This is a genomic window from Acidovorax sp. ACV02, from assembly GCF_014851475.1.
Taxonomy (GTDB): domain Bacteria; phylum Pseudomonadota; class Gammaproteobacteria; order Burkholderiales; family Burkholderiaceae_C; genus Acidovorax; species Acidovorax delafieldii.
The window spans coordinates 1-55,706 of sequence record NZ_JACUZU010000013.1 but is presented as its reverse complement, the minus strand read 5'-3'; the positions used below and the strand labels follow the sequence as shown (position 1 = coordinate 55,706).

The following is a 55,706-nucleotide window of genomic DNA, read 5'->3' as shown; positions in this document are numbered from 1 at the left end:
GGTCGGCAAAGGTGCCCAGGGCATCGAAAGCCTGGGCGCCCTCCACACCCGCCAGGGCCTTGGCGGGCGCGGCTTGCAGGTAAGCGGCGGTGAGGCCGATGCCCAGCGCCTCGGCACCCGGGGTGTCCTGCACAAAGCGCATCACGGCCAGCAGCGCGGGGCCTTCGGCCTCGGTCAGGGCCACGCGGCGCACATCGCTGGCGCGGATGAAACCACCGCGCTCACGCTTGTGGTCCCACACCTGCAAATAGTCGAGGCGCTCGCCGCGCACTTCGAGCACTTCGCCCTGCCACAGGCTGGCCTGCTGCTGGGCACCATCGCGCGGTGCCGCGCGCAGACTGGCCTGGTCTTGCACCACGATGGCGCTGGGCGATGGCTGGGGGGCGGCCTCGGCCGCCACGGTCACTGCAGCGCTGGCCACGGCTGCCAACAAAGTTGCGAAGGTGGCGTTCATGTTCACTGCTCCACGGCTTGGGTGGTGGTGGCGTCGTCGGCCACGGCCGCAGCCTGGGCTGCACCGGCCTGGGCGTTGCGGTTGCCGCCCAGCAGCGCAGCACCGATGAAGTCGCCGTTGGTAGGCGGGGGCGCGATGATGACCTGGATCTTGTCCGAGAGCTTGTCGGCCAGCGTCTTCTGAATGAGCAGCGGGTGTTTGGTCACCAGTGCGCCTTCGCGGGCCATTTGCTCGGCGTTGACCTTGCCCACGCGGTCCATGCGGTAGGCCTCGGCCTCGGCCAGCTTCTGGCGGGCGTCGGCCTCGCCGTTGGCTTCGATGCGGCGGGCCTGGGCGCTGCCCTCAGCGGCTTTGACGCGGGCCACGCGTTCAGCTTCAGCTTCGAGCTGGCGCTGTTCGATCTGGCGTTGCTTGAAGGGCAGCACGTGCTTCATGGCCTCTTCCTGGGCCTTGGCGGCGATGACCTGCTCACGCGCGGCGGCTTCGGCGGCCACTTCGCGACGCACCTTGTCGGCGTTGGCGTCCAGCTCGGTTTCCTTCACACGCTTGTCTTTCAACTCCAGCGTGTAGCGCATTTTTTCGGACGCCAGCTCTTCGGCCAGCAGGCTGTCCATGCCGCGGCGGTACTCCGCGGGCAGGTCCACCTTGCCGATCTGCAGGCTGCGCAGCGTCACGCCATCGGCCGCCAGTCGGGCGCGCAGTTCGGTTTCGATGGTCTGTGCAATTTCGGCGCGCTTGGACGAGAAGATTTCACGCACCGTGTAGCGGGCAAACACCTTGTAGACCAGACCCTGCACGGCAGGCTCCACGATGTCGACACCCACGTTGTCGGGCAGGTTGCCGGCCTTGACGGCGGGCGAGTTGGGGTCCAGGGCATAGCGCACGCTAAGGTCCAGCCCCAGCGACAGGCCTTCCACCGACTGCAGCGGCGCACTGCCCGTGGCCTGGCGCATGGCTTCGGGACGGTAACTCTGGTCGCGCAGCGAGAACAGGCGCACCGTGTGCAGGCCGGGCACCACCCACACGCTGCCATCGCGCCACAGGCTCACGGCACCGGTGAACTGATTCAGGCGCACACCCAGGTCGCCTTGCGCCAGGTGTTGCACCGGCGGATTGCGGTACACCGTCAGGCCTGCAGCGGCCACCACAGCGCCAGCGGTCAGCCAGCGCACGGTGCGGGCGGTGGGCAGCAGGTAGGCCCAGTTCAGGCGAGGGGCATCGGCACCGCGTGCATCGGCTGCCACAGGGCTTTGCGATTCAGCCTCCAGCACGGGCTCCGTGCCTGCTTCGGACAAAGGGGTAGAGCGACGGCCCTTCAGGGTCTGCACGATGCGATTCCAGGTGGCTTTCATGGTGTTTCTCTCTCAGGTTGGTTCGGTGTTGTTGTCGGTTCTGAGCCGCCGCTGTGGCTGGCTCATTGAGGACCGATTGTTCGGATCCACCCCGGAAGCAACAATGCAGCGCAGCCCCCAATGCGCTCACACCGGCCACGCGAACCTTCCGGCCCCGGAAGAAAAACTCACACCGCTCAGAGCGGGGCGCCGGGATAATCCGCCCACCCCTCTACTGCCCCGCCCTGCCCATGACCCGCATTGCCGTGATCGAAGACGACCTGCCCACCAGCAACCAGTTGGCCGGGTGGATACGCAGCGCCAAGAGCGGCATCGTCATCGACCAGTGGTTCACCCGCGACGAGGCCGAGGCCGCGCTGGCCCGTGAGCACTACGACGCCGTGGTGCTGGACATCGAACTGGGCCGCGAGCGCCATGCGGGTGTGGCCCTCATCAACGCCATCAACAAGCTGCGCCAGGGCACGCCGGTGCTGGTGGTGTCGGCCATGCCTGCGGCCATCTACCGCAGCATCATGAAGGCGCTGGACGCGTGGGACTACCTGCAGAAAACCACGTTCGAAGAGGCCGATTTCATTGAGACCTTTCTCGACATCCTGCGCACCACACAGGCCCAGGCCCCAGCCAGCGCGCCCCCCGCCCCCGCGGGTGATGCACTGGTGCTGGACCCGCTGTGGCAGCGCACCCCCACCTGGCGCGGCGAGCGCATCAACCTACCGCTCACGGCCCAGCGCATCCTGGCCACGCTGCACCAGCGCAGTGGCGAGGTGGTGTCGTATGACGAACTGTTCGAGGTGGTGAAAAGCGGGCGCAATCGTGACAACGTGCGCAAGCATGTGAGCACCATTCGCGAGGCGCTGCGTGAAGTCGATCCTGGATTTGAGGGAATAGAAAACGTGCCCATGCGCGGGTTCCGCTGGGTCGGCAAATGAAGCGCCTGCTGCGCCGCCCCACGCTGGAAATGCCTAGACTGGGCCTGCCCGCGTTCCGCCTGCGCATCCTCGTGCGCGGGGTGTTCGTGCTGCTGGCCCTGGCCACGGTGGCGCTGAGCGTGGTAGTGCTCAAGGACGAAAAGGAGCGCGCCTGGCAGACCTACCAGCACGGTTTTGTGCGCAGCCAGGCCGAGGTCATGGCGCGGCTGCGCCACCCCTCGGGCCAGCTGGCGCTGCTCAATGCCAGCCACCTCGGCCAGGGCGTGACGCCGCTGGCGCCGCTGCTGCTGCCCTACGCCGCCATCGACTTTGACGACCCCCAAAAATCGCAGCAAGCCGTGGAGATGGCGGGCTGCTCCGTGCAGTACCCCGATGGCGCATCAGTGTGCGCAGCGATTGGCAACAACCCCTATGCGGGCGGCTTCATTTACCTGGTGGGCAGCTTCTATGCCGGCGAGCTGATACCCCGCGAGCGCGGCGCCTTGGTGCCCGCCGAGGCACACCGTGCGCGCATCACCCTGGACATGCGGGGTGCCACCTACCGCTGGATTGCGCCGTATGAGGCCATGCCCCCACAGGGCAACGCGGCCGTGCGCGGGCGCCTGACGGGGTTTGTGGACAACGGCACGCCGCAGCTCGACGCCCGCGCACGGCCCGTGCGCGACTTTCGCGGCTGGCTGTGGCAAAACGGCCAGTGCCGCGACCTGCCGCCCCCATCGGCCAGCTCGCCCGCTGGCGAGGCCACCATCACTGACTGCCTGCGCCGCACCCACTACTCCATCCGCCTACCGGTCGAACTGTTCCGCGAAGCCCTGTTCCGCAAGGACGAGCGCCTGGTCTGGCCGCCGGAAGACCTGGGGCAGATGCGTGTGCGGGTGGAGATGCTGGCGCCGGGCGAGGACACCAAACCGCTGTTCGACAGCGACGCGCCCGGCGCGCAGCTGGCCGCATCGCTGGGCGACCTCTCGCGCAGCCTGCTGCCGGGTGAGCGTGTGCAGATCCGCAAAATGGGCAGCGACGAAGCCAGCGCCATCACCCTCAAGGGCGTCGAAGTGCAGGCCGATCCATCTGCCCCCTGGCTGCTGCGCCTGATCCGCTGGCTGCCGCTGGAGGCCGCAGGTGTGGGCCCGGCAGCAGCCACGCCCGCCGCCCCCACGGCCCTGGACATTCTGGACACGCCCACCGGCAACTACGTGGTCAACTTCACCGGCCACCTGCGCGGCGTGGAGCAAGGCCTGGCCGCTGTGGCCACGCGCCTGTCGTGGTACCTGGGTGCCATGCTGGGCGCCATTGCGCTGGCCTGGCTGGTGGTCGAGGTGGGCCTGATCCGCCGCGTGACGGCCCTGACCCGCCGCGCCGCCGCCGTGTCGTACAACGTGCAGCCTGGCCACACCGGCCCCCGACTGGGCGATCTGGATGTGTCGGACCTGCGCGGCTCGGACGAGCTGGGCATTCTGGCCGGGGGCCTGGCCGACCTGCTGCAGCGCGTGAAGGACGACCTGCAGCGCGAGCAGCTGCGCGCCCAACAAGAGCGCGACATGTGGCACGCCGTAGGGCACGAGATCATGTCGCCCCTGCAGTCGCTGATGGCGCTGAACGGCCCACAAGACCCCGGCCACCGCTATGTGCAGCGCATGCAGCAGGCCATCCATGTGTTGTATGGCACGGCATCGCCCGCCGAAGCGCTGCAGGCCGCCGATGTGCCCGAGGGGCGGCTGGACCTGGATGCCTTCTTGCGCAACGTGGCCGACAACGCTCACTTTGCGGGCATTCTGGATGTGGTGTACGACCTGGGCCCAAGCCACCCTGGCCCGGTCATCGTGCGGGCCGATGAGTTTGCGCTCGAAGACGTGGTGACCCACATCTTGCGCAATGCCGACCGCTATCGCCCCACAGGCAGCCGCATCAGGCTGACGCTCACGGCGTCGGAATCCACCGCCAGCGCTACGCTGCACAACCAGGGCTCCACCATTGCAGACGAACTGCTGGAGCGGATTTTTGAGCTGGGCGTTTCCGACCCTGCCAGCCCCACCCCGCTGGGCGAGGGCGAGCACCGGGGCCAGGGGCTGTTTGTGGCCAAAACCTACATGGCCAAGATGGGCGGCACCATCAATGCGCGCAACACGTCTGATGGCGTGGCCTTCATCCTGACCTTTCAGCGACTGGGCTGACCCAGCCCAAGACGCGAAGCGCGCGCACGGGCAAGGGCGGCTCTGTCCGACAGGGGCACATGGCCCCGGCGCCTACCCTGCAGGCATAGGTTCAGACCTTCGTCTGCCATTGCCTCAGGAGCCCTCCATGAAACGCCTTCGCTTTGCCACCTCTGTATTCACTGCGGCCTTGCTGCTGGCCTGTGCGGGCGCATCCGCTCAAACGCCGCCGCAGGACGCGCGGGCACGCTACGAGCAGGAGCGGGAAAAATGCATGACCAACAACACCCAGGACAGCCTGGCCACCTGCCTGCGCGAGGCCAACAACGCACTGGACGCTTCGCGCAAGGGCGATCTCAGCAACCCTGGAGCCGCCGCCACCGACAACGCCACCCAGCGTTGTGCAGCGTTCCAGACGGCAGCTGACCAGGCGGATTGCATGCGCCGCGTGCAAAGCAGCCCGGCGAGTGGCTCGGTCTCCGGCGGCGGCGTGCTGCGCGAATCGACCACGACCACCATCACCGTGCCTGCGCAACAGTAACCTGACCTCCCATCAGGTGCGGTCTGTCACAAAGGTATCCGCGCCCAATCTGCGCAGCGACCGAGGCGATCAGCCCAAGGCCACACGCATCGCGTCGATCACGCCCCGATAGTCCGGCTTGCCAAAGATGGCGCTGCCTGCGACAAAGGTGTCAGCGCCCGCGTCAGCCACGCGGCGGATGTTGTCGGTCTTGATGCCGCCATCGACTTCCAGACGAATGTCCTTGCCAGACGCATCAATGCGCTTGCGCACAGCTTCGATCTTGCGCAGCGCGGAGTCGATAAAGCTCTGGCCGCCAAAGCCGGGGTTCACGCTCATGATGAGGATGAGGTCGATGTCGTCGATCACCCAGTCCAGCACGTCCAGAGGTTCGGCAGGATTGAACACCAGGCCAGGCTTGACGCCTTTGGACCGGATGGCCTGGATGCTACGGTGCACATGGCCCGAGGCATCGGGGTGGAAGCTGATGTAGTCAGCACCCGCGTCGGCAAAGGCAGCGGCCAAGGCATCCACAGGCTGGATCATCAGGTGCACGTCAATCGGCACGGCCACGCCCGCAGGCGTTTTGGCGTGGGGCTTCAAGGCCTGGCAGACCATGGGGCCAAACGTCAGGTTGGGCACGTAATGGTTGTCCATCACGTCAAAGTGAATCCAGTCGGCGCCAGCGGCAGTGACATTGCGCACTTCCTCGCCCAGGCGGGCAAAGTCGGCGGAAAGGATAGAGGGGGCGATTTGGAATGTGCGGCTCATCCCCCGATTGTCGCAAAGCGCAGAACCACTGGGGGTTTTGGCACTTGGGAGTTGCCCACACACGGGGCGGCACGGTTACCATGCGGCCCATGCCAAAGTACCAGTTTGACGTGGAAGTGCTGCCCGAATACCTGCCCGAGCAGTCAGCGCCGGACACCGGGGTGTTCAGCTTCGCCTACACCATCACCATCACCAACGCAGGGGACGCGCCCGCCCAGCTGATCTCGCGACACTGGATCATCAGCGACGCGCGCGGCCACACCGAAGAGGTCAATGGCCTGGGCGTGGTGGGACAGCAGCCACTGCTCAAGCCGGGTGAGTCGTTCCAGTACACCAGCGGCTGTCGCCTGCGCACCTCCAGTGGCACCATGCACGGTACCTTCCATTGCGTGGCCGAAGATGGCGAGCCTTTCAACACCCCGGTGCCCTTGTTCGTGCTGGAGGCGATCAGCCACGGCCCGTCGGGTGAGCCCCTGAGCGGCCGGGTGCTGCATTGAAGAACCATTCCCACAGCCCCCATGCCCACCCCTCCATGGGACCGCTATCCATCGGATGGGCGGCTTTTCCTGTGGGAGCAGGCCACCCATGAAAAATAGCGCCGAGCCCAAAGACCTGGCCCACCTGCTGGCGGCGCTGGACCCTGCCGCCGACCTGGCCCATCGCCACCTCTGGCTCATCCACCTGCTGGACTGGGTGCGCGGCAAGCGTGATTCGGTGCCTGCCGCGGTGGGCCGGGTGCAGCTTTTCATCGATGCAGTCGCGGCGCGGCCCGATATTCAGCAGCGGCTGCAGGCCTGGTGGGCGACGCTGGTGGACCAGGTAGACATCACCACCTTGCTGGCGGACTTTGGCTTTGCACCCCGCACCGCCCTGGTCAGCGAGATGGCCGAACGCCTGCGCACCAAGCTGCTGCCGGGCAGCCCAGAGACCATCGATGCGTCCGAACTGTTCATGCTGGCCTTGCCCAGTGCGTTCGACGCGCAATGGCTGGCCGCGCTGGATGAAGCCACCCTGAACCGCCTGGTGATGTTGCTGGCCCAGGACAACGCCGATGAGCGCCCAGGCGGCGCGACACGCTGGCACCGCGCCTTGCTGGACGCCATCACCTACTGTGCAGGGCAAATCCTCTCGACCGGCTTTGCACCCGAACTGCGGCTGCGCATGAGCGAATCTGCACGGGAGGCACAACCCTTCCACGCCCTCATCCGCGACGTGGAAAGCCTGCGGGTCGAGGTGCTGCACGCACTGCGCACCCCCGACCGGCTGGACGCATCCGCCCAGCGCCTGCGCGAACGCCTGGAAGCCTGCCGCGCGGCGGCTGCCACCGTCTATACGCATTTCGAGGACAACGGCATTTCGGTGGGGCTGGTGTTCCGGCTGCGGCAGCTGCGCGAGCGCATCTTGCGCGTGCGCGTGTTGCTCGACTGCCTGCTGTCCGCGCAGCCCGCAGTCACTGCGGCGCAACTCATGGCACAGCTGGTGATGGTGGGACAGGAGCGGCGCAGCCTGCGCGCGCTGCTGGCCTCCAACTCATCGCTGCTGGCGGCCAAGGTGGCCGAGCGCAGCGCCGAAACGGGCGAGCACTACATCACCCGCACCAGTGCCGAATACCGCTCCATGCTGCGCAAGGCGGCAGGGGGCGGTGCGCTGATGGCCTTCACCACACTGATCAAGTTTGGCCTGTATGCGCTCGCGCTCTCGGCCTTCTGGGGCGGCTTCATGGCGGGCATCAACTATGCCGTGAGCTTTGTGCTGATCCAGTTGCTGCACTTCACGGTGGCCACCAAACAACCTGCCATGACCGCGCCCGCCATGGCGGCCAAGCTCAAGGAGCTGGGCACCGGCGATGCGATCGAGTCGTTCGTGGACGAGATCACGCACCTGGTGCGCTCGCAGGTGGCTGCTGTGCTGGGCAATGTGCTGGTGGTGTTCCCGGCCGTGCTGGCGCTGGCTGCACTGATTGCACTGGCCACGGGCCACCCGGCCATCAGCGAGAAGCAGGCCGAGCATGTGTTCGAGTCCCTGCACCTGCTGGGGCCGTCGCTGTTCTTTGCCGCCTTTACCGGGGTGCTGCTGTTTGCCTCCAGCATCATCGCGGGCTGGACAGAGAACTGGTTTGTGCTGCACCGCATGGACTCGGCCTTGCACTACAACCCGCGCATCACCGGGCTATTGGGTGCCGAGCGCGCCGCGCGCTGGGCGCGCTTCCTGCGCGAGAACCTGTCGGGTTTTGCAGCCAACATCTCGCTGGGTTTCATGCTGGGCCTGGTGCCTGCTTTCGCTGCGTTTTTCGGCTTGGGGCTGGATGTACGGCACGTCACCCTCTCCACCGGGCAGGTGGCGGCCGCCGGCGCCACGCTGGGTCTGCAGGTGCTGCAGTTGCCCGCGTTCTGGTGGGCAGTAGCCTCGCTCCCGTTCCTGGGCGCACTGAATGTGTCGGTGAGCTTTTATCTGGCCTTCAGTCTGGCGCTGCGTGCACAGAACGTGAGCGGCGTGGACCGCTCGCGCATCTATGCCGCCATCCGCGCCCGCCTGCGCACCGCGCCGCTGAGCTTTTTTGTGCCCGAGCGGCGGGGACCGCTGGCGACAACGGCACAGGGCTGAGGCGAAACCGCCGCCTCTGTCCTACAAGGGCGGAGTGTTTCCGCCTGTAAATTCAAGGGCCCAACGCCCCAGCGCACCCCGTCCCATCTGCGGAGGGCCTGTGCGCCGGGGCCTCCACTCCAACGGGCAGCGCCCGTCTGACGCAGAGGTCCGATGACATGAATGAAATCCTGAGCTTTTGGGCGCAGTGGCTGCGCCCCTCGGCCGGGCTGCCAACGGTGCAATGGTCACTGCTGCTGGCGGTAGCCGCCATGGCAGGCTATCTCACCCAACGCCACACCGGCCTGCCCAAGGTGGTGGGCTATTCGCTGGTGGGCACGGCAGCCGGCCTGGCAGGCTTCAGCGGTGCAGTCTGGCCGCTGCAGGGCATTGGCCTGTTCCTGCTGGAGCTGGGCGTGGCCATTGTGCTGTTCGAATGTGGCGGCCGTATCCCGCTGCGCTGGTTCCGCCACAACCCCATGGTGCTGGTGCAGAGCATTGCCGAATCGGTGCTGACCTATTTCGCGGTGTACTGGGTGCTGGTGTGGCTGCAGCTGCCGCCCCAGGCGGCTGGCCCGCTGGCCCTGGTGGCGCTGGCGGCATCTCCTGCAGTGCTGACCCGTGTGGTGGCCGACACCCGTGCCGCCGGCCCGGTGACCGAACGCGCCATTGTGCTCACCACACTCTCCACGCTGTATGCCCTGACCCTGGGCAGCGCCAAGGCAGAACTCATCAACCGCCAGAGCCTCACCGTGCTGGAGGCCGTTTCGCCCGTGGTGGTGGTGCTGGGCGTATCGATCGTGGTGGCCGCCGTGCTGGCCCTGGTGCTGCGCATGGCGTTGCGCTTCATGAGCCCCACCAGCGAAAACACCTCCATGCTGTTCCTGGCCCTGGTGGCTGCAGGCACGGCAGTGGCCGCTCACATGGGGGGCTCGGCACCACTGGCCGCGCTGCTGGGGGGCATGCTGCTCAAGCAACTCAACCCGCGCCCCTGGGCCTGGCCACGGCAGCTGGGCAATGCATCGTCCCTGCTCACCATGCTGATGTTCGTGCTGGTTTCCACCGTGGCAGCGCAGGCCGACTGGAGCGCGCCCGTGGCCGGCGTGGTGCTGGCCCTGATTGCCGTGCGCCTGCTGGCCAAGGCCACCGGCGTGGCGCTGGGCAATGTGGGCAGCGGCGCCAGCTGGAAGCAGGCGCTGTGGGTGGGCTGCGCGATGACCCCCATGTCCTCCATCGCCCTGCTGATCGCCTCGCAGTTTGTACTCGCGTCGCCTTCCACCGGCCATGTGATCGCGGGTGTGGCGCTGCCCGCCATCTTGCTGATGGAGGTATTTGGTGCCGTCATTGCCACCGTGGCCATTTACCGTGCGGGCGAAAGCTCCAAACCCTGGGCACCCCTGACCCGCAGCAACAACAACGGAGAGTCCCCCCGTGAGTCTTGAAGCCTTCACCCATTCCGAGCCGCTGACGCTGGGCGTCGAGCTGGAGCTGCAGCTGGTCAACACCAACGACTACGACCTGGCGCCCTACGCCGAGGACATGCTGCGCCTCATGAAGAAAACCCCGCTGCCCGGTAGCGTAGTGCCCGAGATGACGAACAGCATGATCGAAATCTCCACCGGCATCTGCCACTCGGCCAGCGAGGTGCTGGGCCAGCTCACGCCCATCCGCGATGCGCTGGTCAAAAGCGCCGACAAGCTCAACATTGCCGTGGTGGGTGGCGGCACGCACCCGTTCCAGCAGTGGCACGAGCGACGCATCTACGACAAGCCGCGCTTTCGCGAGCTGTCCGAGCTGTACGGCTACCTGTCCAAGCAGTTCACCATCTTCGGACAGCACGTGCACATTGGCTGCCCGGATGCGGATGCGGCGCTGCTGATGCTGCACCGCATGTCGCGCTACATACCGCACTTCATTGCGCTGTCGGCGTCCAGCCCGTACGTGCAGGGGCAGGACACGGCGTTTGACTCGGCCCGGCTCAACTCGGTGTTTGCGTTCCCCTTGTCGGGGCGCGCACCGATGGCGCTGACCTGGGACGACTTCACGACCTACTTCAACAAGATGACCCGCACGGGCGTGGTCAAGAGCATGAAGGACTTCTACTGGGACATCCGCCCCAAGCCCGAGTTCGGCACCATCGAGATCCGCGTGTTTGACACGCCGCTGACCATCGAGCGCGCTGCGGCCCTCGCGGGCTACGTGCAGTCGCTGGGCGCTTGGTTCCTGGCCGACCAGCCCTTCATGCCTGAAGAGGACGACTACCTCGTGTACACCTACAACCGCTTCCAGGCCTGCCGGTTTGGCATGGACGCGGTGTATGTGGACCCGGCCACGGGCGACCACATGCCGCTGCGCGAGCACATCCTGCGCACCATGGACAAGATCGCAGGCCACGCGGCGGTACAGGGCGCATCCAGCGCCATGCACATGCTGCGCACCGAGGTCGAGGCGGGGCAGAACGATGCCCGCTGGCTGCGCCAGCGCCAGAGCGAAGAGCAGCTGCTGGCCGAGGTAAGCCGCCAGGCAGCGCAGCGCTTTCGCGGCGCGGCGGCCTGACCCGCACGCCAGGCGCCGGCCACCTCACGCGACTCTGACCTCAAGCAGCGAGCGCCAATCTGCGCGCCTGCTGCGTACGCCCGCCATAGCCCCAGTCGCTGGCGGGCAGCTCCCGCACCACCACGTAGCTCGCAGCGGCCAGGGCGCCATCCCCCGCCAGCTGGCCCTTCAGCTCGGCAAACGCGGCAGCGATGAAGGCGGCCTTCTCCTCCTCGGAGTTCGTGCCCTCGGTGATGCTGATCTCCAGCAAGGCCGTGGGCTGCGCCACCGGTGCACCACCGATATGCCAGCGGGCAGGGGGCAGGTCGTCGATGACCACAGCAGTCACCTCGCGGCGTTTGCCCAATCGCTGGACCGTGAGGTCGGTGAGGGCGCTGGCCAGCGCCTGGTAACGCTCAGGGTTTTGCAGCGGGGTCAGTTTCAGAACAAGGGTTGGCATGGTGTTGGGGCCTCCTGGGTGGATGGGGTCGTGGGCGCGGACGGGGTCCGCAGGAAGAGGAAAACCCGGCGGGTCATGCGCACAAGCCCCCACGCCACCCAGGCATGGGCTTCGCGAATCGCCTCCCGGCGCAACTGCATGGCATCGCGCAAGCGCTGGTACTCGTCGGGGTGTAGGTGAGGGTCCATGGCATTCCTTTCGGGGTGAGGCCACTGTAGGCAGCACCACGCAAGGCCGAAACCGCATCCCGCGCAAGACCGTTTTGCACCCAGCGCACAGCCCCGCCGTTACCATCGGCCGATGCGCGACATCCGCTTTGAAGACATGCACCTGTTCGCCCGCGTGGCCGACCTGGGCTCGCTGTCGGCCGTGGCGCGCGAGCGCGATGCACCGGTGAGCCAGGTCTCGCGCACCCTGGCGCGCATTGAGAAAGCCTGTGGCGCACGGCTGCTGCACCGCACCACCCATGGCCTCACGCTCACGGCAGAAGGGCAGACCTTTCTGGACTACTGCCGCCGCATCAACGGTACGCTCGACGAGCTGGAAGGTGAGTTCGCCCAACAAAGCGGCCAGCCCAGCGGCTGGGTGCGCGTGGCGTCCAGTTCGGTGGTGGCCGAGCACCTGCTGATCCCCAGCTTTGACAGCCTGCAGCACAAGCACCCGCAACTGCGCGTGGAGCTGGTAGTGGACGACCGCATGGCCGACATGGCACGCGATGGGATCGACATTGCCATCCGCACCGGCCCGCCGCTGACCGACACCGTGGTGGCGCGCCCCCTGGGCACGCTGGCCCGCGCGCTGTACGCCACACCCGGCTACCTGCAGGCGCACGGCGTGCCACAGCACATCGACGATCTACGCCAGCACCGGCTCATCACCAACAGCGCAGTGGCCTTTCTGAACCACTGGCCCTTTCGGGTCGATGGCGTGCCCGAGGTGCTGGTGGCCGAGGGCCACTGGCGCTCGGGCAGCACGGCCATCACCGCGCGGCTGGCGCTGCAGGGCCTGGGCATTGCGCGCCTGGCCACGGTGGTGGCAGATCCCCTCGTGCGCCAAGGCCTGCTGGCACCCGTGCTGGCCCACTGCGTGGACCTGCAGCCCAGCACCATCCACGCCATCACCCTCACGCGCAGGCACCGGTTGCCCAAGATCCAGGCCTGCATCGACCACTGGGCGGCCTGGTTTTCTCAGACAGAAAGCAGCACCTCATGCCTTTGACCTTTTTGACCCTTTTTTCTGGGACCACCGAGCGACGCCATGGGTGAGTTCGACCTGATCGCCCGCTACTTCACCCGCCCCGTCCACAAGGCAGCCCTGGGCGTGGGCGACGACTGCGCGCTGCTGGCGCCCGCACCCGGCATGCAACTGGCCGTCTCCAGCGACATGCTGGTGGAGGGCCGCCACTTCTTTGCCGACGTGGACCCCGAAGCCCTGGGCCACAAGGCGCTGGCCGTGAACCTGTCCGACCTGGCGGCGTGTGGTGCCAAGCCGCTCGCGTTCACGCTGGCCCTGTCACTGCCCCGGGTGGATGAGGCCTGGCTCGCAGGCTTCTCGCGCGGGCTGCTGGCGCTGGCCGATGCCCACGGCTGCGAGCTGGTGGGCGGCGACACCACGCAGGGCCCGCTCAACATCTGCATCACCGTGTTTGGCGAGGTACCCACCGGCCAGGCCCTGCTGCGCAGCCGCGCACAGCCCGGCGACGACATCTATGTGAGTGGCACGCTGGGCGACGCCAGGCTGGCGCTGGAGGCGCTGCTCGGCCACATCGCCCTGCCCGCCGAGGTGCTGGCCCGCGCCCGCCTGCGGCTGGAGCGCCCCACGCCGCGCGTGGCCCTGGGCCTGGCCCTGCGCGGCGTGGCCACCAGCGCCATGGACGTGAGCGACGGACTGCTGGGCGACCTGTCGCACATCCTCCAAGCCTCGGGGGCAGGGGCCTGTATCGACACCTCCAAAACTATACATTTAATAGCAGCAAAGGCATATTCGACTAGCGCAACCAGCCCATTGGACCCTGAACTGGTCCACCAATGCACCTTGGCGGGCGGTGACGACTACGAGCTGGCCTTCACCGCCCCGCGCGCGCGGCGTGACGCGGTGGCCGCCTCGGCGCAGGCAAGCGGTACACCCGTCACCCGCATCGGCACCGTGCTGGCTGAGCCAGGCCTTTGGCTGGTGGACGCGCAGGGGCAGGCGGTGGAGAACCGTTACGCCTCGTTCGACCATTTCCGGTGACGGGTGGTGGCAGGCAAAAATTTTTTGCAACCCATGAATCCTTTTGCGCAACCAGCCGCTCTTGGTAGGGAAGGTGCCCTGTGCCGGCGCCTTCATTTCCCCACCAAGGAGTTTTTCACCATGCTGTACCGCAAGAACATCACCCGCCCCGAAAGCCTGCTGCGCGTTGCAGGGGGCGTCGCCCTCATCGCTGCAGGCCTGTGGTGGATGTCCGCATCGCCCCTGGGCCTGGCATTGGCCGCCTCGGGCGTTGGCAGTATCCTGAGCGGCGCGTTTGGCTACTGCCCCGCCTGTGCCATGGTGGGCCGCAAGCCTGTCGAGTGACCGCCCATGGCCACCACCCACCCAGCCCCCACCGTGGCCCAGCTTCTGCCCGCCGCACGCAGCGGTGACGCGGCGGCCATGGAGCAGCTGCTGCGCCTCACCCGTCCCGACATCCGCCGCTATGCGCTGCGCCACTGCGCCGCCACCACGGCGACGGACGACGTGGTTCAGGAGGCGCTCATCATCGTGTACCGCCGCGTGGGCGCGCTGCGCGAGGTAGCGGCGTTCGGCGGGTGGGTGGTGCGCATCGTGCAGCGGCTGTGCATGCAGCCCATGCTGGCCTGGCTCAAGGGCGAGCCGCTGGCACAGGTGGAAGACAACCTCGCCTGGTCGCACCGCCCCGACCACGAACTGCGCCATGACCTTGCCCTGGCCATCGACTCGCTGCCGTCCCTGTACCGCGAGGCCCTGCTGATGCGCGACTTCGAGGAGCTGACCATCGAGGAGATGGCGCAGCGGCTGGGTGTGACGCGCGAGGCGGCCAAAAGCCGCCTGCACCGCGGGCGGGCCCTGGTGCGGGAGTACCTGGCACCCACGGACCGCACCGGCACCACGTAGCGCTGCAGCGCGGAGAACCCGCCTCAGCGCATCTGGAACAGCTCTTGGTGAAAGCGCGCAGGCGAGCGCCCCAGCTGCTCCATGCCCTGGCGCACCGCCTCGGCAAAACCCTGCGGTCCGCAGAACCACACACTCGCCGCCGGGCTGGTGCCTGCGAGCAACTCTGCGGGTGTCACGGGCCCAGTGTCGTTGCTGTAGTGGATCTCCAGCGTCACGCTGGGCAAGCGGGCACACAGCGCGGCCATGCGCTCGGTAAACACCGCCTCGCCCGCATGGCGCACACAGTAGTGCAGGTGCACCCGGGGCGCCAGCGCGGGCGTGGACTGCATCGACTCCAGCCAGGCCATGAACGGCGTGGCGCCAATGCCTGCGGCGACCCACACCTGCTCGGTGGCGCTGTCGCTGCGAAAGTCAAAGCAGCCATACGGCCCCTCGATGCTCACCTGCTGCCCGGGACGGACATGCAGGGGCAACTGGCTCGTGTGGTCGCCCAGCGCCTTGATCGCAAAGCGCAGCACGCCATCGCCCTGGTCGGCGTTGAGCAGGGTGAAGGGGTGCGCCCCCTCGGCACGGCCAAAGGTGACAAACGCAAACTGACCGGCCGCATGCTTCCAGCCACTGGCGGGGCTGACCTGGCAGGTCACTTCCAGCACCCCGACCCCTTGGGACGACACGCCCACCACACGGGCTGCATGGCGGCGGCTGCGCCCGATGGCCCCGGCCAGCGAGCGCACGGCGCACAGCGCCCCCACCAGCGTGCACAGGCCCACCAGAACGCCTGCAGGCTGTTGCCACCAGGCGGGCGGCGTGAGCACCACGGCATGAAAGGCCAGCACCAGGTACACCACGGCCAACAGCTTGTGCAGGTAACGCCACACGTGGTACGGGAACCGCTGCCACAGCGTGATGACCAGCATGGCCGCGAGGAACCACACAGCCCACTCCCCCATCTCCTCGGCCAGGTGGCGGAAGGTGTTGAGCCACCAGTCCGCGCGCGGCGCGCGCACCGGGCGACCCACCCAGGCGGCCAGCAGGCTGCGCGACAGCTGCAGCCCGTAGTGCAGCAACGCCAGCACGATCGCGCCGATGCCCGCCCACTTGTGCAGGCAGTAGCTCTTGTCCAGGCCGTCCAGCGGCTTTTCCAGCCACGCGGGCCGCACGGCCAGCACCATGATCAGCGACATGAGTGCCCAGGCCGATACCCCGCTGAGCAGGATCAGCTGGTTGCGCCACCACCAGACATCACCCCACGCGGGCGGCGCAGGCTGCGGCACCCACAGCGCCAGCAGCCACGCCGTACATGCCAGCACCAGGGAGCCCCCCAAGACCTTCTTCCACATCACCAGCCCCAAAAACTTGTTGCAATGCAGCAAATATAGAAACCCGCGATGAACGCCACCTGAACGGTGTGTGAAGCAGCGGCAAAGCGCTGCAGCTTGCGGCCGGAGGTTGATCTGCATCAGCCCGCTGCGCGGGCACCGGCCTCCCCGCAATCAAGTCCGCACAAAACGCGCGAGCGGCCTGCGCGGCGTGGCAAGCACCTCGCCCTGCGGGTATCCCATGCGGCAGAACATCTGCACCGTAGGCTCCTGGGGCGTGCGCGGCGCGGGCCGCCCCAGCACCAGCTGGTGCACGTGCTCGAAGTGCGGGGCCATTTCGGCAAACTCCTGCACCGCCTGGCTCATGGGGTGCATGCCCACACCCAGCGCCGTGGCCTGCAACTGCTGGCGCACGTACAGGCGCCCGGTACGGATCTGGTCGCTGCGGGTGTTGGGGCCGGCGATCCACACAAAACCCATGGCCGTGCGGCTATGGCCCTCAAAACGCCCCATGGCGCTTTTGTAGGCGGCGCTGCCTTCGGCCGGGGGCTGGGTGCGGTCGAACATGCCCAGAGCGTCCACGGCGCGCACAAAGGGCGAGTTGATCGAGATGCCGTCGCGGTGCTGCAGGATTTCGCCTGGCCCCACGCGGGTGAGCTGGATGCTTTCCATCATGGTGCGCGGCGTGAGCAGCTCTACCCGGGCAGATTCCCAGCACAGCGTGCGCAGCGCGGGCAACTGGTCGGCGCTGACGGTGCCGCCCACGCGCAGCGGGGCTTCAGCCGGGGCGCTGCCCAGCAACTGGGCCAGCACCCCGGGCGCGATGGCCCGGGTGGTATCGAAATCCGTCTTGGGCGTGCGGCGCAGCAGCACCTGCGCAAACAGCGGGTCGGGCTGGCCACCAGGCTTGAGGGTGATGCGCGCCACGGGACGGTCGTCCCAGTCCTTCAGGGCCGCAGGCATCTCGCCCTGTGGCCACAGCAGCACCTCGCTGGCCAGGCCTTGCTGAGCCAGCGCCATCACCAGCAGCTCCAGAAACGCGCCATGGCCGATAAGGATCTGGCGCCCCCACGGATCCGTCTGTGGCAGCACCCGCGCAGGGTCGGTGCGCAGGGTGATGACACCGCTCTCGCGCAAATCCACCAGCCAGGGCTGCAGGTTGTGCGAATTGGGTGCGGTGATGGCATAGGCCACGGCACGGCGGCGCAGGTCGGTCTCGCCCACCGGGCCTTTCCAGGCCTCCACCGCCTCGGCGGGATAGTGCGAGCCCACGGCACCACAGGCGACCAGCGTGCCCGCAGTAGCGGCGGCGATGGTGCCACCCCCTGCCAAACGGATGAAGTTGCGACGGTTCATGAGAATGCTCCGGTGGTTCAAAAGGTGATGCGGTCAGGCCAGCGCGGCACGGGGCAAACGGGTGGACAACAGCCCCAAATCGACCAGCGCCTGGCGCACGGCCTGATCGAAGGGGGTGTGGGGCTCGTCGCCGATGAGCGCGCGCAGGCGGGTGTTGTCCAGACGGTGGGGTGTGCGCCACAGATAGCGCATGTCCGCCAGCGCCGCGAACGTGGGTGCCACCAGCCCCATCACGCGCAGCAGCAGCCACGGTAACTGGCCCACCCGCAGCGCGCCCGCATCGGGCAACCAGCCCTGCTCTGCTGCAATGGCCGTGAAGCTGTGCAGCCACTGCTGCGCGGTAACGTGGTGCCCAGCGAAATGCAGGCACTCGAAGGCGGCCAGCCGGTCCCGCTCTTGCGCCACGCGCACGAAGGTGCGGGCCAGGTCGGGCAGGTAGGCCCAGGGCGTGGCTACGTCCAGCGGGCCGGGCCAGGTGATGCGGCCCCGGGGCAAGTCCTTGGCAATGGCCTGGTCGATCCAGCTGCCCGTGCCGGTGCCAAAAAAATCCCCGGCGCGCAACACCACAGCACGCATCTCGCCCTGTCGCGTGGCGGCCTGCAGCCGCTGCTCCAGCTGCACCCGCGTGCGGCCCTTGAAACCGGTGGCGGCCTGGGGCGTGTCTTCGCGCAGTACGGGCGGCATGGCTTCGCCAAAGTTGTAGACGTTGCCCGGCAGCATCAGCGTGGCACGCAGCTGGCGGGTGACGGCGATGGCCGCCTCCATCAGCACCGGGGCCTGCTCGCGCCAGGCCTTGTGGGTGTAGGCAGGGTTGAGCGCATGCACCACCACCTGCGCGCCCTGCGCCTGGGCCGCCAGCGCGGCAGTGTCCTCCACTGCCACCGGCATCCACCACACGCCTGGAATGGCGGGCAATGCAGCGCTCTGCGCACTGGGGCGCACCTGTGCCAGCACCTGCCAGCCAGCCTGCGCAAAGGCGCGGGTGGCCGCCAGTCCCAGCCGCCCCCGGGCGCCCAGGATCAACACGGTGGAGGGATTGTCCGTGCAGTGTGGAAAACGGGTATGGGTGATCATCTGAGGGCTCCATTCACAAGGGATGGAGCGATTGTGAAAACGCCGGCACCGTTACACAATTGGCTAAGTGTTCATATCAGTAATGCAAATATGAATACCTCTAACCACCCTCCTGCCGCCCCATTGCGGGCACGCTATTGCCATGAACCAGACCTTTGACTGGAGCCTCGTGCAGTCCTTCCTGGCCGCACTCGACCAGGGCAGCCTGCTGGGCGCCGCCCGTGCGCTCAACGCCAGCCAGCCCACCATCGGCCGCCACATTGCCGAGCTGGAATCGCAGCTGGGCGTGGTGCTCTTTGAGCGCACCGGGCGCGGCCTGCTGCCCACGGCCACGGCGCTGCGGCTGGCCGAATCGGCCCGCGCCATGGAGATGGGCGCCCACCAGCTGGCACGCAGCGTGTCGGGCGCGGAGGAAGGCGTGAGCGGCACCGTGCGCATCACCGCCAGCCAGCCCGTGGCCTGCGTGCTGCTGCCGCCCGTGCTGGCGCGCATGCGCCAGGCGCTGCCCGAGGTGCAGGTGGAGCTGGTGGCCAGCAACCAGGTCACCAACCTGCTGCGCCGCGAGGCCGACATTGCGCTGCGCATGGTGCGCCCCGACCAGGCCAGCCTGGTGGCCAAGCGCATCGGCGCGGTGACGCTGGGCGCCTATGCCCACCGCGACTACCTGCGCCGCAAGGGCACACCCCGCCAACCGCCCGACCTGCTGCAGCACGAGCTGGTGGGCAACGACCGGCACGAAGACATCCAGCAAGGCTTTGCCGCGATGGGCTACCCGGTGGAGCGCGGGCACTTCGCGTTCCGCACCGACGACCTCATGGCCTACTGGGAGGCTGTGCGGGCGGGGCTGGGCATCGGCTTTGTGGGCAACTACCTGGCCCGCACCGACCCGAACGTGGTGGCCGTGCTGCCCATGCTGCCCCTGCCCGATCTGCCCATCTGGCTCACGGTGCACCGCGAGATCCGCACCAGCCGCAAGATTCGGGCGGTGTATGACTTTCTGGCGGCAGAGGTGCCCTTGGTGCTGTAGACCACGGGCAGCTCGCTGCCTGGCTGCTAGCATCCCAGTCCCTTTGTCCATTGCGCCCAAGGAGCCCCATGCGCCCCGTGAGCCCCCCATTCCCCTTCCTTCACCTTCCAGCGCGCCCCGCACTGCTGGTACTGGGCTTGGCCGTCCTGGCCCCGCTGTCTGCAGCCGCCCAAGACACCTCCCGCATCGCCCGTGTCACCGTCTACCCCGGCAGCGCCACGGTAGAGCGCGTGGCCAAGGTGGCCGCTGGCGCACGCAGCCTCACGCTGGCCTGCCTGCCCGCGTCGCTGGATGTGCAAAGCCTGCAGATCAACGCCGACCCCGCCGTGCGCGTGGGCGAGTTCAATGTGCTCACCGAAGACCGCGACGTGGCGGCAGGCTGCGCCAGTCCGCTGGACGGCCGCATCCGCGAGCTGGAGGACCAGATCGCGGGGGTGAAGGCCGAGGCCTCGGCCCTGCAGCTGGTGGACGGCTATCTGCGCAGCGTGGCGCAAACCGGCGCGGGCCCGGAGTCGGCAGCGCCTGCCACTTCCGCCCCCCGTGCTGCCACACCGACGCCCGCACAGATCACCGCCACTGCCGAGGTCCTGCGCAAATCCGGGCAGGACAGCTTTGCACGCGCGCACCAGCTCCAGCGCAAGCAGGAGGCACTGGAGCTGGCCCTCAAGCCGCTCGTGGCAGAGCGCGACCGCGTGGCCAGCCAGCGTGCGCGGGTGGTGTCAGTCACCATCAACCTGGCTACCGAGCGCGAGGCTGAGCTGCGCCTGTCCTACCAGGTGCGCGGCCCCGGCTGGCAGCCCAGCTACCGCGCCACGCTGGATGCGAACAAATCCACGGTGCTGATCGAACGCCAGGCGCTGGTGGCCCAGAACAGCGGCGAAGACTGGGGCAGTGTGCAGCTGACCCTGTCCACCGGCCAGCCGGGCCGCGCCACTCAAGGGCAACTGCCCCGCCCCTGGTGGCTGAACGTGGCACCGCCCCCTCAGGCCTCGCCCGCGCCGGCCATGGCGATGGCGCCTGCGCCCGCACCGGCCATTGCGTCCCTGTCCCGGTCCCGCAATGCCGCCGAGGAAGCCATGCCCACCTTTGACGTGAGCGCCCTCGACAAGGGGTTTGCCACCGAGTTCGCCGTGCCCCAGCGCATCACCGTGCCCTCCAGCGGCCAGCGCGTGACGCTGGCGCTGGGCAATCACAGCGCCCCCGCCACGCTGGTCACGCGCACGGCACCGGCCATGGAAGAAGCCGCCTACCTGGTTGCCCACATTGCCCAGCCGCCCGGCGTGTGGCCGGCAGGCGCAGCAGGCCTGTACCGCGATGGCGCCTTTGTGGGCAACGGCCGCATCGACTTTGGCGCGCCCAGTGCAGGCGCCCCAGCCGGCAGCACCAGCCTGTCGTTTGGCCGCGATGAACTGGTCACCGTACGGGCCGAGCCCGTGCAGGATCTGACGGGCAGCAGCGGGTTTACCGGCTCGCGCGTGGAGCGCAAGACGCGCCGGACCTACAGCGTGGAGAACCGCCACAAGACGGCCATCACGCTGCAGGTGCTGCATGCCGCACCAGTGTCGCGCAACGAAAAGATCGAGGTCGAATCGCGCTACCAGCCCCAGCCGTCGGACACAGCCTGGAACCGCACGCCCGGCACCGTGTCCTGGCAGCAGACTTTGGCAGCCGGGGCCAGCGCACAGTTCAGTGCCGAGCACACCATCCGCTACCCCAAGGACGTGGAGCTGATCGAACGCCAGTGACCTTGGCAACACGGTGACTGGCCCTCCAAAGACCCCGCGCAACGGCGTGTCGGTCACAATCCGCCCCAGCGATCACATTGGTGCCACCAAGCCCCCAGGAGCCCGCCGCCATGAGTTACCAACACCTCCTTGTTGCCGTTGACGGCAGCCCCACCGCTGACCACGCTGTGAACGAAGCCACGGGCCTGGCCAAGGCAACGGGTGGACGCATTCGCCTGCTGAACGTGATGGACCCTTTGGCCCACATCAGCGGTTTTGAGCGGCCCGAGGTTTACAGCCAGGAGGTGCTGCCCCGCCTGCGCCAGGCGGGCGAGGCGTTGCTGCGCCGCGCCCAAGAGCGCGTGGCGCAAAGCGGTGTGCCGGTGGACACGGTGCTGATCGAAAACCTGGATGCCCGGGTGGCTGACCTGGTGGTGGAACACGCGCGGGCCTGGGGCGCCGACCTGATCGTGCTGGGCACCCACGGGCGCCGTGGCCTGGCACGCGTGCTGATGGGCAGTGATGCCGAGCAGATTGCCCGCACCGCCCCCGTGCCCGTACTGCTGGTGCGCCTGCCTGCCGGGGCAGACGGCGGTGCCGCCAGCGCCTGATCAATTTTCCGTCGCGACATGACCGCTTCCGAGCCACTGCCACCCCTTGCCCCCCTGCGCCCCAGCGTGCGCTTCATGCTGTCCCACCCCGCCCACTTCATGGCGCTGGGCTTTGGCGCGGGCCTGGCCCCCAAGGCGCCAGGCACCGTGGGCACGCTGTGGGCCTGGCTGGCCTACCTGGTGCTGCAGCAGTGGCTGAACCCGCAGCAAATGGGCCTGTTGATCGTGATCAGCACCGTGGTGGGCTGGTGGGCCTGCACCACCACAGCGCGCCACATGCGCGTGGCCGACCCCGGCAGCATCGTGTGGGACGAAGTCGTGGCCTTCTGGCTGGTGCTGTGGCTGGCCATGCCCATGGGGCTGTGGGGGCAGGTGGTGGCGTTTGGGCTGTTCCGCTTTTTTGATGCTGCCAAACCTGGCCCGGTTGGCTGGGCCGACAGCCTGTTCAAGGGCTTTGGCTGGCGCGGGGGCTGGGGTATCTTGTGGGACGACTTTGTGGCAGCCTTCTGTACCTTGCTGGTCATCGCACTGTGGAGGTTCTGATGGCACCCACGTCACTATCAAAAAGTGAGCTGCTAGCGCAAGAAGTACAAGCGCTTGAGGCCAATTTGACGCAAATATCGCTGCGTTTGCTGGCCCGCCGCCACATGCTGGCCACCGCCGAAAGCTGCACCGGCGGCATGATCGCCGCCGCCTGCACCGACCTGTCGGGCTCGAGCCAGTGGTTCGAGCGCGGCTTTGTGACCTATTCCAACGAGGCCAAGGCCGAGATGCTGGGGGTGCCCCCCGGCCTGATCGAGCAGCACGGTGCGGTGAGCGAGCCTGTGGCACGCGCCATGGCCGATGGTGCGCTGACCCACTCGCGCGCGCAGGTCAGCCTGGCCGTGACCGGCGTCGCGGGCCCCACAGGCGGCACCGAGACCAAGCCGGTGGGCACCGTGTGGTTTGCCTGGTGCGTGGGCGGCGAAACCCACAGCGAGATGCAGCACTTTGCCGGGGACCGCGCCGCCGTCCGCACGGCCACGCTGCGATACGCCCTGAAGCGGCTGCTCAGCCTGCTGCCTGCCTGACCTCGCTGGCAAGATCCCCGGCCCCGGCATGAGCGGCCGCTGTCGTCCACAAGACAGGGCTTCACCCGCCCCTTGCCACACCATACGGCCATGACAACGAAACCCTCCTGGTTTGACGGCTTTGCCACCCGGCGCATCAGCACCTCGGGCGCGGAGATCTTTGTGCGCACCGGCGGCACCGTGGGCGCACCCCCGCTGCTGCTGTTGCACGGCTTTCCGCAAACCCATGCGCTGTGGCATCGCGTGGCGCAGCAATTGGCACGCGACTACTGTCTGGTGCTGCCGGACTTGCGCGGTTATGGCGACTCATCCCACGCGCCCGGCCTGCCCGACCACAGCAACTACAGCAAACGCGCCCTGGCGCAGGACATGGCCGAGGTGATGACCACGCTGGGCCACGACACGTTCTACCTGTGCGGCCACGACCGGGGCGGCCGTGTGGCCCACCGCCTGGCGCTGGACCACGCCGCGCGTGTGAAGAAGCTGTGCGTGATCGACATCGCCCCCACGCTCGACATGTACGCGCGCACCGACATGGAGTTTGCGCGCGCCTATTACCACTGGTTTCACCTGATCCAGCCCGCGCCGCTGCCCGAGACCATGATCGGCGGCAACGCCCGCGCCTACCTGCACGCCAAGCTGGGCGGCTGGGGCAGCGCGGGCCTGGCCCACATCGAGCCACAGGCCCTGGCCGATTACGAACGCTGCTTTTGCACACCCGAAGCCATCCACACCGCCTGTGAGGACTACCGCGCCAGTGCGGGCGTCGACCTGGACCACGACCGCGACAGCCGCGCGCGCGGCGAAAAAATAGCGTGCGACACCCTCGTGATCTGGGGTGCGCACGGCGTGGTGCACCGGCTGTTCGATCCGCTGGCACTCTGGCAGGCGCAGTGTGCGGGCGTGGTCACTGGCCAGGCCGTTCCGGCGGGGCACTTCATCCCCGAACAATTGCCCGAGGCCACGGCCCAGGCGCTGAGCGCCTTCATGCACTGACGACCAGGTCCGACACGGCCCGAAAGGGCAATCGAAAGGCTCTGCCGTGCATTTGTTCACGCGCTGCGCGGCCACCATGCCCCGTGCAGTGCGCACAGGTGACATCGCGTTCCTAGAATCCGCCGCTTCGCACGCTGCGGAACCCATGGCCAGCACCGGTGGCTGGTAAGCCATCACCTTCCGCAGCGCCCCCACTGTGCCTTGCCGATTGCGTGACCATGCCTCCCTTTACCGCGACCCAGAACCAACTGCTCACCGAGCATCTGCGCAGCTTTCTGCCAGGCATTGAGCCCGAGGCGCTGGAGCTGCTGCGCGCCCAGCTGGAGTGGGTGGAGGTGCCCGGCGGCAGCACGCTGATGGCGCAGGGCGAGCCCGGCGAGTCGATGTACCTCACCGTGAGCGGCCGCCTGCGTGCCTATGTGCGCAGCGATGACGGCAGCATCGGCCCGCAGCGCCGTGTGGCCGATATGGGCCGGGGCCAGGTGATTGGCGAGATCAGCCTGTTCACCGACGCACCCCGCGCCGCCACCGTGGTCGCCGTGCGCGACTCGGTGCTGGTGCGACTGACCAAGGACGTGTTCAAGACCCTGCTGGCCAGCAGCGCCCAGGTATCGATTGCGCTCACGCGCCAGATCATCCAGCGCCTGCAGTCGGGCGCCGCCACCCATACGGCCGCGCAGGAGCGCCCGGTGGCCATGGGCCTGCTGCCGGTGAGCAGCGGCGTAGACCTGCAGGCTTTTGGCCAGCGTCTGGCGCGCCACCTCGGCACGGTAGGCCGCGTACGGGTGGTGGACTCGACCACCGTGGACGCCGAATTGCAGGAGCCCGGCATTGCGCAGCGCGAAGGCGCCGACGCCACGGCCAACCGCCGCATTGCCATGCTGCTCGACGATATCGAGGCCCGCAACGACTTTGTGCTGCTGCTGGCCGACCCCGAGCCCACCCCCTGGACGCGCCGCGTGAGCCGCCACTGCGACGAGTTGCTGCTGCTGGCCGACGCGCAGGCCGAGCCCGCCATCCACCCGATTGAAGAAAACTGCCTGCTGCGCCGCGCGCCCCTGGCCGAGGCCGCCGAGATCCTGGTGCTGCTGCACCCGGAAGGCACCCAGTGCCCGCGCGGCACCCAGCAATGGCTGGACCGCCGCCCCGTGGCCGACCATGTGCACGTGCGCCCCGCCCTCGACCGCGACATGGCGCGCCTGGCCCGCATCCAGAGCCGTACCGCCGTGGGCCTGGTGCTGGCCGGTGGCGGCGCGCGCGGTTTTGCGCACCTGGGCATCTACCGCGCGCTGCAGGAAGAAGGGGTGGAAATCGACTGCGTGGGCGGCACCAGCATCGGTTCGGTGATGGCCGCGTATGTGGCGTCCGACCAGCCGCTGGCGACGGTGATGGCCAACGCACGCGAGGCATTCCGCACCAACCCCACGGGCGACTGGAGCCTGCTGCCGCTGATGTCGCTCATCAAGGGCCGCCGACTGCGCCACATCCTGCATGACGCCGTGGGCCGGCTGGTGGGCTTTCCGGCCCAGGTCGAGGACCTGTGGAAGAACTACTACTGCGTGGCCACGAACTACTCGCGCGCCAGCGAACAGGTGGTGCGCCGTGGCAGCCTGGTGAAGTCGCTGCTGGCCAGCATCTCCATCCCCGGTGCATTGCCGCCTGTGGTGCACGAGGGCGACCTGCTGTGCGACGGTGGCACGTTCAACAACTTCCCAGTGGATGTGATGCGCAGCAGCATGCGCGGCGTGGGCACGGTGATTGGTGTGGACCTGAACTTCCGCAAGCCACGCCGCATCGAGCTGGACGACATCCCCAGCAGCTGGGCCCTGCTGCGCGACAAGCTGCGCCCGCGCGCCCAGCGGCGCTACAAGCTGCCCTCGCTGGCCAGCTACCTCATGCAGGTCACCATCCTGTACAGCATGTCGCGCCAGCGCCAGTCGCAGCAGCTCACAGACCTGTACTTCAACCCCCCCATGGACCGCGTGGGCATGCTGCAGTGGAACCGGTTCGAGCAGATCGTGCAGCAGGGGTATGCGCACGGCATCCAGGTGCTGGACGCATTGGACGACACCAAGCGGCGGCGCATCGGTGGGTTGCGCACCGGCTGAACGCACATCGCCGCGCAGGTCCCCCAGGTGGCATGCAGCGTTCCGGCCGGGGTGTAGCATGGACGCCCTTGAGGAGGAGAACCCATGCACCCCAACGCCCAGACCCTGCAACGCTTCTACACCGCGTTTGCGCAACTGGACCATGCCACCATGGCGGCCTGCTATGCCCCCGACGCCACGTTTGACGACGAGGCCTTTTCCCTGAAAGGCCGCGAGCAGGTGGCAGGCATGTGGCGCATGCTGTGCACTGCGACGAAAAAGCCCGGCGCCGCCGAGCACTGGAAGCTGGAGTTCAGCGGCATCGACGCCGATGCGCAGGGCGGCAAGGCGCACTGGGAGGCGCACTACCTCTTCAGCGCCACCGGGCGCAAGGTGCACAACATCATCGACGGCACCTTCACCTTCACGCCCGACGGGCTGATTGCCACGCACCGTGACCGCTTCAACTTCTGGCGCTGGGCCCGGCAGGCGCTGGGCGCGCCGGGCCTGCTGCTGGGCTGGTCGCCTTCGCTCAAGCGCAAGGTGCGGAGTACGGCAGCGGGGAATTTGAAGAAGTTTCTGGCGCAGGGTTGACCCCGCACCGGCTGGCGGACACCACCCACGCACAAGGAAACGCCATGCAAGTGCAAGGCCAATGCTATTGCGGTGCAATCGCCTACGAAGCGCAGGTGGAGCCCGGCACTGCGACGGTGTGCCATTGCACGGACTGCCAGGCGCATTCCGGCTCCGCCTTCCGTACCAACATCCCGGCCCCAGCGGCAGGCTTTCGACTCACCCGCGGCACACCCCGCACATACATCAAGACGGCGGCCAGCGGCAACCGGCGTGTGCTGGCCTTCTGCGACGTCTGCGGAAGCTCGCTGTATGCCTGCGCGGCCGACAATCCGCAGACCTATTCCCTACGGCTCGGAACCATCACGCAAAGGCACGAGCTGGGCACGCCGCAGCGCCAGATCTGGACGCTGCGCCGCCTTGCGTGGGTCACCTTGCCAGAAGACATCGACGCGTTCGACGAACAGCCTTAGCGCCCCCGGCAGCAGGACGCTGCGAGAAAAGCGCGGGCCTATCAGCCTCCCGCGCTTTTGCTACAAGCGCAACCCGCTATCAAAAAAGTAGTGCCAGAGGTTAGGCTTACGCGCCGTGGCATTTCTTGTACTTCTTGCCACTGCCACAGTGGCAAGGATCATTGCGCCCGGGCTCGGGCGCCTTGCGCACCGTCTCCACGCGCGGGCCCATGCTCTTCCACAGCTGGCGCAGGTCGTACACGGCCCAGATGGCTTCGCCGAAGGCTTCCACGCGCGCCTGGCTGGTGCTGGGGGGGCCGTCTTCGTCGTACATACAGACTTCGGGCTTGCCGGTGTCGTCTTCGGTCAGGGCGACGATGCGCTCCAGCGCATCGTCCAGCCACTTGGCAGCTTCCTTGTCGCGCGGGGCGGCCCAGTCTTCGGGCCAGTTTTCCACCGCAAACATGAAGCCCAGCGCCCACACCTGGCCGAAGGACGGGATCTCCTGGTCGTCGCCCATCTCGGCACGCTGCTCGTCGGTCAGGCTGGCCACGGCGCCGCGCATGTCCATGGCTTCGGGCTGGAAGGTGCGGTCGTCGTCCAGCGTCTTCACATCGGTGTCGAGCTGGGCCACGATCTCGTTCCAGCGGCGCATCCACAGGTCCATGAAGCGGGCTTGCTGGGCGGCATCGGCAAACGCGGGCAACTGCGGCAGCGGGTCGCCTTCGGCCACATCCAGCTCGGCGCCGTCGCCCAGCAGCATGGGCAGATATTCGGCCGGGCCGATGGGGCGGCGGCTGCAGATCAGCGCGGTCATGAAGCCATCGCAGAACTCCCACTGCGGGATTTCCTCGCCGCGCGCGCGCAGGTCGTCGAGGATGTTGTCCATCTCCTCCAGCTCATCCGGGCCCAGCGCAGCGGCCGGGGCGGTGGTGGGGTCGAGATCGTCGGTGGCGGGGGTGGGCGATGCAGGTTCGGTCATGGGAGGACTCCGGTCGTCAAGGGAGAAAGCGGGGGCGGCAAAACAATGTTTTACTTTTATGATGCGCAGGCCTTGTGCCGTGGCGCGGGCCACGGCGGCCAGGGGTGGTGGCGGGGCAGAAAAAAGCGCCGAGCGCCATCCGGCAACCCCACAAAAAGGCGGCCAGTGTAGCCCCTGCGCCCTCCACTCGCGCCACCGACCCCAACCAGGACGCCCCATGATCCACCAGCTCAACTCCCTCTACCCGGTGCGCTACACGGCCTTTGCGCTGTGCGTGTTCGGGCTGCTGCTGTCGCTGTTTGCGCTGGTGGCCTTTGGCGTGGGGCTGCCCGTGGTGCTGGTGTTTGCGGCGCTGGTGGCCCTGGGCGTGTACGACTTGCAGCAGTCGCGCCACGCGATCCTGCGCAACTACCCGGTCATTGGCCATATCCGCTTCATGCTCGAATATGTGCGGCCCGAGGTGCGCCAGTATTTCATCGAAAGCGACAGCGAGGCCGCGCCGTTTTCGCGCGCGCAGCGCTCGCTGGTCTACCAGCGCGCCAAGGGCGACCCGGACAACCGCCCCTTCGGCACGCACCTGGACGTGGGCGCACAGGGCTATGAATGGGTGAACCACTCGCTCGCGCCCACGCAGCTGCCGTCGCACGACTTCCGCGTGTGGATCGGTGGCAGCCCCGATGCGCAGTCGCCGTCCGTATCGCCCTGCACCCAGCCCTACCACGCGAGCGTGTTCAACATCTCGGCCATGAGCTTTGGTGCGCTGTCGGCCAACGCCATTCTGGCGCTCAACCAGGGCGCGAAGAAAGGTGGCTTTGCGCACGACACGGGCGAGGGCAGCATCAGCCAGCACCATCGCGTGCATGGCGGTGACCTGATCTGGGAGATCGGCTCGGGCTACTTTGGCTGCCGCAACCCCGATGGCACCTTCAGCGAAGAGCGTTTTGCGGCCAATGCCACCGACCCGCAGGTCAAGATGATCGAGCTCAAACTCAGCCAGGGCGCCAAGCCGGGCCACGGTGGCGTGCTGCCGGGGGCCAAGGTGACCGCCGAGATCGCGGCTGCGCGCGGCGTGAAGGAGGGCGAGGCCTGCATCTCGCCCGCCAGCCACAGCGCCTTCCGCACGCCGGTCGAGATGATGCAGTTCATCGCCAAGCTGCGTACGCTTTCTGGCGGCAAGCCCACGGGCTTCAAGTTCTGCCTGGGCCACCCATGGGAGTGGTTCGCCATCGTCAAGGCCATGCTGGTCACCGGCATCACGCCCGACTTCATCGTGGTTGATGGCGCCGAGGGCGGCACGGGCGCGGCGCCCGTGGAGTTCAGCGACCACGTGGGCGCGCCGCTGCAGGAGGGCCTGCTGCTGGTGCACAACACGCTGGTGGGCGTGAACCTGCGCGACCGTGTGCGCATTGGCTGCGCGGGCAAGGTCATCAGCGCTTTCGACATCGCGCGCATGATGGCGCTGGGCGCCGACTGGTGCAACGCGGGGCGCGGCTTCATGATGGCGCTGGGCTGCATCCAGGCGCAAAGCTGCCACACCGGCCACTGCCCCACGGGGGTGACCACGCAAGATCCGCTGCGCCAACAGGCCCTGGTGGTGCCCGACAAGGCCACGCGCGTAGCGCAGTTCCACCGCAGCACCTTGCACGCGTTGCAGGAGCTGGTGCAGGCCGCCGGCCTGCACCACCCCAAGGACATCACAGCCCACCACATCGTGCGCCGCATCAGCGACACGGAGGTGCGCCTGCTGTCCAACCTCATCACCCGCATGTTGCCCGGTGCGCTGCTGGGCCCGCTTGACGCGCAGCACAACGTGTTCCGCCTGTACTGGCCGCTGGCCAGCGCGCACAGCTTTCAGGCCAGCGAGCCGGCGCTGGAACCCTCCATCCCCCACCATGTCGAGCTGGTGCATGCTGCAGCCGTGGGCACCGCAGCGGCGGTGGCGGGGGACGCTGCTGTATGAATCTGACGATGGACGCATCCGCCCCCACCCACACCACCGCCCCGGACTACGCCGCCTTTTTGCAGCAACAACTCGCCACCCAGCCGCACAACGTGATGGCCCACGTGCTGGGCGATGAGCAGATCTGGATCAAGCGTGCGGGCGCGCCCCACGGCACGGGCCGCTACCGCGCCATGGCCGTGCTGGCCGCCCTGCTGCGGCTGGACGCCCTGCGCCCCGTGCCCAACCCCGGCGGCCCCGCGGCCATTGCCACCGAAGTGCAGCGCCTGCGTGACCTGGCCGCGCGCGGCATCCGCGTGCCCGTGGTGCTGGCCGCCTTGCCCCATGGTTTTGCCATGCGCCACCTGGGCCACACGGGGGAAGAGATTCATTCGCTGGGCAACGAGATCGACCATGCCGTGCTGGCGGGCGACACGGCCACCGTTCTGGCGCTGTGGCAGCAGGGGCTGGACACGCTGGCCCTGGTGCACCGCCAAGGCACGTGCCTGAGCCAGGCCTTTGCTCGCAACATGGTGCGCTGCCCCGATGGCGAAGTGGCCTGCATCGACTTTGAGGACGACCCCGCCGCCGTGCTGCCACTGGCGGTGTGCCATGTGCGCGATGCGCTGTGTTACGCGCATTCCACCGCGATCTACCTGCACAACAGCGGCACGCTGGCCGAGGGGCGCGAGCGCTGGGCGGCGTGGGTGGCGCAGGGGAGCGAGGAGATGCGGGCGGTGCTGGCCACCAGTGTCCGGCGGATGGGGTGGATGCGGAATCTGCCCACCAACCGCAAACTGGGGCGGGATTTGCAGCGGGTGCGGGCGGCGTATGACCTCTTGGCTCAAGGCTAGATCAGCCAGCAGGTCGGGTTAGCCGCTGGCGTAACCCGACAAGCCATGCCCGTGGAAGAAAACGTCGGGTTAGACCGCGCTACCCCAACCTACGCTAGCCACAGCCAAGCAGCAATCCCCAAGCAGCCCACCGAGAGCACGACAAAAATCCAGTAGAGACCGGGAATGCCCCCCACTGCAGTGATTTCGTTCGATTGCGCGCCCTCCTGCTCGGCGCGCGACAAAGGATCCACACCAACAGCCCGACCGGAAGATGGCGGTATGGCCCAGACTTTGTGGCCGGATGTCCGGTTGAACTGAAACGCATCAAAACCGAGGTAGGCGAAGAAGCCTGAGAGGACAAGATACCCCAACGGCCCCATACCGGTCCTTGCAGCAGAAACTAATCAATGCGTGATCAGGCCGCCGCCGTGGCGGGCGCCTCTTCCAGCACCAGCGCAGTCGCCACATCCGCCCCCAGGTTCGCCAACCGCTTCCGCATGCAGATCACCGCCTTGTCCTTGCTCAGCAAAATTGCCCGGTGCGCCGCCGCCAGGTCGATGAACTTCTGGTCGTCCGCGTCCTTGCACACATAGGCCACCTTGGGTGCGATGTCTACCAGACGTGCCTGCGCATCAAACGCTGCCAGCACCTGCGCGGCACCCACGCGGTAGTAGTCCATGCGCTCTGCGATGTGCGGATAGGCCAGCACGCGCTCCAGCTCGTCGCGCATGACCTGCGTAGCGATCCACAACAGACGGCCTTGGACCAGCAGCGTGCGCAATGGCACGGTGCGCGGGTCGCTGAAGATCAGCAGGTCCAGCGCCACGTTGGTATCCACCACCACAGGGCGCGCCGGCTCGTCCGCCGGGGCCTCGGCGGGCAGGGGCAGTTCAACCTTCATGGCGTGGGCTGCCGTCGGGGGCAGGCTTGGTAGCCCGGTCGCGCACAGCACCCTTGATCATGTCGAAGCGGAACATGCGGCATTCGATGGGCCCGTTCCACATGGGCACGCGGCGCGATTCCTTCAGGCGCATCTTGCCGGGCAGTTTCAGGTCGGGCGTGAGCATCCAGGCCGTCCAGCCGCTGTAGTTCTTCTTCCAGTGCGTGGCCAGCTGGCTGAAGAACTCGCCACCGTCTTCGGTCTGCGCTTCTTCGCGGCCCACGGCCATGCCCTGGGCGCGGTCGGCGGCGCGCTCGCTGGCGTTGCGGCCTGCAGTGCCGGCGGCGGCAATGCGCTCGCCGTAGGGTGGGTTGAGCAGCATCACACCGGGTTGCTCACAGGGTGGCATGCGCTGCAGTGCGTCGCCGCCGCGCAGCTGCACGGCGTCGGCCACGCCCGCGCGCTCGGCGTTGCGCTGCGCAAAATCAACCATGCGGAAGGCGACATCACTGCCAAACAGGGGGACAGCGCTAGTGCATATTGCACTTTCAGCTTCGTTTTTTATAGCACTCCAGACATGGGCCTGGAACGGCAGCAGTTTCTCGAACGCAAAGCGCCGCAGCATGCCCGCCGGGATGCGGCAGGCGATCTGTGCGGCCTCGACCACGATGGTGCCGCTACCGCAGCAGGGGTCGTACAGGGGCTGTGGGTTGTCGCCATGCGGGTCCCAGCCGCTGGCGGCGATCATGGCGGCGGCCAGGGTTTCCTTGAGCGGCGCGTCGCCCTTGTCCTCGCGCCAGCCGCGCTTGAACAGCGGCTCGCCCGAGGTGTCGATGTAGATCGTGGCTTCGTCGGTGGTCAGGTGCAGGTGGATGCGCACATCGGGCCACTGGGTGTTCACATCGGGGCGCACGCCGCTCTTGTGGCGGAAGCGGTCGGCCACCGCGTCCTTGACCTTGAGGCCCGCGAAGTTCAGGCTCTGCAGCGGGCTGTGCTGGGCCGTCACCTCGACCTTGAAGGTCTGGCGCGTGGTGAACCAGATCTCCCAGGCCACCTCGCTGGCCATGGCATAGAGGTCGTTCTCAGACCGGTAGGGGCGGTGCGCCAGTTGCACCAGAACGCGCTGGGCCAGGCGGCTGTGCAGGTTGAGCTGCATGGCCTGGCGCCACGAGGCGCGCAAGAGCACACCGCCCCGGCCCACCAGCAGGTCTTGCCCCGTGAGGCCGGTGATGCCATGCACCTCGTCGGCCAGAAAGCCCTCGACGCCCGCAGCGCAAGGGAGAAAAAGTTGGAGTTGGTTCATGTCGATGGGGAGGATACGCGCTCGGACAATGCATGGGAATCCGGCGTGCCTGCGCGGGCCAGCAGCAGCTGACGGATGGAGTCTGGGATGGGAGCAACCTTGCGGCTGGCCTTGCCGATGAAGACGATGCCGATCTTGCCGCGCGCCACCTCACGGCCCGTGGCTTTCTCGGTCATGCGAAAAACCAAGTCAAAACCGTAGCGATTGAAGTCCGCAGGCGCCATCTCCACCCGCATGGTTTCGCCGTGGAAACCTTCGGACTTGTACTGAGCCACGATATCGCCCACCACGATGGACAGCCCGCCCACATCGGCCTCGGGGTAGCCGAGTGACTGAAAGAAGCGCACCCGCGCTTCGGACACCAGGCTGAGCAACTGCGCGTTGTCCAGATGCCCGCCCTGGTTCACGTGGCTGATGTAGATCTGCAGTTCGGTGGCAAAGCCGAAGTGCGGTGGGAGGTCGAAGACGATGCGGGCCATGGTGGGCTGCGGTGGGCAATACGGAAACAACAGAAAAGGCTGCGGCAGCGCAGGCGCACCGTGCGCCAGCTGCCGGAGCGACTACAGCGCCTTGCGCAAATTCGCCGGCGCGATCTTGAGCGCCTCGCGGTACTTGGCAACGGTGCGGCGTGCGCATTCGATGCCCTGCTCCTTGAGCATCTCGGCGATCTGGCTGTCGGACAGCGGCTTGGCCGGGTTTTCGGCGGACACGAACTGCTTGATCAGTGCGCGCACGGCCGTGCTGGACGCATTGCCACCGGTCTCGGTGCCCAGGCCAGAGCCAAAGAAGTACTTCAGCTCGTAGGTACCGATCGGCGTGGCCATGTACTTGGCCGTGGTCACGCGGCTGATGGTGGACTCGTGCAGGCCCAGCTCGTCGGCGATGTCGCGCAGCACCAGGGGGCGCATGGCCAGTTCACCGTGGGTGAAGAAGTTCTTCTGGCGCTCGACGATGGCGCGCGAGACGCGCAGGATGGTGTCAAAGCGCTGCTGGATGTTCTTGATGAACCAGCGCGCCTCCTGCAGGCGCTGCTGCATGCCCTGGTGGCCTTCGCCGCCCTTGTGGCCACGCAGCGCGCCAGCGTAGATGTCGTGCACGCGCAGACGGGGCATCACGTCGGGGTTGAGCTGCACGATGAAGTTGTGCTGGCCGTCCCGCCCGTTGGCGCGGCCGGCTTTGCGCACGATGACGTCGGGGATGATGATATTGCGCTCTACGTCGGCAAAACGGCGGCCAGGGCGAGGCTCCAGGCGGGCGATGAGTGCCATGGCAGACCGGGTGCGTTCTTCTCCGGCCACGCCACCTTCGCTGCACAGCTGCGTCAGGCGGCGGATGTCGCGGCGGGCCAGCATCTCCAGCGGCTGCTGACAGATGCGCAGCGCGGTCTGCACGGTCTCGGGGTCGGCGTCGCTGTCTTCGTCGGCCGCCAGCGCGGTGAGCTGCAGCGTCAGGCATTCGGCCAGGTTGCGCGCGCCCACGCCCACGGGCTCCAGGCTCTGCAGCAGGCGCTGGGCCACGGTGAAGCGGTGCACCAGTTCTTCGATCTGCTCCAGATCGTCGGGCCCGGCCAGGCTGGTGGCGAGTTCTTCCAGAGGCTCTTCGAGGTAGCCGTCGTCGTTCAGCGATTCAATGAGAAAACGCAGCGCGGCCGTGTCCACTTCAGACAGCCGCAGCGACAGTGCCTGGCGGTGCAAAAAGGCGGTGAGCGATTCGTGCGAACGGGCCAGCTCGGTGGCGTCGGCCTCGTCGCCTTCCGCATCGTTGCGGGTGCGCGCCGGGGCGTCGCCACCCCACTCGGCGTCGTTGGGCGCCATCTCGACGGTGCCGTCGCCGCTCCAGTCGGGCTCGTCAGCGCCTCCACTTGGGATTTCAGCCTCGTTTTGGCTCTCAGCGCTAGTACTACTTGCGCCGACAGCTCCTGAAAACATAGCATCATCAGCGCCGTAGTCGTCGGCCTGCGCGGGCGTGTCGGCGGCTTCCAGGCCAAACTCCTCGCGCGGTGCTTCGTCGGCGTTGCGTTCGAGGAACGGGTTTTCGTCGAGCATCTGCTCGACTTCCTGCGAGAGTTCGAGCGTGGACAACTGCAGCAGCCGGATGGACTGCTGGAGCTGGGGGGTCAATGCAAGGTGCTGCGAGACGCGCAGCGACAGTCCAGGCTTCATCACATGCGGAAATGCTCGCCGAGGTACACGCGGCGTACTTCGGCGTTGTCCACGATCTCGGAGGGCGTGCCCTGCGCCAGCACGCGGCCGTCGCTGATGATGAAGGCGTGGTCGCAGATGCCCAGCGTCTCGCGCACGTTGTGGTCGGTGATGAGCACACCAATACCGCGTGCCTTGAGGAAGCCGATGATGCGCTGGATCTCGATCACTGCAATCGGGTCGATGCCGGCAAAAGGCTCGTCCAGCAGGATGAAACGCGGCTGGGTGGCCAGGGCGCGGGCGATCTCGACGCGGCGGCGCTCGCCACCGGACAGCGCCAGTGCGGGCGAGGCACGCAGGTGGTCCACACGCAGCTCTTGCAGCAGTGCCGTCAGGCGCTCTTCGATGGCGTCGCGCGACAGCGGCTGGCCGTCATCGGCGCGCTGCAGTTCCAGCACCGCACGCACGTTTTCTTCGACGGTGAGCTTGCGGAAGATCGAGGCTTCTTGCGGCAGGTACGACAGACCCAGCCGCGAGCGGCGGTGGATGGGCATGTGGGCGACCGAGTGGCCGTCGATGCGAATATCGCCGGCATCGCTGCGCACCAGGCCCACGATCATGTAAAAGGATGTGGTCTTGCCCGCGCCGTTGGGGCCGAGCAACCCCACAACCTCGCCTTTTTGCACCACCAACGACACATCCTTGACGACCTTGCGGCTGCCATAGGATTTGGCCAGATGCTGTACCTCCAGGCGGCTACCCGCCTGGGAGTCAGGACCGGTACTCACAGCAGGCCCGCTCACTTGGCGCCGCCGCCAAGGCTGTTGCTGGGGCGCAGCGCCGGTGCGGGCGCGTCAGGCGCTGGGGCCGGCGCTGCCGCGCCGGGCGGAGGGTCTTTGGGCGCCAGCACTGCGCGCACACGACCACCGGGCGCTGGTGTGTCGCCCGCTGCGGCAGAGGACGTTGGTGCCTTCTGGCCATCGACGGTGAACACATCGGTGAGGTTGTTGTAAACGATCACGGCGCCGGTGATCTCATCGTTCAATACCGACCCACGGTACCGGCGGAGTTCGGCGCGGGTGATGAAGCGCACGTTGTCGGCCTTGCCGTCGTATTCGATGACTTCGCTTTCGCCTTCGATGAACTCGTCAGGCGCCCCCGCCACGGTGTCGCGCTTTTGGCGGAAGAACGCCCGTTTGCCCGCCTCGGCCGTGACCACGCCGTACTGGTAACCGTCGGCGTCCTGGCGCACATCCAGCCGCGCGCCGCGCAGCACGATGGTGCCTTTGGTCATCACCACGCGGCCCGAGAACACGCTGGTCTGCTTGAGTTCATCGTGGCGCAGGGCGTCGGCCTCGATGTTCATGGGCTTGGCACGGTCAGCCTTTTCGGCGTGTGCCATGCCCGCAAGGCCGGTCAGGGCTGCGAGCACAAGGAGGGGGAGTAGGCGGTGGGTCATAGGGCACGAATCTTGCAGTGATTGTAGCCACCCGATGGTACCCACCCCGAAAAAAAAGCCCGCGTCAGCGGGCCTTTGGGACAACTTGCCGACAGGGTCGGCACATCGTCAGGCTTTGCGTGCCGTGGCCACCAGGTATTCGACCACCTGCAACACGGTCTGCATGCTGCCTGCCATCGTGCCGTCGGTGTAGTACTTGCCTGCCACACCCATGGAAGGCACGCCCTCAACACCGTACGAATCCTGCAGCTGCGAGGCGCGACGCACCTGGTTGGCCACGCTGAAGGAGCCGTAGACCTCCTTGAACTTGGCCGCATCCACGCCCTGCTGGGTCACCCAGGCCAGGATTTCGTCGTCCTTGGCGAGCTTGGCCTTTTCCACGTGGATGGCACGGAAGACCTTGGCGTGCAGGGCTTCGAGCTTGCCCATGCCTTCGAGCGTGTAGTACAGCTTTTGCTGGGGCACGAAGCTGGCGTTGAACGCCACGGGCACGCGGCGGATGGAGAGGTCCTTGGGCGCAGCCTTGACCCAGGCGTCCAGCGTGGGCTCGAAGGCGTTGCAGTGGGGGCAGCTGTACCAGAAGAACTCGATCACATCGACCTTGCCGGCCGGCGCATCGGGGGCGACGGGCTTGTCCAGCCGCTTGAAGTCCTTACCCTCCTTGAACTGGCGGGCTTGCGCCATCGCGGGGTTGGCCACTGGCAGCGTCAGGGCAGAAGCGGCAACCGCCGATGCGGCGGACAAAGAAAACTCACGGCGTTTCATGACAAAGACTCTCCTGGTTCAGGTATGCGGGATGTGAGACATCCCTTTACAAAAAGTTCAGCCCTGGTGGTGGCGCTGTATGCACAGGCCCCTGTTCACAGCCACAGGCCGATCAGCGCTGCACACGCACCAGCGCCGATTCCAGCCCGGCGCCATCGAGTTTCTCTTTGAGCACTTCGGCATCGTCACGCTTGGTGAAGGGCCCGATGCGCACCCGGAAGACCGCCCGGCCATTTTGCTCACGCTCGCTCACGCGGGCCTCCCAGCCCAGCATGGCCAGCTTGGCGCGCTGGGCGTCTGCGTCGGCCTGGGTGCGGAAGGCGCCCGCCTGCACAAAGTAGTCAAACGGGTCCACACTGCCCTTGGCCGCGGCCTTGGCCACGGCCAGATCGCCCAGCGGGTCAGCACCCGGCTTGCTCTCGGCCTTGGCCTCGGCTTTAGCGTCTGGCTTGCTCGCGGCAGGCTTGGCCGAAGAGGCCGCGGCACGCACCTCAGGGGCGGGAGCGGATGCAGGGGCTGACGCGGCCGCCGCCACCGCTGGCGCCGCAGGGCGGGCCGGGTTCTTGCCATACAGCGGCGAGTTCGGGTCCCAGTTCTTGTTTTTCTGGGACTCCGCTGCGTCCAGGTCGGCACCACGGCCATTGCCCTTGTTCAGGAAGGGTACCGGCACCTTGGTCACGTACACGGCCACGGCCAGCGCCGCGCCCAGGCCCACGATGACCCCGACGATGAAGCCGACAATGGTCCCGCCCGTCTGTTGCTTTTTCATATTGGTAGTAACTGCTTACATTCTGGCCGGGGCCGACACGCCCAGCACGGCCAGGCCATTGTGCAATACCTGGGCGGTGGCAGCGACCAGCGCCAGGCGCGCCTTCTTCACGGCCTCGTCGTCCACGAGGATGCGCTCGGCATCGTAATAGCTGTGGTAGCTGGCGGCCAGGTCGCGCAGGTAGAAGGTCACATCGTGCGGCGCCTCACCGTCGGCGGCGGCGGTGAGCATCTCGGGGTACTTGGCCAGTTGCAGCATCAGCGCCTGGGCCTGCGGGCCTTCGAGGGCGGACAGGTCCACATCCTTGAGCGAAGCCACATCACCACCGCCCGCCTCTTGCCACGCACGCAGCACCGACTGGATGCGGGCATGCGCGTACTGCACGTAGTACACGGGGTTGTCGTTGTTCTGTGCCACGGCCAGGTCCACGTCGAAGGTGTACTCGGTGTCGGGCTTGCGGCTGAGCAGGAAGAAGCGCACCGCATCCTTGCTGGTCCACTCGATCAAATCGCGCAGCGTGACGTAGCTGCCCGCGCGCTTGCTGATCTTGACCTCTTCACCGCCCTTGACCACGCGCACCATCGTGTGCAGCACATAGTCGGGGTAGCCCTTGGGGATGCCCACATCGGCCGCCTGCAGGCCGGCGCGCACGCGGGCGATGGTGCCGTGGTGGTCCGTGCCCTGGATGTTGACGACCTTGGTAAAGCCGCGCTCCCACTTGGCAATGTGGTACGCCACGTCGGGCACGAAGTAGGTGAACGTGCCGTCCTGCTTGCGCATGACGCGGTCCTTGTCGTCGCCGTAGTCGGTGCTCTTGAGCCACAGCGCGCCGTCCTGCTCGTAGGTCTTGCCGTTGGCGACGAGCTTGTTCACCGTGGCCTCGACGCGGCCGCTGGTGTACAGGCTGGATTCGAGGTAGTACTCGTCGAACTGGAGGTTGAAGGCCTGCAGGTCCTTGTCCTGCTCGTTGCGCAGGTAGGCCACCGCAAACTGGCGGATGTTGTCGTAATCCTCCACATCGCCGTTGGCCGTGAACTCGCGGTCGTCGGCCTTCACGGTGGCCTTGGCCTTGAAGGCCTCGGCGATGTCGGCGATGTAGTCGCCGTTGTAGAAGTTCTTGGCCAGCGGGTTCTCGCTGTCGGTGGGCCAGCAGTCGTCGCCGGGTTTGAAGCCCTTGGCGCGCAGCTGCGTGCTCTTGGTCAGCGTGTCGATCTGTACGCCTGCGTCGTTGTAATAGAACTCGCGGTGCACCTTCCAGCCCTGGGTGCTGAACAGGTTGCAAATCGCATCGCCCAGCGCGGCCTGGCGGCCGTGGCCCACGTGCAGCGGGCCCGTGGGGTTGGCTGACACGAACTCAACCAGCACCTGCTGGCCGTTGCTGGCTTGGTGACCAAAGCGCTCGCCCGCAGCCAGCACCTCACGCACCACTTCCTGCTTGGCGGCGGGTTGGAGGCGGATGTTCAGAAAGCCCGGGCCCGCGATTTCAATGGCGGACACCCAGCGCTGAAAGGCGGGCGTGGCTTCGAGTGCGGTCTTGAGCTGTTCCCCCAGCGCGCGCGGGTTGAGCTTGAGGGGCTTGGCCAGTTGCATGGCCGCGGTGCAGGCGAAGTCGCCATGGGCCGCCACCTTGGGAGATTCAAAGGCCGCCTTGGCGCCAGCGCCGGGGGACAGTTTTTCCAGCTCGGCTGCGAGCGCAGCGAGCAATTCATTTTTGGCTGTGAGCATCGGTGGATTTTACGGGTCTGCCAGCAGCAGGGCGCCAGACGCGCCGCCAGGAGGCATCCCGCAGCGAAAGGCACAATGGGCCGCAATGCCCTTTCAACCGGAGATTGCGCGTGCAACCCCAGCCCATCCTGCTCTATCGGCGCCGCTGGACCCTGGTGTTTCAGGTGCCTTTTGTGCTGCTGATGGCGGTATGCCTGGCCTTCTCGCTGTATTGGGCGTCTGTATCGAACGACCGGCTGCTCACGGCCCTCTGCCTGTGTGCCGCATTCGTCTCCTTCTGTGTGGGCGGAACCCTGGGCCGGTCCGCCCTGGAGGCCTACCGGGAGCAAGACCCGGCGGTGGTCATTGACGCCACCGGCATCACCGATCTGCGCCAGGACGACCCGCACACCGTGACCTGGGAGGCCATGGAACGTGTGCACCTGGCCGACTACGAAGGCGTGATCCTGGTCAAGTTGCGCCCCGGCCACAGAGACTCCGCACTGGGTGTGATCGTCAAGGCACTCAAACGCTGGCAGCAACGGGGGGATGTGGTGTTTGCCCTGGGTGGCCTGGCGCACGACCCCCGGCAGATCCACACGGCACTGAAAGCCTTTCATGCAGCCGCGGCCACCAGGGCCCGCGCAGGGTTGTGATGACGGGTCCGCGTTGTCGCGCGCCATGTTCTATGGTGCAATGCCACCGGGACCCCCCATAACGCATTCACACCAGGAGATTCCATGAAAAAGCTTCTTTCCCTGACTGCACTCGGCCTGGCGCTGACACTGGGCTTTGGTGCCCACGCCGCCGAAGACGCCAAGGCCCCTACCAAACAGCAATCGAAGATGGCGACCTGCAACAAGGACGCTGGAGACATGAAGGGCGACGAGCGCAAAGCCTTCATGAAGACCTGTCTGAGCAACAAGCCCGCCACCCAGCAGGACAAGATGAAAACCTGCAACGCCGATGCCAAGGCCAAGACCCTCAAGGGCGACGAGCGCAAGGCCTTCATGAGCGATTGCCTGAAGAAGTGAAGTAAGTTCATACCCGGTGCAGCGCCACCGGCTCAGACAAAGAAAAGCCCGCCGGCATCAAGCCGGGCGGGCTTTTTTTATCGGGGGGGTATTTGCGCTTACCAGCCGCGCGCCCAGAACACCGCAATCACAGCCACCACGGGCAGCACATGCGACTGGATCATCACCAGGCGGCGGACCCGCGCGACCTCTGCGGCGGGAGGCAGCGCACCGGTGCTGCGCAGGTTCTGGCGCCAGCGGCGGAACGCGGCCGAGGGCACAAACGACAGCAGGACCATGGCCAGCACCAGGGTGATCTTGATGTGAAAAAGGGGCTGCGACAGGTACCAAGAAGCGCCCTTCACGCCCCAGATCAACCGGGCCACACCGCTCCCAATCATGACCGCACCGGCCACACCGTAGATCACATCCAGCCGGGCCAGGCGCTCGACCACGGCGGCGTTGAGCCACTCGATACGGCACAGCGCCGCCTGGCTGGACAGAAAAACCACAAAGGTCAGGATGGCCAGAAGGTGAAAGGCAGCCAGGGAGGCTTCGAGGGTCATGGTGCGGATTCCTTGTAGCGCCCGAGGCCACTGCGCCGCGCCAAGCGCTCACAGTGCCGTCCGGCAGGGCCACCATTGTGCGCGATGGCGTTGCCGCAAACACCGCGCAAAAAAGCGGCGCGGGCCCGAAAGCCCGCGCCGCTGAGAGCGCTATTGCAGCAGGTGCCAGCGATCAGGCCACAGTGCGCGCCACCGTGGCCACAGGCACATCCGCCGGCACCACGGGCGCCGATGCCGCAGACACCGCGAGCGGCAGCGGATGGCCATTCATCGCCGCGTCCAGGCGTTCCTGGTCCAGCGCGTTTTCCCAGCGGGAGACAACCACCGTGGCCACGGCGTTGCCGATAAAGTTGGTCAGCGAGCGGCATTCGCTCATGAAGCGGTCCACGCCCAGAATCAGCGCCATGCCGGCCACGGGCACTTCGGGCACCACGGCCAGGGTGGCGGCCAGGGTGATGAAGCCCGCGCCCGTCACGCCCGCTGCGCCCTTGGAAGACAGCATCGCCACCAGCAACAGCGCCACCTGGTGGCCCAGCGTCAGCTCGGTGTTGGTGGCCTGGGCGATGAACAGCGCGGCCAGCGTCATGTAGATGTTGGTGCCGTCCAGGTTGAACGAGTAGCCCGTGGGCACCACGAGGCCCACCACCGACTTGCTGCAACCGGCCTTTTCCATCTTTTCCATCAGCGATGGCAGGGCGGATTCAGACGAAGACGTGCCCAGCACCAGCATCAGCTCGGCCTTGAGGTAGCGGATCAGCTTGAACACCGAGAAGCCACACAGGCGCGCCACAAAGCCCAGGATCACCACCACAAACAGCAGCGAGGTGATGTAGAACGAACCCACCAGCCAGGCCAGATTGACCAGTGAGCCCAGGCCAAACTTGCCAATGGTGAACGCCATGGCACCAAACGCACCCAGGGGCGCGGCCTTCATCACGATGCCCACCACCTTGAACACAGGCGTCGTCAGCGCGTCCAGAAAGTTCAGCACCGGACGGCCTGCCTCATCCACCATGGCCAGGCCAATGCCGAACAGCACGGCCACCAGCAGCACCTGCAGGATGTTGTCGCCCACAAACGGGCTCACCAGCGTCTTGGGGATGATGTCCATCGCAAAGCCCGTGAGCGTCATCTCGTGCGACTTGGCCACGTAGCCCTTCACGGCCGTCTGGTCCAGGTCGGCCACATTGATGTTCATGCCCGCGCCGGGCTGCACCACGTTGGCCACCACCAGGCCCACCACCAGGGCCAGCGTGGAGAAGAACAGGAAGTACGCCATGGCCTTGCCGAACACGCGGCCCACGGTGGAGAGCTGCGACATGCCAGCGATGCCGGTCACGATGGTCAGGAAGATCACCGGAGCGATGATCATCTTGACCAGCTTGATGAACGCGTCACCCAGCGGCTTGAGCGCCTCGCCGTAGGACGGCTCGAAATGGCCCAGCAGAACGCCCAGGACGATGGCGAACACCACCTGGAAGTACAGTTGCCGATAAAAAGGCAGCTTCAAGGTCGAGGCTGCGGGAGCGGAATGGTTGTGCATGGAACGGGTCTCCTGGGGTCACGGGTCTGCACCACCGGGGTGCCTCCGGCGCGCGTCAAGGGTGCCGTTTGTACCGCTGCACTTTGTTTCAGCCGATAACCTATTGGTATTAGTCGAGAGCGGCTTCATAGGAGAACGCGTGCACCAAATCAGGGTAACCACTTAGTCCCTAGCCTGGTGCAGCACACTCCCACCCGCGCTCAATTGGCCTTGGTGCCGCACAACCACCCCGCTGGATTCCCATGCCCACGCCCCGCCTTCGCCAGTTCTGGACGCTGCTCATCCTGCTAGCAGGCACGGTGGCCAGCATGTTCGCGGCCGGCCAGTGGGCCTGGCACCGGTCCTTGCTGGACGAAAGCGAGAGCGTGCAGCGCCAGCTGGCCCTGTACGGGCAGACGCTGGCCCAGCGCATCGACCGCTACCGCACCCTGCCCGAGGTGCTGGCCCTGGACGCGCAGTTGCAGGACGCCCTGCGCCGCACCCTGAGCACCGACGAGGTCGCGCAGCTCAACCGCAAGCTGGAGCAGGCCAACGGCGCCAGCCAGTCCTCCACCCTCACCCTGCTCGACCGCGACGGCCTGGCCGTGGCCGCCAGCAACTGGCGCACGGCCACCAGCAACGTGGGCGTGGACTACAGCTTTCGCCCCTATGTGCAGCAGGCGCTGGCCCAGGGGCGCGGAAGCTTCTACGGCATTGGCGTGACCACGGGCGAGCCGGGCTACTTCCTGTCGCAGGCCATCCGTGACGACAGCGGCCACATCCTGGGGCTGGTGGCCATCAAGATTGCGCTGCAGGAGCTGGAGCGCGAATGGCTGCAGACACCCGACATCGTGCTCGCGTCGGACGCGCATGGCGTGGTCTTCCTGGCCAGCCAGGACGCCTGGCGCTACCGCCTGCTGGAGCCGCTGGACGACGAAGAGCGCCGCGAGCTGAACGCCACCCGGCAATACTCCGACCAGCCGCTGCGCCCGCTCGACGTCCGCGTGGACGACCGCCTGGACAACGGCGGGCGGCTGGTGCGCGTGCAACCGTCCGCCGACATGCCCGCCCCGCCCGGCCGCATGCTGTGGCTGACCCAGCCCCTGCCCGGCACGCCCTGGCAACTGCACCTGGTGCACACCACCCACGCCAGCATTGCCGACAGCCGCTGGGCGGCCGCAGCCGGGGGCGGCGGCTGGCTGGCCCTGTCGCTGCTGGTGCTGTTTGTGCGGCAGCGCCAGCGCCTGGCCCGCCTGCGCCAACGCAGCCGCCAGGAGCTGGAGACCGTGCTGCAACAACACGCGCAGGAGCTGCGCACCGCGCAGGACGGCATCGTGCAGGCGGCGCAGCAGGCCGACATGGGCCTCTCCCGCAGTCTGGAACACCTGCCCCAGGGGGTGGTCATCATCGACGCCGACCTGAAGCTGGTGGCGTGGAACTCGCGCTATGTGCAGCTGTTCCGCTACCCCGCCGACCTGATGCAGGTGGGCCGCCCCATTGAAGACCTGATGCGCCACAACGCGCGCCGGGGCCTGCTGGGCCCCGGCCCGGTGGAAGAAGCCATCGAACGCCGCCTGGCCCACCTGCGCAGCGGCACCCCCCATCTGCACGAAAGCGCCAAGGACGACGGCACGGTGCTGGAGATCCGGGGCAACCCGTTGCCAGAGGGCGGTTTTGTGACCAGCTACGCCGACATCACCAGCTACAAGAACGCCGCACGCGAGCTGCGATCGCTGGCCGACGCACTGGAGCAGCGCGTGGCCGACCGCACCCGCGACCTGGACGCCGCGCGGCGCGAGGCCGAGCAGGCCAACCGCTCCAAAACCCGCTTTGTGGCCGCCGCCGTGCACGACCTGCTGCAGCCCCTGAACGCCGCACGCATGTTCACCTCGCTGCTGCGCAGCCATCTGCCAGGCGACGCCGAACGGCACGCCGTGGACAGCATCGACGGCGCCCTGGCCGCGCAGGACGCCATCCTCAACAGCCTGCTCGACATCTCGCGCATGGAGTCGGGCCAGTTCGATGTGCACATCCACGACGTGGCCCTGGGGCCCCTGCTACAGGTGCTGGGCCACAACTTTGGCGTGCTGGCCGAAAGCCAGGGCCTGCAACTGCGCTGCGTGCCCACGCGCGCCGTGGTGCGCACCGACGACAACCTGCTGCGCCGCATCCTGCAGAACTTTGTCTCCAACGCCATCCGCTACAGCCGGCGGGGGCGCATCGTGGTGGGCTGCCGCAGGGTGGGCGACCACCTGCGCATCGAGGTGCACGACCAGGGCCCCGGCATCCCCGAGGCATTGCAGCGCGAGATCTTTGAAGAATTCCGCCGCCTGGACGAAGGCCGCGCCGACGACCGGGGCGCAGGCCTGGGCCTGGCCATCGTCGAACGCCTGGGCCGCCTGCTGGGGCACGAGATTGGCCTGCGCTCGCAACTGGGGCGCGGCAGCGTGTTCTGGGTGTGCGTGCCGCTGGGCAACCCCGCCGCCGCGCAGCAGGCTGCGCCCCCCGCCACCACGCAGCAACCGGCCGACGACGCCCCCCTGCAGGGCAGCAGCGCCTGGGTCATTGATGACGACGGCCCTACCTGCGCCGCTACGCAGGCTCTGCTGCAGCGCTGGGGGTGCACGGTGCCGCTGGCCGCTGGCGCGCCCGAGGCCCTGGCCGCCGCCCAGCCCGGCCAGGCACCGCAGCTGGTGCTACTGGACGTGCACCTGGGCGCCGGCCTCCACGGCCCCGAAGTGTTCGCGCAGCTGTGCCAGCGCTGGGGCCAGACGCCTGCCGTGATCCTGGTCACCGCCGAGCGCGATGCCACCCTGCGCCGCCAGGCCGCCGAACGCGGCTGGGGCTTTCTGGCCAAGCCGGTGCGCTCCCCGGCGTTGCGGGCGCTGGTGAGCCAGACGCTGCTGAGACAGGGAGCATCCCCCTGAGCCGCTGCGCGACGGGGCGGCGCTTGCGTGGCGCCTCGCGCAGGGTGCTGCGCCCGGGTGGAGAGGCTGCGCTCGCCGCTACGCTTTTAGTAGCTGCCAGAGCTTTATAAATAGGCTACAGCGGCCGTTTTGATGCAGATCTCCACCTCAGGAAGACACGCCGTCTTCCGTCTCCAGACTTTTGACCAGCACAGCCGCCTGCGTGCGGCTGTAGCACGCGAGCTTTTTCAAGATGGCGGTGACATGCACCTTGACGGTGTTCTCGGCCAGACCCAGCGTGGCCGCGATCTGCTTGTTGAGCAAACCATCGGCCAGGCAGAGCAGCACGCGGAACTGCTGGGGCGTGAGCTGCGCCAGGCGCGCGGCCAGTTCGGCGTCGGCCTCGGAGCGCTCGGCCGCCATGGGCGGGAACCAGCTGCCGCCGTCCAGCACGGCCTGGATGGCGTCGCCCATGGCGTCGGCGGGCGCGGACTTGGGGATGAAGCCCGCAGCACCAAACTGCTGGGCGCGGCGGATGACGCGGGGGTGGTCGTTGGACGAGATGATGACCACGGGCAGCTCGGGGTATTCGCCGCGCACATGCAGCAGGGCCGAGAAGCCGCGCGTGCCGGGCATGCTCAGGTCCAGCAGCACCAGCTCGACCTCGGGGTGGTCCTGCAGCGCCTGGCCCAGCGTGGCGGCGCTGGCCGCCTCCAGCGTACGGAACTGCGGCAGCCGCTCGCGCAGCACGTGCAGCACAGCCGCACGGAACAGCGGGTGGTCGTCAGCTACAAGGAGCGTGGGCGCGGTGGACATGGAGTGTGTGCAGTCTGCCACGGGGGCCATCAGCCGCCGGCCTGCGGGCCTTTCCAGAACGCGGGCTGTGCGTACTGGTGCTTGAGGTGTTCGATCCACAGCCGCACCCGCAGCGGCATGTGCTTGCGCTGCGGAAACACCACATAGATGCCGTTGGGCGGCGCCGCAAAATCGTGCAGCACCTCCACCAGGCGGCCTGCGGCGATCTCGGCCTCCACCTCCCAGGTGCTGCGCCAGGCAATGCCGTAGCCCGCCAGGCACCAGTCGTGCAGCACCTGCCCGTCCGAGCAATCGAGCGGGCCGCCGGGCTTGAGGTGGATGACCTCGGTGCCACCGCCTTCGACCGGCATGCGGAACGCCCAGCCCCGTGTTTGCGATGCCTCGCTCGACAGCGTGAGGCAGTCGTGCTGCACCAGCTCGCTGGGGTGGCGCGGCGTGCCGTGGCGCTGCAGGTAGGCGGGTGTGGCCACGCACAGGCGGCGGTTGTCGGCAATGCGCACGCTCACCAGCGACGAGTCAGGCAGGTCGCCCACGCGCACGGCGCAGTCATAGCCCTCGCCCGCCAGGTCCACCACGCGGTCGCTGAGGTTGAGCGAGATGGTCACGTCCGGGTGGGCGGTACGAAAACGTGGCACCAGCGGCGCCACATGGCGGCGGCCAAAGCCGGCCGGTGCGGTGATGCGCAAATGGCCCGTGGCCTTGACGCCCCCTTCGGACACGCTGGCCTCGGCGTTGGCCACGTCGGACAACAGGCGCTGGCAGTCTTCCAGAAACGCACTGCCCTCATGCGTGAGGCTGATGCGGCGCGTGGTGCGGACCAGCAGCTTCACACCCAGGTGTTCTTCCAGCGCATCGAGCCGCCGGCCCATGATGGCCGGCGCCACGCCCTCGGCCTTGGCCGCAGCGGTGAGGCTGCCGCGTGTTGCCACCGACACAAACGATTCGAAGGCCTTGAGTTTGTCCATGGGCGCTGATTATGGGGATAAAGCGGCGAAGGGCCTGGCGGCGCACTCTGGCACGGCCTGTGATCGGTTTTAGAGCCAAACAGGCCGCATGCGCTAGTGGAATATGCTTGAGAAGCTACATAAATGATAGTGAACCAGCATCACCCCCACTTCACACCAGGCGCGACTTGAGGAACCCCACGGTGCCATAGCGCTTGACCTCGGTGTAGAGATCGCGCGTGAGGCCCTGCACCATGGCGGTGTAGGCGTCGGCCAGGTCGGGGGCGATGGTGAAGTGGTCGTAGTTCACGATCACGCCCACGCGCTCGCCCTGTGCGGCGAGCGGGGCGAGCAGGCGGCGCACCTCCTGCTCGATGGCGTCGATGGTGCTGGCGGTGTTGATCTGCAGCCCCGAGAAGTCGATGTGCAGCAGCTGGCGCGCGGCGTCCAGCTCAAAGCGCTGCACCAGCGGGCGGTTGAGCAACTGCTCGCGCAGGCCCAGCGGGCGGGGCTCGAACAGGCGCAGGTCCATGGTCTGCAGGCCGGGGCTGATGCGCGGCGTGAATGCCATGTGGGCCAGCACATCGCGCTGCAGGTCGATGCCGGGCGCCAACTCGATCAGCTCCAGCGCACCGCCGCCATCCACCTCGCCCGAGGGCACCAGGCGGAACACGCAGCGCTCGGTCACATACAACACGCGCTGGCCGCGCCGCAGGGCTTCGGCGCCGCTGAAGGTGCGGTGCTCGACTTCGCGCACCAGCTTGCGCGCGCCGCCTTCGTGCAGGATGTGCAGGTGGCCGTCCACGGCCTCCACCTGCAGCGCACCCGCCGTGAAGGTGCCAACAAACACCACGGTCTTTGCGTTCTGGCTGATGTTGATGAAGCCGCCCGCACCCGCCAGGCGCGGCCCGAACTTGCTCACGTTGAGGTTGCCGTGCTGGTCGGCCTGCGCCAGGCCCAGGATCGCGATGTCCAGGCCACCGCCGTCGTAGAAGTCGAACTGGTTGGGCTGGTCGATGATGGCCTGGGGGTTCACGGCCGCGCCAAAGTTCAGCCCGCCGGCGGGGATGCCGCCGATCACGCCGGGCTCGGCCGTGAGCGTGACGAGGTCGATGATGCGCTCCTCAGCCGCTACGTTGGCCACCCCCTCGGGCATGCCTATCCCCAGGTTCACCACCTGGTGCGGGCGCAGCTCCAGTGCCGCGCGGCGGGCGATGATCTTGCGCTCGGTGAGCGGCATGGCCTCCAGCGTGTCCATGGGCACACGCAGCTCGCCCGCAAACGCGGCGCTGTAGGGCTCGGCAAAGGTCTGGTGGTGGTGCGCGGGTTCGGTGGCCAGCACCACGGCGTCCACCAGCACGCCGGGCACCTTCACCTGCCGGGGGTTGAGCGTGCCGCGCTCGGCGATGCGTTCGACCTGCGCGATGACCACGCCGCCCGAGTTGCGCGCGGCCATGGCAATCGCCAGCGCTTCGAGCGTGAGCGCCTCGCGCTCCATGGTGAGGTTGCCGTCGGCGTCGGCCGTGGTCGCGCGGATGATGCCCACGTGGATCGGAAAGGCCTTGTAGAACAGGTAGTCCTGCCCGTCGATGGGCAGGATGCGCACCAGGTCTTCGGTGGTGCGCGCGTTGAGCTTGCCGCCGCCGTGGCGCGGGTCCACAAAGGTGTCCAGGCCCACGCGCGTGAGCGTGCCGGGCTTGCCCGCAGCGATGTCGCGGAACAAATGCGTGATCACGCCCTGGGGCAGGTTCCAGGCCTCGATCTGGTTGTCCACCGCCAGCTTCTGGATGCGCGGCACCAGGCTCCAGTGCCCGCCGATCACGCGCCTGAGCAGGCCGGCGTGGCCCAGGTGGTTGAGGCCCCGCTGCTTGCCGTCGCCCTGGCCTGCGGCGTAGACCAGCGTGAGGTCGCGCGGGGTTTGGGTCGTTTCCCAGCGCTGGGCCAGCGCCACCGCAATGCTCTCGGCAAAGCCGATGCCCACAAAGCCGCCGGTGGCCACGGTGTCGCCATCGTGGATGAGCTGCACGGCATCGGCGGCGCTCACGATCTTGTTCTTGTGGGCCGCGTTGAGCGCGCTGGCGTCCAGGGGTGCCTGCATGGGTTTGTCTCCCGGTGGGTTTGTTGTGCGCGCAGCGTAGTGGGTAACGGGCGAAAGCACCATTCAGGGTGACTACGGACTGTCACCAGTTTTGCGTAAAAGTCACTGGTTTAGAGATTTTCAGCGTATTTATGTGGGCAAATATTTGCAATACAGTCTATCCATGACCTGCTGTTGCGGGCACCGTTTTTCATTGACCTCCGTTTTCACCACTCTTCTTGAGGCACCCCATGACCGAACGCACCCAAGTCCACGGCCTGCAAGTGGCCACCTCCCTGTACCGCTTTGTCGAAGACAAGGTGCTGCCCGGCACGGGGGTGGACGCCACCGCCTTCTGGAAAGGTTTTGACGCCATCGTGTCCGACCTGGCCCCGCGCAACATCGCCCTGCTGGCCGAGCGCGACCGCCTGCAGACCGAGCTGGACACCTGGCACAAGGCCAACCCCGGCCCCATCCAGAACATGGTGGCCTACCGCGGCTTTCTCGAAAAGATCGGCTACCTGGTGCCCCAGCCTGCCGACGTGAAGGCCACCACCACCAACGTGGACGACGAGCTGGCCACGCAGGCCGGCCCGCAACTGGTGGTGCCCATCCTGAACGCACGTTATGCACTCAACGCCGCCAACGCGCGCTGGGGCAGCCTGTATGACGCGTTGTATGGCACGGACGCCATCCCCGAAACCGATGGCGCCGAAAAGGGCAAGGGCTACAACCCCGTGCGCGGCGCCAAGGTGATCGCCTTTGCGCGCCAGGTGCTGGACGACACGGCGCCTTTGGCCTCGGGCTCGCACAAGGATTCGACGGGCTACAAAGTGGAAGGCGGCCAGCTGGTGGTGTCACTCGCCAACGGCAGCACCACGGGCCTGAAGGACGCATCGCAGTTCAAGGGCTACCAGGGCAATGCCGCCGCGCCGTCGTCGGTGCTGCTGCAGCACAACGGCCTGCACCTGGACATCCAGATCGACCGCAGCACGCCCATCGGCCAGTCCGATGCCGCGGGCGTGAGCGACCTGGTGCTGGAAGCGGCCCTGTCCACCATCCTGGACCTGGAAGACTCTGTGGCCGCCGTGGACGCCGAAGACAAGGTGCTGGGCTACAGCAACTGGCTGGGCATCATCCAGGCCACGCTGACCGAGCAGGTCGCCAAGGGCGGCAAGACCTTCACGCGCGGGCTGAACCCTGACCGTGTTTACACGGCCCCCCAAGGCGGCGAAGTACGCCTGCATGGCCGCTCGCTGATGTTCCTGCGCAATGTGGGCCACCTGATGACCAACCCGGCCATACTGTGGACCGACGCACAGGGCACGCAGCGCGAGATCCCCGAAGGCATCATGGACGCGGTAGTGACCACTGCCATTGCATTACACGACCTGCAAGGGCACGGCAAAGACGGCATCCGCAACTCCCGCAAGGGCAGCGTCTACATCGTCAAGCCCAAGATGCACGGCCCCGCCGAGGTGGGCTTTGCGAGCGACCTGTTTGGCCGCGTGGAGCAACTGCTGGGCCTGCCTGCCAACACCGTGAAGCTGGGCATCATGGACGAGGAGCGCCGCACGTCCGTCAACCTGAAGGCCTGCATCGCCGCCGCATCGGCCCGCGTGGCCTTCATCAACACCGGCTTCCTCGACCGCACCGGCGACGAGATGCATACCGCCATGCACGCCGGCCCCATGGTGCGCAAGGGCGACATGAAGACCAGCGCCTGGATCCAGTCGTACGAGAAGAACAACGTGCTCGTGGGCCTGTCGTGCGGCCTGCGCGGCAAGGCGCAGATCGGCAAGGGCATGTGGGCCATGCCCGACCTGATGGCCGAGATGCTCAAGCAGAAGATCGCCCACCCCAAGGCCGGTGCCAACACCGCCTGGGTGCCCAGCCCCACGGGCGCTACGCTGCACGCGCTGCACTACCACCAGGTGAAGGTGAGCGACATCCAGATCGAGCTGGAAAAGACCGATGTGAACGCCGAGCGTGACAACCTGCTGACCGGCCTGCTCACCGTGCCCGTGGCCGCCGCCCCGAACTGGAGCGACGCCGAGAAGCAGCAGGAGCTGGACAACAACGCCCAGGGCATTCTGGGCTACGTGGTGCGCTGGGTGGACCAGGGCGTGGGCTGCTCCAAGGTGCCTGACATCCACAACGTGGGCCTGATGGAAGACCGCGCCACGCTGCGCATCAGCAGCCAGCACATGGCCAACTGGCTGCACCATGGCGTGGTGACAGAAGCCCAGGTGCGCGAGACCTTCGAGCGCATGGCCGCCGTGGTGGACCAGCAGAACGCGGGTGACCCGCTGTATCAGCCCATGGCCGGACACTTTGCCACCAGCATGGCCTACAAGGCAGCGTGTGACCTGGTCTTCAAGGGCATGGAACAGCCCAGCGGCTACACCGAGCCACTGCTGCACGCCTGGCGCCTGAAGCTGAAGGCAGCACAAGCGGCCTGATTCCCGACTGCAGGCAGTGCCGTATTCACGGCGCTGCCCGCTCCACTTTTGAGAGCTGCTAGCACAATAAATATGTGCGCTAGCAGCTATTTTTCTTTCAGGCAGTACTCCGGCTCACCTTGTTCAGTTGTGTGAGAGGCGGCGACCGCGTTTGGGGCAAGCTGCGCCGTACACTGGCACCGACGCCCACGCGCTCACTTCTATGCCTGCAGCACCACCTACCCACCCCGTTCCGTCTGCCTGCCCGCTGTGTGGGCAGCCCAATCAGTGCGCTATCGCGGCGGGTCTCCCAGCAGAAAGCTGCTGGTGCATGACGCAGACCATCGACCCTGCGGCCTTGGCCGCTTTGCCGCAGGAGGCACGCGGCAAGGTCTGTATCTGCGCGGCTTGCGGCGCACCGGCGCCAGACGCACAGCAACCCTCCACCGCAGGCCACCCGCCTTCGCCGATATGATTTGGGCTTTTCGCTGTCTTCACAGCGCGCGAAGGAACAAGACATGCCCACGTACCACATCGAAATGATGGAAGGCCGCACGGTCGAGCAAAAGAAGAAGCTGGTGGAAGAGATCACCCGCGTATCCGTCGAGATCCTGGGCGGCTCGCCCGAGTCGGTGGACATCCTGATTACGGACGTGAAGCGCGAAAACTGGGCCACGGGCGGCAAGCTCTGGCTGGAGCGCACATCCTGAGTGGTGCAGCCTCCCTCCGTCACTGACCCCGTGGCATCGCCTCTCTGCTGGATCGCTTCATGAGCACCGCTTCGGGGTCTCTGGCCGTATTGCGCGAGCGTTATGGCGAGCGCTATCGGTGGCTGTTGTTGCTGTCCGTGATGGTCGGCACCATGGCCTCCATCATGTCCTCCACCATCGTCAACGTAGCGATACCGGACATGAGCCACTACTTTGCACTGGGCCAGGAGCGCGCCCAGTGGGTCACCTCCGGGTTCATGGTGGCCACCACCGTGTCCATGCTCACCACCCCCTGGCTGTTGTCGCGTTACGGTTACCGCGCGACTTATGTGGGCGCGATGTTGCTGCTGCTCGTTGGCGGTGTGGGGGGCGGCCTGGCGCGCGACTTTGGCCTGGTGCTGGCAGCACGCGTCGCCGAGGGGCTGGCAGCGGGTGTGGTGCAGCCCATCCCGGCCGTGATCATCCTGTATGCCTTCCAACCCCATGAGCAGGGGCGCGCCAGCGGCATCTTCGGCATGGGCGTCGTGCTGGCACCGGCCATCGGCCCGAGTATGGGCGGCTTGCTGGTGGATTGGTTTGGCTGGCGCTCCATTTTTTTCATGGTGGTGCCGCTCTGCCTGGCCTCCCTCTGGCTGGCGTACAAGTTTGTGCCGGTCACCGCCCCCGGCGGGGTCGAGGCCAACCGGCAAGGCCAGGCGCTGGACTGGCGAGGCCTTCTGCTGGGCACGGTCGGAACGCTGTGCCTGCTGAACGGGCTGGTGTCGCTGCATGGCGGCTCTCACGTCGAGGCGGCGGGCCTGCTGATCGGTGCGGTGGTGGCCGTCGCGTGTTTCATTGCCTGGCAGCGCAGGCTGCTGCGCACCGGGCGGAAGCCGCTCATGGACCTGCGCCTCTTTCAATACCGCCAGTTCGCCATGGGCAGTGTGGTGGCATTCATCTACGGCACCGCCTTGTTCGGCTCTACCTATCTGTTGCCGGTGTTCATGCAACTGGGGCTGGAGCTGTCGGCATCGCACGTGGGCACCCTCATGCTGCCGGCAGGGTTCGTTCTGGCCGCCACCATCGCCATGGTGGGCCGATTGGCGGACCGGCAGCCCACCCATTTGTTGGTCAGCACCGGGCTCGGTTTGCTGGCCCTGTCGTTCGGGCTGATGGTGTTTGTGGGCCTTGGCTCGTCGCTGTGGATGCTCGTCGCTTTTGCGATCCTGGGACGCATCGGACTCGGCTTCATTCTGCCCTCGCTGAATCTGGGCTCCATGCGCCCGCTGGACAAGTCGCTCATTTCTCAGGGCTCCAGCGCCATTGGCTTCTTGCGCATGCTGGGCGGCGCAGCCGGGGTCAGCCTGTGCGGCATCGTGCTCGAATGGCGACTCGGCGCACATGGTGCCTCGTTGACGGCCGGAGCAAGCAACCCGGCGCGCATCGCAGCATTCGGTGAAACCTTTTTGATGCTTACTTTTCTGTGCGGGCTGGCGCTGGTGGCCGCCTGGCAGCTGCGCGAGGCGCGGGCAGATTGACAGCAGGCATACCTTGTCCTGATGCTTGAAGGCGGATGCGCGCATTGAGCACCCAAGCCTTTCAAGAAATCAAAGAAACGGAACCTTCGCCATGTGCCAACTCCTCGGCATGAATTGCAATGTGCCCACCGATGTGACCTTCAGCTTTACGGGCTTTGCGCAACGCGGCGGGAAGACAGACCACCATACCGACGGCTGGGGCATCGCGTTTTTTGAGGACAAGGGGCTTCGGCACTTCGTGGACCATCTGGCGGCCGTGGATTCACCGGTGGCCGAACTCATTCGCCGTTACCCCATCAAGAGCCGGAACGTCATCGCCCACATCCGCAAGGCCACCCAAGGCATGGTGAGCCTGCAGAACTGCCATCCGTTCGTGCGTGAGCTGTGGGGCCGCTACTGGGTCTTTGCCCACAACGGAGATCTGAAAGACTTCCGCCCTCGCCTTCATTCGCATTTCCGCCCCGTGGGCGATACCGACAGCGAGCATGCGTTTTGCTGGATCATGCAAGAGTTGGCCAAATCGCACGCCAGCGTGCCTTCTGTTCCAGAGCTGACGCTAACGCTCAAGGAACTCGCTGCGCGCATAGCTCCTCACGGCACATTCAATTTCCTGCTTTCCAATGGACAGGCGTTGTGGGCACACGCCTCCACCCACCTGCACTACATAGAGCGCCGCCATCCCTTCGGCGCTGCGCAGCTGAGTGATGAAGACCTCCAGCTGGATTTTTCGAAGGAGACTGGCGTGAACGATCAGGTGGCAGTGATCGTGACCAGCCCACTCACGACCAACGAAACGTGGACGGCGTTCGGCAAAGGTGAACTGCTGGTGTTCGAACAAGGCCGACGGCTGGCTATCTGACGCATACGATATATCGCCGCTGAGAGAGGCTGTGAATATGGGGACGCGCGGAACGGGCGCACTTTGGTTCTCGCGAGGTTCTACCGATCAGCTCATGCCGTATCGATTGAAGCGAGTGGGCCCATTCCGACAGTTAGATCTGGAGCTGTGCGGACTGCGTAGATGAGGGGCTTCGTGCGTCTGGCGGCCCAGTAAGTCCGGTGCAAACCCTGCGAACTGCGGTACCACAAGCGTTGACCAGCCTACAGCCCCTGGCGCATTTCGATGTCTTCTCAAAGCAAAAAACCCCAGTCATATCTGACTGGGGTTTTCTGGGCTGTAAGAGCCTGACGATGACCTACTTTCACACGGGAACCCGCACTATCATCGGCGCAAAGTCGTTTCACTGTCCTGTTCGGGA

Annotated in this window: 53 protein-coding genes (1 of these 53 running past the window's edge); 30 read left to right on the top strand and 23 right to left on the bottom strand. The window is 67.0% G+C overall.

The window, feature by feature from the left end:
* Nucleotides 1-454 carry the 5' portion of a hypothetical protein gene (locus IB236_RS23215; protein WP_225581333.1) on the bottom strand. 1,058 nt of this gene lie to the left of the window's left edge, so 454 of the gene's 1,512 nt are visible here — the first part of the coding sequence; it begins with the start codon at nt 452-454; its stop codon lies off the left edge, out of view.
* Nucleotides 455-456: 2 nt separating this feature from the next.
* Nucleotides 457-1,806, bottom strand: a complete 1,350-nt coding sequence (locus tag IB236_RS23210) for an SPFH domain-containing protein (protein WP_192422370.1) — start codon at nt 1,804-1,806, stop codon at nt 457-459.
* 230 nt (nt 1,807-2,036) lie between these two features.
* Between IB236_RS23210 and IB236_RS23205 the strand changes: the two genes are divergently transcribed.
* From IB236_RS23205 to IB236_RS23195, 3 genes are all read left to right on the top strand, one after another.
* Nucleotides 2,037-2,735 (top strand): response regulator transcription factor, encoded by a 699-nt coding sequence (locus tag IB236_RS23205; RefSeq protein ID WP_192422369.1) that lies wholly within the window; start codon nt 2,037-2,039, stop codon nt 2,733-2,735.
* A complete protein-coding gene (locus IB236_RS23200) occupies nt 2,732-4,906 on the top strand; it encodes a HAMP domain-containing sensor histidine kinase (protein WP_192422368.1) in 2,175 nt (724 codons plus the stop codon). Before IB236_RS23205 ends, IB236_RS23200 begins: the two co-directional genes overlap by 4 nt.
* Before the next feature lie 127 nt (nt 4,907-5,033).
* Complete coding sequence (locus IB236_RS23195) at nt 5,034-5,426, top strand: hypothetical protein (RefSeq protein WP_060984630.1); 393 nt, start codon at nt 5,034-5,036, stop codon at nt 5,424-5,426.
* A gap of 69 nt (nt 5,427-5,495) precedes the next feature.
* Here IB236_RS23195 and rpe read toward each other — a convergent pair whose 3' ends face one another.
* Nucleotides 5,496-6,176 (bottom strand): ribulose-phosphate 3-epimerase, encoded by a 681-nt coding sequence (gene rpe, locus IB236_RS23190; RefSeq protein WP_192422367.1) that lies wholly within the window; start codon nt 6,174-6,176, stop codon nt 5,496-5,498.
* 89 nt (nt 6,177-6,265) lie between these two features.
* Between rpe and apaG the strand changes: the two genes are divergently transcribed.
* The 4 genes from apaG (at nt 6,266) to IB236_RS23170 (ending at nt 11,315) form a co-directional block, all read left to right on the top strand.
* Nucleotides 6,266-6,673, top strand: a complete 408-nt coding sequence (gene apaG, locus IB236_RS23185; protein WP_192422366.1) for a Co2+/Mg2+ efflux protein ApaG — start codon at nt 6,266-6,268, stop codon at nt 6,671-6,673.
* 88 nt (nt 6,674-6,761) lie between these two features.
* Nucleotides 6,762-8,780 (top strand): site-specific recombinase, encoded by a 2,019-nt coding sequence (locus IB236_RS23180; RefSeq protein ID WP_192422365.1) that lies wholly within the window; start codon nt 6,762-6,764, stop codon nt 8,778-8,780.
* 158 nt (nt 8,781-8,938) lie between these two features.
* Nucleotides 8,939-10,201: a cation:proton antiporter gene (locus IB236_RS23175; RefSeq protein WP_056065273.1), complete on the top strand. Its 1,263-nt coding sequence runs from the start codon at nt 8,939-8,941 to the stop codon at nt 10,199-10,201.
* Entirely contained in the window at nt 10,191-11,315 is a 1,125-nt protein-coding gene (locus tag IB236_RS23170) for a YbdK family carboxylate-amine ligase (RefSeq protein WP_056747835.1), read from the top strand. Before IB236_RS23175 ends, IB236_RS23170 begins: the two co-directional genes overlap by 11 nt.
* Before the next feature lie 40 nt (nt 11,316-11,355).
* On the opposite strand, the gene IB236_RS23165 is transcribed toward IB236_RS23170, so the two are convergent.
* Nucleotides 11,356-11,754 carry a tautomerase family protein gene (locus IB236_RS23165; protein WP_192422364.1) on the bottom strand — a complete coding sequence of 133 codons (399 nt, stop codon included), beginning with the start codon at nt 11,752-11,754 and terminating at the stop codon, nt 11,356-11,358.
* The gene (locus IB236_RS23160; protein WP_192422363.1) at nt 11,736-11,942 is read right to left on the bottom strand and encodes a hypothetical protein; all 207 of its coding nucleotides are present in this window, start codon (nt 11,940-11,942) and stop codon (nt 11,736-11,738) included. The genes IB236_RS23165 and IB236_RS23160 overlap by 19 nt, the downstream gene beginning before the upstream one ends.
* Before the next feature lie 112 nt (nt 11,943-12,054).
* On the opposite strand from IB236_RS23160, the gene IB236_RS23155 reads away from it, so the two are divergent.
* The 4 genes from IB236_RS23155 (at nt 12,055) to IB236_RS23140 (ending at nt 14,868) form a co-directional block, all read left to right on the top strand.
* Nucleotides 12,055-12,972 carry a LysR family transcriptional regulator gene (locus tag IB236_RS23155; protein WP_192422362.1) on the top strand — a complete coding sequence of 306 codons (918 nt, stop codon included), beginning with the start codon at nt 12,055-12,057 and terminating at the stop codon, nt 12,970-12,972.
* Between the two features lie 39 nt (nt 12,973-13,011).
* Nucleotides 13,012-13,986, top strand: coding sequence for a thiamine-phosphate kinase (gene thiL, locus IB236_RS23150; RefSeq protein WP_192422361.1), 975 nt, complete (start codon nt 13,012-13,014; stop codon nt 13,984-13,986).
* A 120-nt stretch (nt 13,987-14,106) separates the two neighbouring features.
* Nucleotides 14,107-14,310 carry a DUF2892 domain-containing protein gene (locus IB236_RS23145; protein WP_056065267.1) on the top strand — a complete coding sequence of 68 codons (204 nt, stop codon included), beginning with the start codon at nt 14,107-14,109 and terminating at the stop codon, nt 14,308-14,310.
* Nucleotides 14,311-14,316: 6 nt separating this feature from the next.
* Complete coding sequence (locus tag IB236_RS23140; RefSeq protein WP_192422360.1) at nt 14,317-14,868, top strand: RNA polymerase sigma factor; 552 nt, start codon at nt 14,317-14,319, stop codon at nt 14,866-14,868.
* A gap of 23 nt (nt 14,869-14,891) precedes the next feature.
* Here the strand turns inward: IB236_RS23140 and IB236_RS23135 are convergent, their stop codons facing one another.
* The 3 genes from IB236_RS23135 to IB236_RS23125 form a co-directional block, all read right to left on the bottom strand.
* Nucleotides 14,892-16,208 carry a ferric reductase-like transmembrane domain-containing protein gene (locus IB236_RS23135; protein WP_225581332.1) on the bottom strand — a complete coding sequence of 439 codons (1,317 nt, stop codon included), beginning with the start codon at nt 16,206-16,208 and terminating at the stop codon, nt 14,892-14,894.
* A gap of 153 nt (nt 16,209-16,361) precedes the next feature.
* Nucleotides 16,362-17,543: a twin-arginine translocation pathway signal protein gene (locus tag IB236_RS23130; RefSeq protein ID WP_192422359.1), complete on the bottom strand. Its 1,182-nt coding sequence runs from the start codon at nt 17,541-17,543 to the stop codon at nt 16,362-16,364.
* Nucleotides 17,544-17,576: 33 nt separating this feature from the next.
* Nucleotides 17,577-18,617, bottom strand: coding sequence for an NAD-dependent epimerase/dehydratase family protein (locus tag IB236_RS23125; protein ID WP_192422358.1), 1,041 nt, complete (start codon nt 18,615-18,617; stop codon nt 17,577-17,579).
* Between the two features lie 142 nt (nt 18,618-18,759).
* Here IB236_RS23125 and IB236_RS23120 point away from each other — a divergent pair, with 142 nt between their 5' ends.
* The 9 genes from IB236_RS23120 (at nt 18,760) to IB236_RS23080 (ending at nt 27,178) form a co-directional block, all read left to right on the top strand.
* Nucleotides 18,760-19,644 carry a LysR family transcriptional regulator gene (locus tag IB236_RS23120; RefSeq protein ID WP_108499038.1) on the top strand — a complete coding sequence of 295 codons (885 nt, stop codon included), beginning with the start codon at nt 18,760-18,762 and terminating at the stop codon, nt 19,642-19,644.
* 68 nt (nt 19,645-19,712) lie between these two features.
* Nucleotides 19,713-21,389, top strand: a complete 1,677-nt coding sequence (locus IB236_RS23115) for a DUF4139 domain-containing protein (protein ID WP_192422357.1) — start codon at nt 19,713-19,715, stop codon at nt 21,387-21,389.
* A gap of 110 nt (nt 21,390-21,499) precedes the next feature.
* The gene (locus IB236_RS23110) at nt 21,500-21,979 is read left to right on the top strand and encodes a universal stress protein (protein ID WP_056747817.1); all 480 of its coding nucleotides are present in this window, start codon (nt 21,500-21,502) and stop codon (nt 21,977-21,979) included.
* Between the two features lie 18 nt (nt 21,980-21,997).
* Nucleotides 21,998-22,522, top strand: coding sequence for a phosphatidylglycerophosphatase A (locus IB236_RS23105; protein WP_192422356.1), 525 nt, complete (start codon nt 21,998-22,000; stop codon nt 22,520-22,522).
* Nucleotides 22,522-23,049, top strand: coding sequence for a CinA family protein (locus IB236_RS23100; RefSeq protein WP_192422355.1), 528 nt, complete (start codon nt 22,522-22,524; stop codon nt 23,047-23,049). The genes IB236_RS23105 and IB236_RS23100 overlap by 1 nt, the downstream gene beginning before the upstream one ends.
* A 90-nt stretch (nt 23,050-23,139) precedes the next feature.
* Nucleotides 23,140-24,045, top strand: a complete 906-nt coding sequence (locus IB236_RS23095) for an alpha/beta fold hydrolase (protein ID WP_099731920.1) — start codon at nt 23,140-23,142, stop codon at nt 24,043-24,045.
* A 218-nt stretch (nt 24,046-24,263) separates the two neighbouring features.
* A complete protein-coding gene (locus IB236_RS23090) occupies nt 24,264-26,153 on the top strand; it encodes a patatin-like phospholipase family protein (protein ID WP_192422354.1) in 1,890 nt (629 codons plus the stop codon).
* 84 nt (nt 26,154-26,237) lie between these two features.
* Nucleotides 26,238-26,726 carry a nuclear transport factor 2 family protein gene (locus IB236_RS23085; protein WP_121941225.1) on the top strand — a complete coding sequence of 163 codons (489 nt, stop codon included), beginning with the start codon at nt 26,238-26,240 and terminating at the stop codon, nt 26,724-26,726.
* Between the two features lie 44 nt (nt 26,727-26,770).
* Nucleotides 26,771-27,178: a GFA family protein gene (locus IB236_RS23080; RefSeq protein WP_192422353.1), complete on the top strand. Its 408-nt coding sequence runs from the start codon at nt 26,771-26,773 to the stop codon at nt 27,176-27,178.
* Nucleotides 27,179-27,284: 106 nt separating this feature from the next.
* Here IB236_RS23080 and IB236_RS23075 read toward each other — a convergent pair whose 3' ends face one another.
* Nucleotides 27,285-28,139 carry a YecA family protein gene (locus IB236_RS23075; RefSeq protein ID WP_099731916.1) on the bottom strand — a complete coding sequence of 285 codons (855 nt, stop codon included), beginning with the start codon at nt 28,137-28,139 and terminating at the stop codon, nt 27,285-27,287.
* Between the two features lie 217 nt (nt 28,140-28,356).
* Between IB236_RS23075 and IB236_RS23070 the strand changes: the two genes are divergently transcribed.
* Together IB236_RS23070 and IB236_RS23065 are read left to right on the top strand one after the other, a co-directional pair.
* The gene (locus IB236_RS23070) at nt 28,357-30,099 is read left to right on the top strand and encodes an FMN-binding glutamate synthase family protein (RefSeq protein WP_192422352.1); all 1,743 of its coding nucleotides are present in this window, start codon (nt 28,357-28,359) and stop codon (nt 30,097-30,099) included.
* An 8-nt stretch (nt 30,100-30,107) separates the two neighbouring features.
* Nucleotides 30,108-30,932 carry a hypothetical protein gene (locus IB236_RS23065; protein WP_192422351.1) on the top strand — a complete coding sequence of 275 codons (825 nt, stop codon included), beginning with the start codon at nt 30,108-30,110 and terminating at the stop codon, nt 30,930-30,932.
* Nucleotides 30,933-31,329: 397 nt separating this feature from the next.
* On the opposite strand, the gene IB236_RS23060 is transcribed toward IB236_RS23065, so the two are convergent.
* From IB236_RS23060 to argS, 9 genes are all read right to left on the bottom strand, one after another.
* Entirely contained in the window at nt 31,330-31,815 is a 486-nt protein-coding gene (locus tag IB236_RS23060; RefSeq protein ID WP_192422350.1) for a putative toxin-antitoxin system toxin component, PIN family, read from the bottom strand.
* Nucleotides 31,805-33,097, bottom strand: a complete 1,293-nt coding sequence (locus IB236_RS23055) for a class I SAM-dependent RNA methyltransferase (protein ID WP_192422349.1) — start codon at nt 33,095-33,097, stop codon at nt 31,805-31,807. Before IB236_RS23055 ends, IB236_RS23060 begins: the two co-directional genes overlap by 11 nt.
* Entirely contained in the window at nt 33,094-33,576 is a 483-nt protein-coding gene (locus IB236_RS23050) for a thioesterase family protein (RefSeq protein ID WP_192422348.1), read from the bottom strand. Before IB236_RS23050 ends, IB236_RS23055 begins: the two co-directional genes overlap by 4 nt.
* An 81-nt stretch (nt 33,577-33,657) precedes the next feature.
* Complete coding sequence (locus tag IB236_RS23045) at nt 33,658-35,259, bottom strand: RNA polymerase factor sigma-54 (RefSeq protein WP_192422347.1); 1,602 nt, start codon at nt 35,257-35,259, stop codon at nt 33,658-33,660.
* Nucleotides 35,259-36,041: an LPS export ABC transporter ATP-binding protein gene (gene lptB, locus IB236_RS23040; protein ID WP_056065226.1), complete on the bottom strand. Its 783-nt coding sequence runs from the start codon at nt 36,039-36,041 to the stop codon at nt 35,259-35,261. Before lptB ends, IB236_RS23045 begins: the two co-directional genes overlap by 1 nt.
* Nucleotides 36,038-36,697: a lipopolysaccharide transport periplasmic protein LptA gene (gene lptA / locus IB236_RS23035; protein WP_192422346.1), complete on the bottom strand. Its 660-nt coding sequence runs from the start codon at nt 36,695-36,697 to the stop codon at nt 36,038-36,040. Before lptA ends, lptB begins: the two co-directional genes overlap by 4 nt.
* A gap of 108 nt (nt 36,698-36,805) precedes the next feature.
* Nucleotides 36,806-37,462, bottom strand: a complete 657-nt coding sequence (locus IB236_RS23030) for a thiol:disulfide interchange protein DsbA/DsbL (protein WP_192422345.1) — start codon at nt 37,460-37,462, stop codon at nt 36,806-36,808.
* A 112-nt stretch (nt 37,463-37,574) separates the two neighbouring features.
* Nucleotides 37,575-38,231, bottom strand: a complete 657-nt coding sequence (locus IB236_RS23025) for an SPOR domain-containing protein (RefSeq protein WP_192422344.1) — start codon at nt 38,229-38,231, stop codon at nt 37,575-37,577.
* A 15-nt stretch (nt 38,232-38,246) separates the two neighbouring features.
* Complete coding sequence (argS, locus tag IB236_RS23020) at nt 38,247-39,956, bottom strand: arginine--tRNA ligase (RefSeq protein ID WP_192422343.1); 1,710 nt, start codon at nt 39,954-39,956, stop codon at nt 38,247-38,249.
* Nucleotides 39,957-40,066: 110 nt separating this feature from the next.
* Here argS and IB236_RS23015 point away from each other — a divergent pair, with 110 nt between their 5' ends.
* Together IB236_RS23015 and IB236_RS23010 are read left to right on the top strand one after the other, a co-directional pair.
* Nucleotides 40,067-40,591, top strand: coding sequence for a hypothetical protein (locus tag IB236_RS23015; RefSeq protein WP_192422342.1), 525 nt, complete (start codon nt 40,067-40,069; stop codon nt 40,589-40,591).
* Nucleotides 40,592-40,675: 84 nt separating this feature from the next.
* The gene (locus IB236_RS23010; RefSeq protein ID WP_056065216.1) at nt 40,676-40,969 is read left to right on the top strand and encodes a PsiF family protein; all 294 of its coding nucleotides are present in this window, start codon (nt 40,676-40,678) and stop codon (nt 40,967-40,969) included.
* A 98-nt stretch (nt 40,970-41,067) separates the two neighbouring features.
* Here IB236_RS23010 and IB236_RS23005 read toward each other — a convergent pair whose 3' ends face one another.
* Together IB236_RS23005 and IB236_RS23000 are read right to left on the bottom strand one after the other, a co-directional pair.
* Nucleotides 41,068-41,514: a DUF2214 family protein gene (locus IB236_RS23005; protein ID WP_192422341.1), complete on the bottom strand. Its 447-nt coding sequence runs from the start codon at nt 41,512-41,514 to the stop codon at nt 41,068-41,070.
* Between the two features lie 172 nt (nt 41,515-41,686).
* A complete protein-coding gene (locus tag IB236_RS23000) occupies nt 41,687-43,057 on the bottom strand; it encodes a dicarboxylate/amino acid:cation symporter (protein WP_192422340.1) in 1,371 nt (456 codons plus the stop codon).
* Nucleotides 43,058-43,299: 242 nt separating this feature from the next.
* Here IB236_RS23000 and IB236_RS22995 point away from each other — a divergent pair, with 242 nt between their 5' ends.
* A complete protein-coding gene (locus IB236_RS22995) occupies nt 43,300-45,963 on the top strand; it encodes a PAS-domain containing protein (protein ID WP_192422339.1) in 2,664 nt (887 codons plus the stop codon).
* A gap of 147 nt (nt 45,964-46,110) precedes the next feature.
* Here IB236_RS22995 and IB236_RS22990 read toward each other — a convergent pair whose 3' ends face one another.
* The 3 genes from IB236_RS22990 to IB236_RS22980 all read right to left on the bottom strand — a co-directional run bounded on the left by IB236_RS22990 (nt 46,111) and on the right by IB236_RS22980 (nt 49,800).
* Complete coding sequence (locus IB236_RS22990) at nt 46,111-46,758, bottom strand: response regulator transcription factor (RefSeq protein ID WP_192422338.1); 648 nt, start codon at nt 46,756-46,758, stop codon at nt 46,111-46,113.
* A gap of 29 nt (nt 46,759-46,787) precedes the next feature.
* Nucleotides 46,788-47,723, bottom strand: coding sequence for a LysR family transcriptional regulator (locus tag IB236_RS22985; protein WP_015016104.1), 936 nt, complete (start codon nt 47,721-47,723; stop codon nt 46,788-46,790).
* A 151-nt stretch (nt 47,724-47,874) separates the two neighbouring features.
* Entirely contained in the window at nt 47,875-49,800 is a 1,926-nt protein-coding gene (locus tag IB236_RS22980) for an acyl CoA:acetate/3-ketoacid CoA transferase (protein WP_192422337.1), read from the bottom strand.
* A 230-nt stretch (nt 49,801-50,030) separates the two neighbouring features.
* Between IB236_RS22980 and IB236_RS22975 the strand changes: the two genes are divergently transcribed.
* From IB236_RS22975 to IB236_RS22955, 5 genes are all read left to right on the top strand, one after another.
* Nucleotides 50,031-52,241, top strand: coding sequence for a malate synthase G (locus tag IB236_RS22975; protein ID WP_192422336.1), 2,211 nt, complete (start codon nt 50,031-50,033; stop codon nt 52,239-52,241).
* 202 nt (nt 52,242-52,443) lie between these two features.
* Nucleotides 52,444-52,695: a cysteine-rich CWC family protein gene (locus IB236_RS22970; RefSeq protein WP_192422335.1), complete on the top strand. Its 252-nt coding sequence runs from the start codon at nt 52,444-52,446 to the stop codon at nt 52,693-52,695.
* Nucleotides 52,696-52,738: 43 nt separating this feature from the next.
* On the top strand, nt 52,739-52,930 hold the full coding sequence (locus tag IB236_RS22965) for a 4-oxalocrotonate tautomerase (protein WP_015016108.1): 192 nt from the start codon (nt 52,739-52,741) through the stop codon (nt 52,928-52,930).
* Between the two features lie 59 nt (nt 52,931-52,989).
* Nucleotides 52,990-54,447: a DHA2 family efflux MFS transporter permease subunit gene (locus IB236_RS22960; protein ID WP_192422334.1), complete on the top strand. Its 1,458-nt coding sequence runs from the start codon at nt 52,990-52,992 to the stop codon at nt 54,445-54,447.
* Between the two features lie 91 nt (nt 54,448-54,538).
* Nucleotides 54,539-55,306, top strand: coding sequence for a class II glutamine amidotransferase (locus IB236_RS22955; RefSeq protein ID WP_192422381.1), 768 nt, complete (start codon nt 54,539-54,541; stop codon nt 55,304-55,306).
* Nucleotides 55,307-55,706 lie beyond the last annotated feature (400 nt).

Bases quoted from the DNA above. Each gene is read 5' to 3' on its own strand.
- IB236_RS23145 (WP_056065267.1), top strand. From the start codon at position 14,107: ATGCTGTACCGCAAGAACATCACCCGCCCCGAAAGCCTGCTGCGCGTT.
- IB236_RS22960 (WP_192422334.1), top strand. From the start codon at position 52,990: ATGAGCACCGCTTCGGGGTCTCTGGCCGTATTGCGCGAGCGTTATGGC.
- IB236_RS23205 (WP_192422369.1), top strand. From the start codon at position 2,037: ATGACCCGCATTGCCGTGATCGAAGACGACCTGCCCACCAGCAACCAG.
- IB236_RS23055 (WP_192422349.1), bottom strand. From the start codon at position 33,097: ATGAACCAACTCCAACTTTTTCTCCCTTGCGCTGCGGGCGTCGAGGGC.
- IB236_RS23085 (WP_121941225.1), top strand. From the start codon at position 26,238: ATGCACCCCAACGCCCAGACCCTGCAACGCTTCTACACCGCGTTTGCG.
- IB236_RS23110 (WP_056747817.1), top strand. From the start codon at position 21,500: ATGAGTTACCAACACCTCCTTGTTGCCGTTGACGGCAGCCCCACCGCT.
- IB236_RS23075 (WP_099731916.1), bottom strand. From the start codon at position 28,139: ATGACCGAACCTGCATCGCCCACCCCCGCCACCGACGATCTCGACCCC.
- IB236_RS23005 (WP_192422341.1), bottom strand. From the start codon at position 41,514: ATGACCCTCGAAGCCTCCCTGGCTGCCTTTCACCTTCTGGCCATCCTG.
- IB236_RS22975 (WP_192422336.1), top strand. From the start codon at position 50,031: ATGACCGAACGCACCCAAGTCCACGGCCTGCAAGTGGCCACCTCCCTG.
- IB236_RS23135 (WP_225581332.1), bottom strand. From the start codon at position 16,208: ATGTGGAAGAAGGTCTTGGGGGGCTCCCTGGTGCTGGCATGTACGGCG.
- IB236_RS23125 (WP_192422358.1), bottom strand. From the start codon at position 18,617: ATGATCACCCATACCCGTTTTCCACACTGCACGGACAATCCCTCCACC.
- IB236_RS22955 (WP_192422381.1), top strand. From the start codon at position 54,539: ATGTGCCAACTCCTCGGCATGAATTGCAATGTGCCCACCGATGTGACC.
- IB236_RS23130 (WP_192422359.1), bottom strand. From the start codon at position 17,543: ATGAACCGTCGCAACTTCATCCGTTTGGCAGGGGGTGGCACCATCGCC.
- lptA (WP_192422346.1), bottom strand. From the start codon at position 36,697: ATGACCCACCGCCTACTCCCCCTCCTTGTGCTCGCAGCCCTGACCGGC.
- IB236_RS23105 (WP_192422356.1), top strand. From the start codon at position 21,998: ATGACCGCTTCCGAGCCACTGCCACCCCTTGCCCCCCTGCGCCCCAGC.
- IB236_RS23000 (WP_192422340.1), bottom strand. From the start codon at position 43,057: ATGCACAACCATTCCGCTCCCGCAGCCTCGACCTTGAAGCTGCCTTTT.
- IB236_RS23210 (WP_192422370.1), bottom strand. From the start codon at position 1,806: ATGAAAGCCACCTGGAATCGCATCGTGCAGACCCTGAAGGGCCGTCGC.
- IB236_RS23045 (WP_192422347.1), bottom strand. From the start codon at position 35,259: ATGAAGCCTGGACTGTCGCTGCGCGTCTCGCAGCACCTTGCATTGACC.
- IB236_RS23065 (WP_192422351.1), top strand. From the start codon at position 30,108: ATGGACGCATCCGCCCCCACCCACACCACCGCCCCGGACTACGCCGCC.
- IB236_RS23010 (WP_056065216.1), top strand. From the start codon at position 40,676: ATGAAAAAGCTTCTTTCCCTGACTGCACTCGGCCTGGCGCTGACACTG.
- IB236_RS22990 (WP_192422338.1), bottom strand. From the start codon at position 46,758: ATGTCCACCGCGCCCACGCTCCTTGTAGCTGACGACCACCCGCTGTTC.
- IB236_RS23090 (WP_192422354.1), top strand. From the start codon at position 24,264: ATGCCTCCCTTTACCGCGACCCAGAACCAACTGCTCACCGAGCATCTG.
- IB236_RS22970 (WP_192422335.1), top strand. From the start codon at position 52,444: ATGCCTGCAGCACCACCTACCCACCCCGTTCCGTCTGCCTGCCCGCTG.
- thiL (WP_192422361.1), top strand. From the start codon at position 13,012: ATGGGTGAGTTCGACCTGATCGCCCGCTACTTCACCCGCCCCGTCCAC.
- IB236_RS23155 (WP_192422362.1), top strand. From the start codon at position 12,055: ATGCGCGACATCCGCTTTGAAGACATGCACCTGTTCGCCCGCGTGGCC.
- IB236_RS23080 (WP_192422353.1), top strand. From the start codon at position 26,771: ATGCAAGTGCAAGGCCAATGCTATTGCGGTGCAATCGCCTACGAAGCG.
- IB236_RS23095 (WP_099731920.1), top strand. From the start codon at position 23,140: ATGACAACGAAACCCTCCTGGTTTGACGGCTTTGCCACCCGGCGCATC.
- IB236_RS23180 (WP_192422365.1), top strand. From the start codon at position 6,762: ATGAAAAATAGCGCCGAGCCCAAAGACCTGGCCCACCTGCTGGCGGCG.
- IB236_RS23025 (WP_192422344.1), bottom strand. From the start codon at position 38,231: ATGAAAAAGCAACAGACGGGCGGGACCATTGTCGGCTTCATCGTCGGG.
- IB236_RS23160 (WP_192422363.1), bottom strand. From the start codon at position 11,942: ATGGACCCTCACCTACACCCCGACGAGTACCAGCGCTTGCGCGATGCC.
- IB236_RS23200 (WP_192422368.1), top strand. From the start codon at position 2,732: ATGAAGCGCCTGCTGCGCCGCCCCACGCTGGAAATGCCTAGACTGGGC.
- IB236_RS23060 (WP_192422350.1), bottom strand. From the start codon at position 31,815: ATGAAGGTTGAACTGCCCCTGCCCGCCGAGGCCCCGGCGGACGAGCCG.
- IB236_RS23050 (WP_192422348.1), bottom strand. From the start codon at position 33,576: ATGGCCCGCATCGTCTTCGACCTCCCACCGCACTTCGGCTTTGCCACC.
- IB236_RS22995 (WP_192422339.1), top strand. From the start codon at position 43,300: ATGCCCACGCCCCGCCTTCGCCAGTTCTGGACGCTGCTCATCCTGCTA.
- IB236_RS23030 (WP_192422345.1), bottom strand. From the start codon at position 37,462: ATGAAACGCCGTGAGTTTTCTTTGTCCGCCGCATCGGCGGTTGCCGCT.
- apaG (WP_192422366.1), top strand. From the start codon at position 6,266: ATGCCAAAGTACCAGTTTGACGTGGAAGTGCTGCCCGAATACCTGCCC.
- IB236_RS22985 (WP_015016104.1), bottom strand. From the start codon at position 47,723: ATGGACAAACTCAAGGCCTTCGAATCGTTTGTGTCGGTGGCAACACGC.
- IB236_RS22965 (WP_015016108.1), top strand. From the start codon at position 52,739: ATGCCCACGTACCACATCGAAATGATGGAAGGCCGCACGGTCGAGCAA.
- IB236_RS23070 (WP_192422352.1), top strand. From the start codon at position 28,357: ATGATCCACCAGCTCAACTCCCTCTACCCGGTGCGCTACACGGCCTTT.
- IB236_RS23175 (WP_056065273.1), top strand. From the start codon at position 8,939: ATGAATGAAATCCTGAGCTTTTGGGCGCAGTGGCTGCGCCCCTCGGCC.
- argS (WP_192422343.1), bottom strand. From the start codon at position 39,956: ATGCTCACAGCCAAAAATGAATTGCTCGCTGCGCTCGCAGCCGAGCTG.
- IB236_RS23165 (WP_192422364.1), bottom strand. From the start codon at position 11,754: ATGCCAACCCTTGTTCTGAAACTGACCCCGCTGCAAAACCCTGAGCGT.
- IB236_RS23140 (WP_192422360.1), top strand. From the start codon at position 14,317: ATGGCCACCACCCACCCAGCCCCCACCGTGGCCCAGCTTCTGCCCGCC.
- rpe (WP_192422367.1), bottom strand. From the start codon at position 6,176: ATGAGCCGCACATTCCAAATCGCCCCCTCTATCCTTTCCGCCGACTTT.
- IB236_RS22980 (WP_192422337.1), bottom strand. From the start codon at position 49,800: ATGCAGGCACCCCTGGACGCCAGCGCGCTCAACGCGGCCCACAAGAAC.
- IB236_RS23195 (WP_060984630.1), top strand. From the start codon at position 5,034: ATGAAACGCCTTCGCTTTGCCACCTCTGTATTCACTGCGGCCTTGCTG.
- IB236_RS23115 (WP_192422357.1), top strand. From the start codon at position 19,713: ATGCGCCCCGTGAGCCCCCCATTCCCCTTCCTTCACCTTCCAGCGCGC.
- IB236_RS23100 (WP_192422355.1), top strand. From the start codon at position 22,522: ATGGCACCCACGTCACTATCAAAAAGTGAGCTGCTAGCGCAAGAAGTA.
- IB236_RS23120 (WP_108499038.1), top strand. From the start codon at position 18,760: ATGAACCAGACCTTTGACTGGAGCCTCGTGCAGTCCTTCCTGGCCGCA.